The sequence below is a fragment of the Ktedonobacter sp. SOSP1-52 genome (assembly GCF_016587395.1).
Genome location: NZ_BNJH01000001.1, coordinates 1493548 through 1549741 on the forward strand (window position 1 = coordinate 1493548; position 56194 = coordinate 1549741).

Genomic DNA, 56194 nt, shown 5'->3' on the forward strand with positions numbered 1-56194 from the left:
CGGTTAAGGTGTTTATAGAGGAATATCCAAGTTTTGCATCGAAATCCGGTAAGTTGTCCTGACAGAGGGAGCTATGCCCAAACGGAGATTTGCATCATTGAAGGTGTGCCTGAACCGCTAATAGCGCCTGAGTTTTTGAAGTATGAACGCCTTGTTTGTATGTGCTTTCGTATTGTGAGGATTGAGCTGTAGTGCCTGCTCGCAGGCATGAAGGGCTTCTTGGTACCTACCCATCTTCATAAGAGCCACGCTTGCATTGTTGTGTGCCCATGCATCCTGAGCATCATGTTGAAGTGCCTGATTACAAGCAACCAGGGCTTCCTGGTATCGTCCCAGTTCAATGAGAGCCCAACCTTTGGTAACATAGGGTAGGCTTGAAGAGGAATCAAGCCGGATGGCTTGCTCACAAGCTTCAAGAGCTTGCTGGTATCTGCCCAAATTCATGAGAGCCACACCTGCATTGTTGTGTAGCAGGGCGTTATGAGAGTCATATACAAGCCCTTGGTTACAGGTATCAAGGGCTTGTTGGTATCTGCCCAATTCAATGAGAACTCGACTTTTATTGATATAAGTTTTGGGGAAGGAAGGGTCAAACTGAAGTGCCCGTTCGCAGGCTTCAAGGGCTTGCTGGTGCCTGCCTAATTGCATGAGGGCTTCGCTTGCATTATAGTGAGCCAGGGGACTACGAGAATCGCGCTGAAGTGCTTGATCGCAGGCTTCAAGGGCCTCCTGATATCTTTTCAATCCACAGAGAGCACTGGCTCGGTTCACATAAAGCAAAGCAGAGGAGGGGTCAAATCGCAACGCCTGCTCACACATAGCCAATGCTTCCTGATATTGCTTCACTTCAATGAGAGCCTTGCTTTTGTTAAGATAATAATCCGTGGTTTGCTGAAGTGGCTGTGATACTATTGGTGTTATGAGATCGTTGCTTTTCACAGAAGTGTAAACTCTTCCAGGAAGCGTGGTTGAAATTTCTTGATTTGCAAGCTGCGTTCCTGGCTGCTTCACATTTTTTATCGCTTTTTCGCACATATATGCGAATTCCTGGACCTGCCCGTAGCGGTCTTTGGGGTCTTTCGCTAGCGCTTTCAAGACAACCTGTTCCAGTTCGACTGGCAGGTCTGATACTTTGTTACGCAGGGGAGGCGCTGGTATTGCCAGGTGTTGCGCGATTATTTCCATGGAAGAGCCCTGGAAGGGGACTTCTCCCGTTAGCCACTGATAGATTGTTACAGCTAAGGCATACTGATCGCTCTCTATGCGTGGCTTCCCTTTGATCTGCTCTGGTGGCATGTAGGCCAGGGTGCCCATTGATGTTTGCGCACTCATAGAGGAGGTGGAGTGGGCAATCGTGGCAATGCCAAAATCACTGAGCAGAATATCTCCCCAACTCCCAATGAGCATATTCTCTGGCTTGATGTCGCGATGGATGATCTTACGATCATGGGCAAATTGCAGTGCGCTGGCGATCTGAGTTATATAATCAACAGCCAGCGATGGAGCCAATCGGGTACCTCTGGGATGCTTGTGTCTCAGTGTACCGTTGGGGGCGTAATCCAGCACGAGAAATGGGATACCCGCTTGTACCTCAAAATCCAATACTCGGATGATATGTGGATGTGAGAGAGCAGCAATGGTCTGTGCCTCCTGCTGGAAGGCGCGAGTCTCATCTTCCGAAAGGCTGGTATGTAAGATCTTTACAGCCGCTTTCATTCCTAACCGCACATGCTCTCCCAAATACACTTCGGCAAAGCCTCCTTTTCCAAGCAACTGCGTTAATCGATAATTGCCTAATTGCTGTCCAATGTAGTCCGCCATCCGTCAATGTCCTACTTTCTCTTCTGGTTTGCTTCTTTTGCTGTCTATTTTACCAGGTATGGGATAGCCCCTGCGGGAATACAGAGGTTAAGAAGGCGCACTTTTGCTTAGTGTGTTTTTTGTATGATTAATAGCTTGTGAGCGAGTTCTAAACAGTCGGAAGAAGACAATGGCTATTCCTCTGGAGCGAAGGGAAGGTGAGAGAAACGTGGGGTGAGAATATTTTAGCGGACTTTCTTTTAAAGGGGACCAGGTTGCTCAAAGAGGGGGATCCCGAACGAATACATGGAAACTTCACACCTGGATGTGAAGTTTCCACTGCGACTTCTTATTCCGCCCACACGCGAAATTCAGCAATCGCCATATCAAAATAGGGGTTAGCCTCTGTCGTCAGTTTGACAACGCGAATGTATTGCGCAGAGACAGGGGTATCAAACGCGAGGGTCAGGGTCCCTGCTATAGGGAGGCTGTGGACGCTATCAACCCTTCCAAGTACGCGATAATGACTCATATTCTGCCTATCTTCAGAAGCCTGGATTTCGAAGTTGTAGCGGCTCAGCGGATAGTCGCGATCACTGAGCGTGGTGAGGTCGAGTTCCCAGATCCGATGGAGGCGACCAAGGTCCACTTGCCACCACGTCAGTTCATCTGCTGGTAACACATTGCGGTTTTTGGGAGCCCAGGCATGTCCATCCCCTCCCTCACGGTGCCCGTCAAGAGCGAACTCTGCTTTCCAGGCCTCGCTCCACTCTGAAGAGGCGCTTGCGGTCTTCTTGAAGGCAACATTGGTGAGTTGCGTGCGTACGGGTCGCTGTAACGTAGTAGTCATGCGTTTTCCCTTTCTGGCTCGGCGGTCACGATGGATAGCTAACGCACCACCGATAGACTTTGATAGAAAAACAGTGGTGCTCATACACCACTGTTTTTTTAGTATAAATACAACCACAACTTTCCTCTCAACTTGATATTGACCTACTTTTTTGGAGTGTGTAGCAAGATAGGTGTTGACAAAAATAATTACAATCTTTATGCTTTAAGCGCAACAGCTATAAATGCCTAGCTATTCATATTTAGATGCTGGAATTGTATAAGTATGAGGATCGAGGAGTTCGTTATGGCCTATATTGCCGGACAGGAGATTGGCAGCTACAGGATAATAAAACAAATTGGCGCGGGCGGCTTCGCTGAGGTCTATCTGGGCGAGCATGTTCACCTGGGCACGCAGGCAGCGATTAAAGCCCTGCATGCCCAACTGGCAAACGCCGAGGAGATTGAGAATTTTCGCAAAGAGGCGCGTACCATCGCGCAACTCCTGCATCCCAATATCATTCGTGTCCTCGATTTCAATATTCAGAATAATATGCCCTTCTTTGTGATGGATCTGGCTCCTCACGGCTCTCTACGTGAACGCCACAAGCGCGGCGAACAGGTCCCGTTTGAGACCGTCATTACGTATACCAAACAGGCGGCCTCGGCCCTGCAATTTGCGCATGAGCGAAAATTTATTCATCGTGACATCAAGCCAGAGAATATGCTGGTCGGCCATCACCAGGAGATTCTGGTCAGCGACTTTGGGATCGCGGTTGTTGCGCAGAGCACGCGGATGGCAACGGCTCAAGATATGGCCGGGACTATTCCCTATATGGCACCGGAGCAGATTCAAGCCCATCCTCGCCCTGCCAGCGATCAGTACGCGCTGGCGATTACTGTGTATGAATGGTTGACTGGGAAGCGCCCCTTTGATGGAACCTTTACTGAGATCGCCGTTAAGCAGACCACGGTCCCACCTCCACCCCCGAGCCAATTTGTCACTATCGCGCCAGGCACAGAGCAGGTGATTCTGAAAGCGCTGGAGAAAGCGCCCGAACAGCGCTTCCCTGACGTGAGTACCTTCGCCTCTGCGCTTGAACGCTCACGCCAGGGCTACACCATTGCTTCGACCCTGAGTGCAACACCCAATCAAGGACAGACGCTGCATGTACCCGAACCGGCCTGGAGAGCCTTTGCCGCGCCGCAAGTTGCTGCTACCATCTCAGAAAAAATTGCTACACCACCACCACCACCACGTGGTCAACAGGCGTCATATCCTTATGCAACACCATACAATTCCGGGCAGAGTTTCGCCACGCCTCCTGGATACGGCAATATCTATGGTTATCCGCCAGTGCCACCGCAGAAAGCATTATTTCCTTTGTTGCGAGGCAAGCCCCGTGGGCTTGATGCACTCTATATAGGGCTTTACGCGGTTGTGGGCTTTATATTGTTCACCATTTTGGAACAAAATGCATCCTCGTCAGCAGTGGCAACAGCGCATATTACTCAGGTGGTGCTGTTGATAACCCTACTCTTCCTCTGGTACTTTACGAGCGGCTGTCTGCTAGGCTTCTGGCGTAGTCTCCTGGCCCTTCTTTCTGGAAGCGTAGGTGCCTTACTCTATATAAATATGGCGGTCACTCACCAGGACACCACCGGTCCTGAGCTTTTAAGCTTCAGTTTAATACCCCTGATCGGAGCGTTACTTGGTTTGGGTTATGAACTACGCAAACAGCAAAAGAAGCTGCATTCATTTTTGCTCTTTGCCCTGGGGATACTGCTTTTCTTCTTCATTACCGAATTCTTTGGTGGGACAACCGGTACTGCCATCTCTATTTCCGATCTACTGATCTTAGCGTGTCTCTCACCCGTGCTTGCAATTGTACCCCTGCTGGGGGAATTAATGGTGAGAGGCATTGTCAGGCTAGTATTCAGGTTTAAGAATGGGGGGCAGGCCGCATAGCTCTCTTCCTTTCAGGTCTGCCTGTGCTATCTAAACGTTAATCACACTGAAAAAGGATGTTTTGCATGGAACCTCAGCAGCCCCCGACGCAACCATTTCTTCCACCAGCAGATCTCGTTCATCTGGAGAGTGCCAGGCAGCGCTTTGGTGCGCCCAAGGTCGACTTGCTCATCGAATTAATGCATACTGGCGATCCTTTTTATCCATTGGAAATACCTGGATTCTGCTCTCGCTGGGTCCAGGCTCGCTTACCCATGCCTATAGCTCGCCTTCGATTGCTAGAGTCCTCGTGCAAAGCGGGAATCTGACGCGCATGGCAAAACGCCGGATCATGGAAACGGGGGTCTGGAATGTAGCCTCTGTCTTTCCCGGTGGTCTTCTGCGAGGCGCGGATGGCTATGTTCACAATTTGCAGGTGAGGCTGCTGCACGCTCTTACAACCTATCAGCGTGCTATGACCGAACCAGTCCAACCACATCTACCAGAGGCTATAGATGAAGAATGAGAAGAGAAAAGCAAAAAGAAAAGGGCCACAAATTTGTGGCCCTTCAAAATCTATATAAGTATACCTGAAAATGTGCGAAAAGTCAAGGGTCAATTACGAACCAAAAATCACACCAGATTATAGCAGCGAGTTCTTGAACTGGTGCCAGAGGCGGTTCGCGAGCTCGATAGAGTCCCGGTGCAGGCCATAGCGCGCGATATATTTGCAGATATTGCCGATATCGCGTAGCAGCAGGTTGTAGGCGTGTGAGTTGAAGCGTGGGTCGACCGCCTGGGGAAAGTCGATGATGGTTGCCTTGCCCTGCCAGTACAGGATGTTATAGCCCGAGAGATCGCCATGTACGACATTATGCTTGAGCAAGAGCTGGATGTTGTCCATCAGGCTGGCGAAGGTGGGATAGACCTCGTCGGGGGCCAGTTGTACACCCTGGAGGGCGGGCGCGGGCTGCTGCGGCTCTCCCAGGTATTCCATCAGGATCGCGTTGTTGTTATGGGCGATGGGCCTGGGAATTGTGGCTCCGGCTTTATACAGCCCGGTGAGCATAGTGAACTCGTGTGCGATCCACATACTGAACTGGGCCTCGCGCCCCACGCCCGACTTGTTCTTCATGGCGCGTTTGATACGCTGGTCGCCGACGTAGCGTCCCTCCTGGTAGACCGAATCATTCTTAAAGCCGCGATTATTGCGTGAGCGGTAGACCTTGGCCGCGACATAGGGAACATCCTGAGAGGGATGGGCGCGGCAGCAATAGACGGTCGCCTCCTTGCCACTTTTCACAACATGCAGGATCTCGCTAATCAGGCCGTCGGCGAAGAAAGAGTCGAGCGATGCCTGAATGGGGTCCGCCGCCTCCTGGTCCTGCTCTTGTAAGGCCTCTAGTTCTTCCTGCTCTTCGAGTGCGCGTAACAATTTTCGCTTAGACAATGGTTGCTCCTTATATATGTAGACAGATGTTGTTTGTGGTTGTTGTGGCTGTTTAGAAAGTTGTGCATGTGTCACCTCTTATTTCAGAGCGGATATGTGCTCCAGAACAACGAAAAGAGGCCATGAGCATCACGCTCATGGCCTCTTTTCACACAATAAAAAAGACCAACCTTCACGAGGTGGCCTGTCAGTTTATGGTCTTATCTGGGCGCTGGCTTATGGATGCCAGCTAGCAGCAATGGCCCTCTCGGAGACGTGATGCAGTTGATACGACATGATTTCTTTGCGCATCATGGCACGCTCCTTTCAATGTTTGAGCAACTGGGCTCAGGGCCTTTTTCCTATCTACTAGAGCCTAGAATACCAGATACTCAGCCTTCTTGTCAAGCGAAATTTCGCGCCAGGGTGTGAATCACATTTCTCGGCTTAATTATTGAAACAGCATTAGCCGCGCCGTCGGATTTTTTGTTGCCTGAGCCATATTTGTGCTATGCTAAAAGCCAGAAGGTCGTTAGAGGGAAAGCGAGGAACAACCTATGAGCGAGGAGCACGGACGCGTAGGCTTTGCCACGCTGAATGGCACACGTTTCTCCTATGAGATCGCAGGCACGGGCCAGCCAGTCATCTTCCTGCACGCCGGCATCACCGATAAAATCATGTGGAACGAGCAGTTTGCTAGCTTTGCCGCCACCTACCAGGCCGTGCGCTATGACCTGCGCGGCTTTGGCGAGACCCCACTGGTGGAAGGCACGTATGCGCACTACCAGGACCTCCATGCCTTGTTGGACTACCTGCATATTGAGTCCGCGCACCTGGTAGGTTGCTCCATGGGAGGGTGCACCATCCTGGATTTTGCCCTGGCCTATCCCCAGCGTGTGCGCTCCCTGACCGTGGTAGCCAGTACCCCCAATGGCTATGAATATCACATAGAGGATGCCTCCGCGCAAACCCTATTGGAGGAGCACGTGGCCGCAGTACGCGCCGGAAATATCAAGCGTGCCGCCGATCTTGAGACGCGCTACTGGCTGGTTGGTGTGCAGCGCCGGGTCGATCATCTTCCCCCTGCCCTCATCCAGCGTGTCGAAGCCATGAACCGTGTCGCCATGGCTAATAAAGTCGCCTTCTTTAACCGCGTATCCGAACAGGAGCTACAGCCGCCCGCCGTGGAACGCCTGGAAGAGATCCGTGTCCCAACCCTGATTATTGTAGGAGATCTCGATGACCGCAACATTCTTGCTGGCTCCCACTATATGACGACCCATATCCAGCGTGCGCGCAAAGCCACGATCAGCGGCACCGCTCACTTCCCCAATATGGAACAACCCGCCGAGTTCAACCGTCTCGTCCTGGCCTTCTTGCGAGCCCAGGTCTAACGACATATACATCCCTTTTCTAAGTGGTGAATGCACATACTGCGTAGGTGAAAGAGCCTGTAGGGTCCATGCTGGCATGGACTGCGAGCGCAGCGATGTATCGGGTCGCAGTCCATGCCAGCATGGACCCTACAACTAAGTTCCTTAATGGAACCGGTCGAGCGTAAGCCATCGTGCTAAATCCGGCCAATAATGAAAATTTGAGCTTCGCAAGAGGCTATACAGGCATTGTTGTATACTATTGCTATGTATAAATATCCCTAGGAATAAAGAATCAAGTGTGAAGGAGTCATACATGTACCACCTGGCCCAGGTCAATGTTGCGCGTATGCGTGCCCCCCTGAGCGATCCCCTGATGGCGGAATTCGTTGCCCAGCTTGATCCGATTAATGCCCTGGCAGATCATAGCCCTGGTTTTATCTGGCGTTTGCAGTCTGAGGAGGGCGACGCCACCGCCATTCGCCCCTTTGATGATAATGCAATCCTGGTCAATCTCTCGGTCTGGGCTTCGCTTCCGGCGCTTGCGGATTATGTTTATAACAGCGCGCATCGCCAGGTCTTGCAGCAGCGCCGGCAGTGGTTTGAGCGCTTCGAAGGCGTATACACCACGCTCTGGTGGGTGCCAGAAGGATATATACCGTCAGTCACAGAAGCGAAGGCGCGCCTGGAGCACCTGCAAGCTCACGGCCCCTCAGCCTTTGCCTTTACCTTCAAACAGCCCTTTCCCGCCCCCGAAGGAACGCAAGTTACTCCAGATCCCGTCCTCGATGAGTGTCCTGCTTAGAAGTTTGCTTTTTTAAGCAGTAAGAGCGCAGGTGATGCTTTCTGCGTCACCCGCGCTCTGTCAGTGAAAGCGAGAAGCGATTTTGAGCGAAACTATCAGGAAGGCTAGCGCTGACGATGTGTCACGTATGCTTGACCTGGCGGAGCAAAGGCGCCAGGAGTATGCACACTATCAGCCTGTCTTTTGGAAACCTGCCACGGATGCGCGCGAGAAGCAGAGCGCCTGGTTCGCGCAGCTAGTCCAGCGTGAAAATATCGTTACTCTGGTTTATGAGCGAGACGGAGAGGTCATTGGCTTCGTAATCGCAAACTTTGTACCCTCACCGCCTGTCTATGATGTACCCGGCCTGACGTGTAGTGTCGATGATTTTTGTGTCGTAGTGGACGAAGGCTGGCTGCATTACGGGCGAAAATTACTGGAGGCCGTTATGGGGAGGCAAAGCAGCGAGGCGCGGCCCAGATCGTCGTTGTTTGCGCCCACCTTGACCACGCCAAACGCTCCATGCTAAGCGACGCTGGCCTGACCATCGCCTCCGAGTGGTATACTATCCCTCTGTAGAGTCTATGCTAGCATGGACTCAATCGCCTTGCTGAATTATGGGCAGCGTGAACCAGAAGGTCGAGCCTATGCCGCGCTGGCTTGTGACTCCAATCTCCCCATTATGCTTGCTGATGATGGTTTGGCAGATGTAGAGGCCCAGGCCCAGGCCGGGGCGTTGCCCATGCTGGATCTTCTTGCCTGGAGTCTGATAGAAGCGCTCCCAGATGCGCTGCTGCTCATAGGGTGTCAGGCCTGGCCCCTCGTCCTGAACCGAGATACGCACAAACTCACGCTCTATCTCCAGGCGCACCTCGATAGGTTTATTATCATCTGAGTATTTGTGTGCGTTAGTGAGATAGTTATTGAGCACCTGCCCTATCCGGTCTGCGTCGGCAATGACTGGCAGCGTGTCGACCTCGGGTAGCGTAAGATTAAAGGGCCGCTCGGTGTTGACAGCTCGTTGATCGGTGACTACCTCTCGTACAACCTTGATCAGGTCGCAGACATCGAAATGCAGCTCTAAATTATTGGCAGTGATACGCGAGACATCAAGCAGATCGCTTATCAGGCGGGTCTGAATCTTCACCTGGTGCTCTATCCGCTCAAGCAAGTCATCGATTCGGGTTATCTTTTCCGCTTCGCTAACGCTTGAATTGGCCAGGCGTTGCAAGCCACGCCTCGCAAGCTGTACATATGCTTTGACCGAGGTAAGAGGTGTCCGTAACTCATGGCCCGCCATGCCAATGAAATCATCTTTCTGCTGCTCGGCCTCTTTACGCTGGGTGATATCCTGGACTGCGCCGTAGACGCGCACGACCTCACCCGTTTCCGGATCGAGTATAGGGCGGCAGTAGTCACGTAGCCAGAGTATCTCACCCTGCCTGGTTGTGATGCGCCACTCGCGCACATTGGATAGGCCCGCAAGCACGGTTCGCAGGCGCTCCTCAACCTGTTCTTTATCATCTGGATGGATGAAATGCTCCCAGCCGCGTTCGTCGAACTCCTCGGGTTCAAAACCCGTCAAAGCCATAAAGGCGCTGGTCGTCCACTCTCGCTCAATCGTCCCATCGGGGCGGAAGTGGTAGGCATAGGCGTAGTCTGAAGTCAGTTCGGCAGTTGTACGAGCCTGTGCCTCGCGCTCGCGCAACATATCCTGCTCGATAACCAGTTTTTTTACAAAATCTTGTAATTGCAGGCGTGCTTCTTCTGTCTGTATCTGCTGCATTTGTGCTAGCACATCCCCCCTTTCTTGTAGCCTGGTTTCTCGCTCTCGCTCAGCCTGTTTCTGCTCAGTAATGTCGCGCAATGTCGCGACAATGGCTGCCAGGTCAGGTACATTGAGCCTGTTGACGTAGGTTTCTTCTAGCCAGCGCGTGGTTCCATCGGCCTGAGTGATGCTATACTGCGCCTTTGTCGATAGGCCTGGAGCAGTAGTAACCCGTTCAAAAGCCTTAGCTACTGCTCGCTTATCAGTATGAGAGAGGACATCATAGAGGCTAATAGATAGCGTGTTGGAGGAGGACAGGTTGAGTAATTGTGCGGCGGTAGCATTCGTGTAGAGAACCTGCCCATGGAGATCGAGAAGCCTGATGCCCTCTGAACTAAATTCGACAAGCGTACGAAAGCGTTGTTCTACGCTACGCATTTTTTCAGAGTGCGCTTCCCTGCTTTTCCCCGTAAATGTGCGGCGAATGAACATCTGACTTTTCCTTTCTCCTTTCTGAATGATATGCCCGGCGCATCCCTTTAAAAGCACAGCTTTTTATCTATAATACTGTATTTTGCTCTGCTGTGGCTAGCATAATATCCATATTTCCCGAGCTTTTTAATTCTAGATAGAAGATGGCGGGTGGGCAGATGCCCACCCGCCATCTTCTATCTAATTTTACCAGCCCTCGTGATGAATGAAGTCCGTTCTTTCGGTGGCCTGGTCTCCCGATAGCACATCTATGGTGTCGAGCAGCGATGATCACTTAATGCAGGTAAGGCAGGATCACTTCCTACTCCCCAGTGGAGAGGAACTTCGCAGACATCCAGAAAGCCGACCGTGTGATAGAAGGCCCGCGTCGCAGCGTAGCCCTCTTCGACCGGACCCTGATTATCCCCCTCATAGGAGGGGGCCAGTGTTGATACCAGCAGGAGGCGGTATCCCTGCACTTGCATCTCTTGTCGCAGGCGCTCAATCAGCCGCTGTCCGATGCCTTGCCCTCGCCGTTCTGTTGGAAGGCTTTGTTGCAAAAAAAGTTCAGAGGCAAGAAAGGGTGAGCTTTCGCCTATTGATGCAGCTTAAGCAGCTTCTCCGAAGAAGATTGCAATGGGCGTCACTTGAGCCACAATATCCCCTTTTCTCACCCTGGCTATCTGTCCCTTTCTGAACATGTCAGCATTTCATATCCTTGCAACGTTCGCCAAGCTGTCTCGAAAGAAAAGAAGCCCAATCCAGCTGCTATACTACAAATGCAAAGAGAGCCTCACCAGAAAGACATCCAGAGGACAAGATGAGAGAGACGTTGCTAGTCCTCCTCCTCATGAAGAGAAACAGATGAATATGCAATTTGCCCCCTTGGAAAGGAAATCCAATGCAAATAGTCGAATCTGAAATAGTCATTGCTCTCAAGAGGCAACCAAATCCCAAGACCATGGTCTCATTATTGGTTACAGTTCTTGTACGAGCCAGCAATCACGGTGTTTGCTGTTGGTCGCTTGGCTTCCTCCTCTCACGTTCCCTTCAAGATCTATTGCTTCAAAACGTTTGATAGCCTCTCTTGCATCCCCTGGCAAATGGAATGGGTATGATAGAAATATGGTGAGGAATAGCCCAAAACATTTCCGTTTTTCATCTCGTGTGTGAGAACAGGTTGAGAGGTACAGAACTTAATTCACGATATGCAAAAACCTTGCTGTGATAACTCACTCAGGTAAGAAGGGATGCAAATTATGTTTCACAAAGTTGATGCAACGGTCTTGTTCGTTCAGAACCTCTCCAAATCTATTGAATTCTATCGGGATACGCTGGAACTCCCGCTGGTCTTTCAGGACTCCGGCTCGGCAACGTTTCAGATGGAAAATCAGTATTTTCTCCTGCTGTCCCCCTCGACTGCGACGAATCTGCTCAGTGATGAGGCTAACCCAGTCAAGATCGAGGGGAGCGCTCGCTTTCTGCTAGCAACCGGCGTAGAGAATGTTGACGCTACCTATGAAACACTCAAGGCCAGGGGCGTGACGTTCCTCAAACCTCCCATTAGCCAGCCCTGGGGACTGCGCACGGCGCATTTTACCGACCCCGAAGGCAATATCTGGGAAATTAACCAATCTATAGAAGAGAACTAGAAGATAGGAGGCGTTAAACCTAGTAATTTGGGTGAAACATTCACCCAAATTACCAATTCCGCCCCAATGCAACGGTGATACCCAGCACTGAAAGGCAAGTACTCATAGGGAGAACGATTGATGGCACTCCAGCGTGCTGGCATGAAGCGTGAAGGGTGTTTGTACAATTCTGGTAATCGATGGGTGATATACTCAGTGTGGAAGGGGCATTTAAAGAGTTACACATACCTTTTCGCGGCTGGTCCTCCTATAAGTAGACAATATTGTGAACATAGTTCACCTCGTGGAAACTACGTTACCTTCTCCGCCATCTATAGCTTCTGGCGAGATCCGTCCTTTCTTTGGCAGAATTTGCCTCTGGCGAAGACCCTAGATACGACATATACTCTGTCCATACCTTCCAAAGGGAGACTGATGTAGACATGTTTTCCTCGTGGTTTTTCTACGTCGAAGGGAGATATGGAGAAGATGCACCTTCAGAATCAAAGCCCAATGGAGTCAACTGACAGCAGGGCGCGACGCATTGTGTTTTTCGTGCCCCCTCATGTGCATTTGCTTGACTTAGCAGGTCCTGCGCAGGTGTTTGATACTGCTCTCCGAGCGGGAGCGCCTTATACGTTGCACTATTGTTCCCCGCAAGCGATACAGGAAAGTGCACAGGGGATGGTTGTTGCCCAACTTACCCCTCTTGCTTCTGTCACGAGGGACGATTTGATCATCGTGCCAGGAATGGAGTGGGAACACTTTTCCTTAGAAGCGGCTCTACTTGATCAGGAGACGCGCGATTGGCTTCGTTCCGCCTCTCAGGCAGGAGCGCATATCGCATCCGTCTGCACAGGTGCCTTTGCTCTGGGAGAAGCAGGGCTTCTTGATGGTCGACGATGTACGACACATTGGGCGCAGTTGGAATTGCTGCAAGCGCGCTTCCCTCGCGCTAGAGTACTCGATAATGTGTTGTTCGTCCATGATGGGACGATTACCACCAGTGCTGGAATTGTCTCCGGTATTGATCTGGCGCTGGCATTTCTGGAACATGCTCAGGGGCCGATGTTTGCAGCCCAGGTTGCGCGCCATCTGGTTGTGTATATGCGGCGCAATGGGTCTGAGCCACAAAGGAGCATCTACCTGGAATATCGTACACATCTCCATTCTGGCGTTCACTGTGCGCAAGATTACCTGATCAGTCATGTTGCAGAGCATGTTTCGCTCGATGAGTTGGCCGACATTGCAAAGGTCAGTTCTCGGGGATTGAATCGTGCTTTTAAGGAGGCGACGGGACTGACACCAGTTCAATACCATCAGCGTTTGCGCCTTGAACTGGCGGCAACATTGCTCGCTAATCCCACCCTCCGTGTTGAGGATGTCGCAATACAATGTGGGTTTGAGGATGTGCGGCACTTTCGCCGACTCTGGCAAAGGCAATTTGGTATGCCTCCCTCGTTGAGCCGTACCTTGCACCACATGGCGTAGGGGCATTCTCCTTGCACAGTGGGGAAAAGAAGCATAGCTCTGACAAGCCACATTCCCGTTCTGTTTGCCGGAGATGGAATGGAATCCGTTGGGGTTCCCCTCTTGACGCTATTTCCCGTTATCTGGATACAACCAGCGCAGATAGAAGCACCTGACTGCTGGCAATTTCTGTGAGACCTGCATTCTCCAGGTGACCTGGGGGAAAGAGCAAGCCGCTCAGGATGTCTTTCTCATACGTTTTCGTATCCTCTCTCTCTCATAAGCGTTGTTTTCCATATCAATGACCATGCCTCGCCACAATGGCTCTGATGGAGAGAATGTTGAAGCGCACCATTTGAGAGTCAGGGCAAGAACGCTTCATTCGCACAAGGGATTGGGCATGTGAAAGGGGACAAGACCACGCTATGTTTGATGATACATCTCCAGCGAGCGTCTCGCTCGTACCACCTCTTGACCTTTCGACGCTCTTGGGGGCCATTCCAGAACTGGTATGGACGGCACAGCCAGATGGTCGGGTTGATTACGTCAATGTTCGGTATTGCCGTTTGTTGCAGGTCAGCTTTGAGCAGATACAGGGTTCTGGGTGGCGTCAGTTCGTGCATCCTGAGGATCTTGAACGGACGCTGGCTCTGCGACAACATTCGTTTGAAACAGGGGAGCCTTATGAGACTGAATATCGGTTGAGGGATGGTCAGACAGGAACCTATTGCTGGTTTCTGGCTCGCGCTCTCCCGGTGCGTAATACCGCAGGACAGATCACCCATTGGTTCGGCATCAGTACCAATATCGAAAAGCAGAAACGGAGAGAGGAAGCCTTACGCCAGAGTCAGGAGCGAACGCATGCACTGATGGCTTCAAATATTATCGGGATCATCGTCGCCGAAGGGGAAGAGATCCTGGAAGCTAATGATACCTTTTTGCGTATGACCGGCTATAGCCGAGAAGATCTGCTCCAGCGGAAGATGAACTGGGTACATATGACCTCTGCAGAGGATCTTGATCGTACCCGGCAAGCACACCTGGAACTCGCACGATGTCGGTTGATGAAGCCCTATGAGAAAGAGTACGTGTGTAAGGATGGCAGCTACCTGCCCGTGCTTGTGGGAGGTGCCATCTTACCACATGATCCAGCACAAAGTATCTACTTTGTGCTGGATAATTCCGCCCGCAAAGAGCTAGAGCAGCGCAAAGAGAACTTTCTGAGCATGGCAAGCCATGAACTTAAGACGCCGCTGACCACCGTGAAAATGTGTATCCAACTGGCAAAAACACGCCTGGTGAAACAAGGACATCATGAAGTGGCCGCGGCGCTCTCAAGGACGGAGGGATCAGTGAAGCTCCTTGAACGCCTGGTTAAAGAGTTGCTTGATGGGTCCAAGATCCAGGCGGGGAAGCTTGAATACGTTCAGGAGCCAGTGGATCTGGAGGCATTGCTCGCTGAAGTTGCGGAATCTGTGCAGCAAGTGAGTGCGACCCATACCATCGTGGTGCGTGGGACTGCCCCATGCACGCTCATCGGAGATAAAGGGCGACTCGAACAGGTCTTCGCCAATCTGATCTGCAATGCGATCACGTATTCTCCTAGTGCCACAACGATTGAGATTGACCGCCGTGTTTCCAGTGAGACCGTGACGGTCAGTGTGTGTGATCACGGCGTTGGCATTCCGCAGGAACTGCACGAGAAAATCTTTGAACGCTTCTATCGTATCTCTGATCTGAGCCAGCGGGCGGTCCCAGGGCTGGGGATGGGGCTCTACATTGTGGCGGAGATTGTCAGGCATCATGGAGGCACGATACGGGTGGAGAGTGAGGTCGGGAAAGGATCAACCTTTCATGTGACGCTTCCCCTCAAGAGACTCACAAGTGGCGTCACTTTCAGCCCAGAGGTGGAGAGGGAGAGAAAGTGTTGAGCGTGTTGTGCTGAAGGATTTCCATATATCCAACTCCAGACCAGCTGAAAGTAGCTGACCTGGAGTTGGATTAAATTATGATACCCGGCAACGGTAACACATTGTTATTCATTCCACGGGGACTGTAGGACGAAGTCACAAAAGTTCGGACGTTTGTAGCCGGGAAGGTAGCGCTCACAGACGTCGGAATTGATATTGCCATACGTTGTCTCCGGTTTGTGTCGAAAGCCATCGAGAAACGCATGCAGAATCTTGTTCTTGAAACCCTCACGAGGGAAGGCTGACACGACTTGAGAGCGTGTCTCCTCGGAAAGTTCTTCAAAATGATCCCCTATAACATCGAAAACCACCCCATGATAGACAAGTGCTACCACTGGCTCCTTGTATTGAGCTACTCCTCTCGTGGTATGGAGCGCAATCGCGTCCCACACAAGCTGGGTAGACTCGTTGGAAATGCCATGTTGCTCAAGGAAACTTCGTGCTGCATTGGCCCCATCTACCTCGAAGCGTTTGTCTGGGCTACGGTACTTCTCTGTCAGTCCAAGATCATGGAAGAGCGCGCTAATGTAGAGCAATTCAGGATCATAGCGCAACCCTGCCTGGTGCCCCTGCAGGGCTCCGAAGAGGTAGACGCGATGTGAATGGTTCCAAAGCAGTGGGGTCCCATGTTCGCGCAGGAGTTCTGCGGCTTCGTTGGCCAGGGAACTATCAGGAATGGCAATACCAGCAATATTTTTCGGTATCATATTAGACTCCTTATTCAACTCGGAAACACTCTGCGACAGGGCGCCCCTTATTTCAGTTACTTGACATCTGTTCAGGGGGCAACTTAGATAAGGAGCAATGACCACAGATCCTTTTGCAAAGGTGCCAACGCCCTGTGTTGTAGCGGTAGACCACGTAGCTGTCGTCCTTTCGCTGTTACATCAGGGCCACATGTGGTTTTGCCCTGGTTGTCCTTTGTCGTAACCCTTTCAAGGGAAACATGGACACAGTATAATTATCTTCTTAGGCCCTCACCAGGGGCAAATCATGCGTATATGAGGACGAATCTCGCCAGGACCCAGGAAACTGTTTCCAGCCCTGATGGTGGAAAGGACTCTCGATCTGGTATTGTCAACTTATTTGTAGGAGCGGATGAGAGAAGTGGGCACGCAGATAGCAGCGCAATGGCTCTGCTGCAATCGGACGACTGCGGAAGCTCATATAGCCGTCTGGGCGGATCAAAACAAGCCCCGAATCCTCGACGCCGTAGCGCTCAGCGAGCAAGCCATCGGGATCGTACCAGGTGTGTTCACTTGACTCTTCCAACTCATGCCTTCGGATAGGATAGACCTCCAACAGATCTTGCCAGGGAGCCACCGCAGCTTGCAACTCGCGCTGCACTTCATCCTCCTGGTGATGCTGGAAGACGAGAAGTGCGTGGCCTTTTCCCGTGAGGAGATCATAGAGCTGACAGGGAACTGCCTGCTTTCTTGAAAAGAGGAGGCCGTTGGGGGCGCGGTCACCCACGTGAACGTGAGGGGAAGCCGGTTTTTCTCCCTTTCCACGATAGTCGGAGACCAGCGGCCCGTACTGATAGGAGATGGATAGTTCTGCCGCCGTCCTGGTGATGGCCTGTTGCACCTCGGAGTGCTGCGTCAGGTATGGCGCAGCGCAGTCACGGGCCGGAGTTGCGAGAGGATGGTGCAGAAACGCCTGGCGCACCATCCCCTCATCATCCTGCAAGAGTCGCCTGCCAACTTCTTCGCGTTCAATCTGGTAGCTTTCCAGCAACCGAGCCGGTGCCCGGTCCTGTACGACCAGCGCCAGTTTCCAAGCGAGGTTCATGGCATCTTGCATACCGGTATTCATCCCCTGCGCTCCGAGCGGAGAATGCAGGTGCGCGGCATCCCCAGCGAGCATAACTCGCTGATGCACATACTGAGTCACCTTACGCTGATGGACGTGGTAGCGAGCGAGAAAGCTTGGATTGCTTGCACGGCTTCCTTTCGGCCCACAGATCTCTATTGCCTGCTGAATTTCCTCTAACGTGACCTCTCCCGTAGGCGCACATCTTCGGGGATAGGCAAGGATGAAACGATGCTGGCCGTCCGGTAAAGGAAAATAGGTGATGAGGTGACCACGATGGAGGTAGGCCAGAGCCTGGTCGCGAGGAAAGTCTCCGTGCATGCGCACATTCCCAGTCGCAAAACTGTGCTCGACCGTCTTTCCGACAAAGGGCACTTCGAGAAGCTTGCGAACGCTGCTATGAGCACCATCACAGCCGATCAGAAAGCGGCAAGAGCTTCGCTTCTCTTTCCCGCTGGCCGAGCGCAGGACGACCTCAACGCGATCATCTCTCTGGGTAAGACCGACCAGCTCAACACCGCGTTCAACGGTGCCGCCGAGGCGAACCAGATGCTTGGTCAAAATGGCCTCGGTCGTATGCTGTGGGATCATAAGGATAAACGGGTACGGACTGTCAATGCCGGTGGCGAAGTCAAAGCGTGCCAGGTGCCGCCCCAAACTCCAGACCTGCAAGGTTGGAACCTTCACCCCCTGTGCCAGCATCTCTTTGGTAATACCCGATGAGGCCAGGAGTTCGAGGGTGCGCGCCATCACTCCCAGCGCTTTGCTATTGGGAGAAGCGGAAGGGGTTTTCTCGATGAGACGTGGCGTGATCCCGCGACGAAGTAGTTCATGTGCTAGGGTGAGCCCAGTTGGCCCAGCACCGATGATGAGTACATCAGATGGTGGCGGAGTCTGAGACATCGTGTCTCCTTTCAAAAGACACCAGAAAAGGAATGGCTCTTGCACGCTTCTCAGTATTGTTGAGGGAGCGATGCAGTTCCTGCCGATGAAACAGAGTCTCTTCAAGAAGAGTAGCATATTGACGAGTCTATGTCTATATGCGCACGTGGCTTTGTGGAGCAAGACCCTGATGAAGCTCCTGATGAACTCTTGCAAAGGCATTTTAGAAATCTGATTTACCCACGCGATGCGCAACGAGTTGTAACCGGTAGCTGACCAGCGGAGAAATATGCCTCCTTGGTAAGAACGAACCCAACCGTTCTTACCACAGAATGGCCCAGGGGCCTTTGAGGGCAAGACGAAGCAGCAAAGCCCTCCGGCTCCTGGAGAATCGCCCGAAGAACTCAAAAAGATCATTGGCGAGTTGACGGTGCAGAACGAACTGTTAAAAAAATCCGCGGGCTGTTGGGCAATTGAGCGCACATCAAAAGGCGGAACTGGCTCGCCAGATCTGTGCGCGCCGCGCCGTCCAATCAACAAGAGTCCGCTGGCCCGTATGCTATCTCCTGCGTATGCCAGAGAAGGTTGAGGGCAAAGAAATTGTCTTCTCGGACATCTTGGAAGTCCGCCTGGCCGATGGCTCACGCGTGCGAGACTGTTTCGCCTTGCACAAACAGACCCGAGCCATTTTAGGCATGGCCTTTGACTACCATATGCGTGCGCATCTGGTCACCAACACCATCCAGTCGATGACGTTTGAGGCGCCTGAGTGCATCTGGCATAGTGACCAGGGTAAACAATTTGGGGCTGAGCAGACTCGCCGTTTGCTGTTACAAAAAGGCTTTGTCCTCTCGATGAGCCGCGCTGGGACGCCGACTGACAATGGCTATGCCGAGCGGTTTGTTGGCACCTTTAAGCGGGCTGTTGCGGATTGCTATCGGTATCACAGCCTTAGTGCTTTCCTGCAGACAGCACAAACCTGGATCAATTTTTACAATCAGCACCGTCCTCATGAGGGGTTAGGCAATCTTTCTCCTCAGCAATTCGCTCAACAACAAGCTTTGGAGATCATCCCTTCTCTTACCTTTGTGTAGTGTCTATACAATCGGGTACTTAACACTGGGCCCTGGCGAGGCGGCGTTGGGCCTTGGCCAGAGCGTTCTCTTCCTCACGAAAAAACCTGGGGTTGTCAATGTGGGAACCATCGGAGAGAAAGGCAAAGGTCTTGATGGGCTCATACACAGATTGGTGAAACCTCTTCAATAACCCTGTAAGTAAGATGCTCATGTCAAATCGTCTTATGGTTTTGTTGCTCAATTCTACACAAAAAGCTTGACAAATCAATCTAGAAAACGTTATCTTTTTTGTAAGCCTTATCTGTTTGCCTGTTACCACGTTGTTCATGCTATGCAACATGAAAGTTAGCAATTAGTAACAGATGAGCTATTGTCTACTCATGCGTATAGATGGATATATGGACGAAGGAGTACGTATATGCAGATGCATCGACGATCCTTTCTCAAGGCCGTGGGAAGTGCGACTGCGGGAGCCAGTTTATTGTTGAGTGGTTGCGCACCGGCTATCAATACCGGAGCCAAGAAGACGCTCAACTTCTGGGCATTCTCCAGCACCCGTATCCAATGGCAACAACAAGCCTGGGAACTCTACAAGAAGGAGAAAAAGCCCGACTTCGAGATTAACTGGATGATCTTTCCTTTTCAGCAAATGCACGACAAGGTCCTGATTACGGCCCTGGCTGGCTCAGGCGGTCCCGATATCGCTGACATCGAGATTGGCCAGTTCGCGCGCTTCATTAAAGGCGACGTCATTTTTGTGGATATCGCTCCTAAGCTTCAGCAAATGGGAGTCATGGACAAGTTTTATCATCCTTCGGCTACCGATCCCTGGTCCTGGAAAGGCAAGATCTATGGTATTGGCAATGAATTGAACACCTGTCTGCTCAGTTACCGTTGGGATCTCTGGGAAAAGGCCGGTATTAAGGCCCCCATTAATACTTGGGATGAGTTCGCGGAAGCAGGTCGGCGTTATCAAAAAGCTACAGGCAAAAATTTCATCGATTTCCCCTTCAACGACTCCGGTTACTGGTGGATACAGACACTTCAACACAAAGGCGGCTTCTTTGATGCCAATGGCAAACCTATCTTCAACTCCTCTGAAGGTTTAAACACGCTTCGCTATCAGAAGCAGGCCATCAACGAAAAGTGGGCAGGGATACGCCCCATTGGTCAGGCATACTGGGCCAAGGTTTCTGATGGTACATTTTCCTCTCTGATCGGCCCCTCTTGGAATTTTAGCGGTTTCGTACAACAGAACGCGGCAGATACTGCTGGCAAGTGGCATCTGCAACCACTTCCGCAATGGGAGGCGGGAGGTTCACGGACCGCCACGCAGGGCGGTACTGGCGTTACTGTGCTTAAGACCTCTTCCAGTATTGAGGAAGCACTCGACTTTGTGCTCTACGAGCACACAAGCGTCGAAGCGTTACTTGGCGACTATGGGATACGCCAGACCTGGCCAACCTATAAGCCAGCGCTGGAACAGGCCAAATTAAGCGAGCCGTTGAAGTTCTTTGATAATCAGAGGGCGGGTGAGATCATCAAAGAGGTTTCGCCAGAGATAAACCAGTGGTATAACTCCCCCTACTGGCCTGAGACAACCGATGCTTTTACACGTCTCGCACTCACTCCCTGTTTACAGCAGCCGGGCGTCATGCCAGAGTCGGCGCTACAAACTGCTTATAACCAGGCTTTAAGCATCATCAGTTTCGAAACTGCTTAGCACATGGCTCCATTTAGCTCCTGAGAATGTTCGCATATGCCATGCCCAAAGGAAGGATGCACATGACTCAGATACATACCAGCATGACAGCCCAACCTCGCCAGAGTAGCAGTTGGTGGCATCGCAATCAACGCAAGCTCGCTCCTTACATCTTCATCTCACCCTTCTTTATTCTCTTCCTGGTATTTGGGATCTATCCCATCCTCTACTCCTTGTGGCTCAGCTTCTTCAAAGGCTTTGGCTTTGATAAGAAGACGTTTTTTGGCTTTGGCAACTACATCCATCTCTTCCAGGACCCCCGCTACTATACTGCTGTGCTCAATACGACGAAGTATGCTCTCGGTAGTTTGTTTGTCCTCACTCCCCTGGCCCTGATCATGGCCCTGGCTATCAACTCCCTCTTCGTGCGCTGGAAAGGGCTTTACCGCGTAGGACTCTTCTTTCCAGTCATTACCTCAACCGTGGTCATTACGGTTATCTTCGCGCGCGTCCTTGATACGCAATATGGCTTGCTCAATGTCGCGCTTGGCTGGTTTGGTATTCCCCAGATTGGTTGGCTTACAGATCAGCCAGTTGTCATGCCAGCCTTTATCCTCATTGGTATCTGGACCTATCTGGGTATCAATACCCTCTTCTGGATGGCGGGTCTCAATGCCATTAATAAAGAGTACTATGAGGCGGCTATGATCGACGGCGCTAATCGCTGGCAGGCTTTCTGGAGCATTACGCTTCCGCTACTTAAGCCAGTGACGCTCTTTATCGTCATCCAGGCCATTATCGGTTCTTATAACCTCTTCGCTGAGCCTTTGCTACTCACCGGCGGAGGTCCCTCAGATGCCTCGCTCACCATTACGCTCTATGTCTACACCCAGGGCTTCCAGAACTTTAACGTTGGCTATGCGAGTGCTATTGCCTATTCGATGACGCTTCTGCTGCTCATCCTCTCCGTACTGAATATTAAACTCTTCGGGGGGTATGGAACTGCAGCCTCTTCAGATGTAGCGTGATAGCCGGGTAGTTTGCGCTATGTGCCTTGCCTGTGCCTCACGCACAGGGTTCTTTAGAGAGGATCTCATCATGGCAAGCATTGATACAATGCTTCAGGAACCGAAGACAAAAATGCAGCTTTCTCCTGCCGCCCGTAAACGTCGTTATTCTTTTATTACTGGCTCAGTGCTGGTCAACCTTCTGCTCCTTTTGCTGTTGCTTCTGACAGTTATACCTTTCCTTTACATGGTCTTTAGTGCCTTCAAGCCCAACACGGAGATCTTTGGTACGTCAATTACGCTCTTGCCTCGCAACCCAACCCTGGCAAATATGGAGGCCTTGCTTACGCAATTTCCCTTCGCACGCTGGATGTTAAACACGGCAATTGTAGCCATTGGCGGCACAATTACCTCTCTGCTGCTCAGTTCGCTGGCGGGCTTTGCTTTCGCGAAGTATGACTTCCGTTTCAAGAATGTCCTCTTCACCCTTATGCTGGTAACACTTCTCATCCCGCCTCAGGTCTTGCAAATTCCTCAATTTGAGGTGATCCGCGAACTTCACTGGTTCAATACCTACCAGTCTTTGATTATCCCTCGCGCAGTTGGAGCATTTGGGATCTTCCTGATGCGTCAGTACACAACAACCGTTCCCAACGAGATTCTCGATTCTGCCCGCGTTGATGGGGCATCTGAGTTCGCGATCTGGTGGCGCATCGTCCTTCCCCTGGTTCGTCCGGGGTTGGCCGTGCTAGGCATCCTCTCATTCACTGGCTTATGGAATGACTTCTACTGGCCACTCGTCGTGACTACCGATCCATCCATGTTTGTCGCTAACCTGGGAATCGCGTCCCTTGTTGGTCCATATGACTATCAATATGGGATTCTACTCTCGGGCGCTGTGCTAGCTTCGCTACCCATTATCCTTATGTTCATTATATTCCAGCGCCAGTTTATTGCGGGTCTTACCCAGGGCGCTGTAAAGTAAAGCCAGGGCATACCTCTGCTGTTCAATGATTGTGGCACGAAACGACATGAGCGGGAGTATAGGGATACAGGTAACAACCTTCACTCCCGCTCACTATAGACCCCTGTGCTGCTGGCTTTTTCACGTTCGCTTTCACAAACGCTGGGGGAGGTATCTTCTGCTGTTCCAGTTCCTCGATGAGAGCCAGGGCTTGGCGCAGGGCTTGATTTTCTGCCCGAAGATGGGCGATTTCTTCCTCTTGAGTCATGGCTTGAGTGTATCAAAGAGGTCAAGTCTGAACACTTTGATCCTGCCCCGAAATTGTGGAAGAGGAGAAGCTTCGGATAGACTCTTCACGGTGAGCGTATAGGGGCTCGAAGAGGCATTGTAGATTGTGAGATCCCAGGCATGATTGAGGCTGGAGATCATCACGCGTGGGTAGAGGCCCTGGAAGATGGTCAAGGTCGAGAGGATGATGGTCAGGCCAGTCATAGCAAAGGCCCAGCCGCTTTGACGGTGATAGATCAGCCAGCCGCATGCCAGCAGGGCCGCGCCGGCCCCTAGCGGTGCGACTCCTGGATTAATGCCCAGGCATGTAAAGACGTCCGTTGTCACATAACCCGCAATGACGAAAGCAAAGACCAGGAGCGTGACACTGAGCCAGAGCGTTTTTGCCATCATCTGGGCTTTCAAGCGTACGTCCCCTTCGGTGCGTAGGCTCAGGAAGAGAGCACTATGCAAGGTGAACAAGCCAACAAACGTCATTCCTCCCAGCAGGGCATAGGGATTGAGCAGGTTCCAGAAACCGCCAACATAGTTCATGTGCGCGTCGATGGGTACACCTTCCATGATATTGGCGATCGCTACACCCCACAGGAAGCCCGGCTATACATGCCCCTCTTCCAGACATCGGTGTAGAACTTCAAAACGTCCTGGATGCGCTTTTACCAAACCCCGCGTTTGTGACGAACGAGCGGCTCGATATTATTGGCTGGACTCGGACTGCCTCGCGGATTTTTGCGGATTATGCCTCTTTGCCAGCTTGGGAACGCAATCTGGCCTGGCTTATTTTCACTGATCCAGAGCAACGAAAGATCTATGTTCAACGGCCAGCAAGCTTACCCAACTTGCGAACAGTCCGAGACAACCCCATCAAGAAGACGAGAGAACATCTCAGCCATGATTACCAGAAGCCTTCTGAAAGAAAATGATGTCTGTCTGGCCTTGGCTGACCTACCTTCCGCCATCATTCTAAGCGGCTGGGTACTGGGAGCTTGATCCAAGCACCCTCGCAACGATCCGACAAGGATGGTGATTTCACCGATGGTTTCGCCGACGTGTCAGCCCAGACCGAGTAGATGCCCATTTCGCGTCTTTCGTCCCTCCCAGCATGGTTACTCGGTAAGCGCTTGCTCAATCACGGCGTCACTGACGGCCAGCTTTCCGGCCAATTCCTGCGAGAGAGCGTAGCGCTCTCTCAGGTAGTCCGCACGGGTCGTACTCACCCAGACCTGTTGTTCATCAGTTTTCTGCCAGACAAGGACTTTGAGCGGCAGATCAAGCGCGAGAAGCGGGGACGCAATCATGAGTGGAGTGCCCCCTTGCGGATTGCCAAAGATCAGGACATGGGCCTCTTGCATCGTGAGGCCAATCCGTTGCGCTTCTCCACTGTGGTCAATTTGGGCAAAGATGGTCAAATTCCGCTGACGCATCGCTTCCTGAAGGCGTTCCAGGGTCTTCTCGACCGAAAACGGACTGGGTCTGGTCACAATACCCTCGACCGAGGGCGGCGTTCCTGGTTGTCTTAGATCGTGCATGTTTTTCGCCTTTCTCCTATCCTGGTTAAGAAGAGCTTTTCTTCCCGCCTCTTCATTCCACCTCCCTGCCAACGTATCATCGCAGGCGATCGCGCAATCAAACAGCAGATGGTGCGATCCGATTGTTTTTAAACCGTCTTGCAAAGCTTTGGCAGGGCCTCATACGTTGTAACCGTGGCGAAACCATAGATGAAATGGAACAGGAAGTCTGAGAGCCATCCCGAGGCTCCCCATGTTTTCGGATCGCTCACCTTGAGTTTCACCAGTGGAATATCACTTGCCGCCATCGAGGCCAGACCAACCAATGTGCTGGCAAGAGGAATCGATATCTCATCACGATGACTTCGTGACCGAAGCAAGCCATAGACCACTCCTATTGATATAGCCTAACAAAGCACCGAGTCCGCTTTCCCGGTTCTGAACTGTTGAATCCTGAGCATCATTTCCTTGCGATGAAAGTGATAGATGCAGCATGGTCGCCAGAACATCCACCATCTTGGCAGGGGTATTACTTGAAGGGCGCCCACGAAGAGCCATGTCAGCGTAGCCTGCAATGTCAAGTACCACCGTTCCCATTGCTCCAGCAAGAAGACCTTGCAAGACAGGATGTCCGCATGCTGTTTCTCCTTTCTGTCTTGTCTTGGCAGGGCTGTGGAAAGTCTGTTTCTTGCTTGCCAATGCATATAACAGTTTCCTTATCTATAAGGACACACGTTTTTCAGAGAAATTGTGTAGCAGGACAACTATTATTTAGCTGAGTGGCAAACTGGCCTTGAGCGAGCACAGCGAAAGCCCAACTAGGACAGCAAAACAGATCCGCGGAAACACGCTTGAACATGTGCAGACTCCTTGCGGAGCTAAATTCGTACTCGAGGCCAGTTTGCCATTCAGCGTTTTTTAGAGGAGAACTACCAGCAACATCTCTCCCTCTTTTTATCGTCTTGTTTCCCAAATGCCGAGAAAGTTCGTCTTGATGACGGTAGGCTTCCATAACTCAGGACTTAGAGAACATATTGGGAGGATATTTATGAGTTGTTGGAGAAAAAGGAGATAGGGATCGCAATCTAAGAGTGTGTCTTAAGACGAATAATTAGTATCGGGAAGGAGCCAAACGGGTCAATAAAAGACGAATGGAAGCCACCTGGATGAAGGCCTCGCTGCTTGAAGGCAACCCCTCGTAATCGCGAGCGAGTCGTCGGTAGCGGATAAGCCAGCCAAAGGTTCGTTCCACGATCCAGCGCTTGCGCTGAACCTGGAAGCCTCCCTTTGGTTTGCGAATCTCGACCGGCTGCCCATTGATGAGCGCCCACTCGGTATGCACCTCACGCTCTTGCTGGGGAACGATTTCGATCTCCCATCCAAGATGGTGTTGGAGCCATTGCTCAAAGGGTTCCCCGTCATAGCCATGATCGGCGAACAGATGCGAGAGACGAGGGAACTGGTTGGCGAGCCCTTCTAACAAGAGGCGAGCGCCAGTCACATCGGCGATGTTGGCTGCAAGGACCATGACAGCCAAGATGAAGCCCTGAGTGTCAACAAGGAGGTGCCTTTTGCGTCCCCAGATTTTTTTTCCCGCCATCATAGCCACGCCCGATGCCTGGGACTGGACTGGTCTTGCTCGATTGGCTGTCGATGATACCGGCGCTAGGTTCTTCCTCTCGCCCCATCGAGCCACGCACCTGGCGGCGTAAGGCATGCATCGCTTTTTCCCAGGTCCCATCCCGTTGCCAGCAACGGAAATAATGAAACACCGTTTTGCCATTGGGCAGGTCGTGAGGCATTTGTCGCCAAGAACAGCCTGTCCGCAGGACATACAGAATGCCATTGACGATTTCTCGTCTGGGAATCACTTCCTGGGTTGCGTTGGGGGATGGTGGTGGGATGAAGGGTGCCAACAGGTCCCATTGTGCATCGGTAAGATCCGATGGATAGCGCTTTCTGTTGATGCTCTCATTCATCAGCTTCGACTCCTTCTTGCTCAGTTTGGCGTTCCTTTATTGTCTCCTTTCAGTTTACTCCTGGCTCTCTGAGCCTCTTAAGACATACTCTAAAAAGGTTTTGGAGAAAAGGGAAGAAGAGGCTGAAGCGATGGGATTTCACTTCAGCCTCTTCTTCCCTTTTCTCTTGATGAATTCTTCATCTTCTAGGGGCAGGACAGTTTTCTTTTGTTTTTGGCTTCCACTGAATTGGGGCAACTCCAAGCAGAGAAGAAGCTCAAGAAGCTACAAGAGTCCTTGTCTCGCAAGAAGCGCGGCAGTCATCGCAGAGCGAAGGCAGTGAAGCGCGTGGCAAAGGCTCATCGTAAGGTTCGCAATCAGCGTGCCGACTTCGCTCACAAAGCCTCAAGAAAGCTCGTCAATCGCTATCAAGTGATCGTGCTTGAGGATCTCACCATGGCCAATCTGGTGAAACAGCCCAAGCCGAAGCAGGACGAAGAGACAGGACAGTATTTGCCTAATGGGGCGGCAGTCAAAGCGGGATTAAACAAATCAATAGCCGACGCTGGTTGGAGTCAATTTGTGGGAATGTGTACGTACAAGGCAGCATGGGCCGGGCGTACTCTCGTACAAGTTGATCCTAAGTACACCAGCCAGATTTGCCCGAATTGCGGGAATGTACGCAAGAAGACGCTAGAAGAGCGGTGGCATTCTTGTATGTGTGGGTGTGAACTGGATCGGGATACGGCCTCAGCGAAGGTCGTCCTCGGTATCAGACGAAAACAGCTTTCGGTCGGGACACTGCTTGTACATAAGGTTGTCTCCTCCTGACTGGTCTGACACGACGGCAGTTGGATGGCATGCACCTGCATCCACGAAGAGACAACCATTTTTCGCTGAAGGCACGTATGAAACAGAGATCCACACTTCTCGAAGAAAAATATCCTCGTTCGGAACACACTCCCCTCTCTGTCGGACCAGGAAAATGGGGAGCAACGGTCATTTCTGAAGTAACGAACCCACTTCTTGTTGCCCTGCCCACATTTCTCATTGTCGCTCTCGCAACGGCACCGGACGTCCTCCACGCGCTCCTCTGGTGGGGCATCGCCGTACTCGGTGTCCGTAGATTGGATTAAAGCAGCAGGCCGCATGGTCGAGAACGAGAAACTGTTGCGGGTACCGCTGTAATTGCTCAAAATGTCGAATGCGATTGGCGGTGCGTCGATACCCGTAAATTGGCGAGATGGGAGTGGCCTCCTTTATGGCCTCGTAGAGCGTTGGGTCAGGAAGACTACGCGCGAATGTGAGGAATTCTTCCTCTCTGGTTGAGGGGGTACCCAACGCTCATTCCAGCAGCCCTAGCAAGACTCAATAGTGCGTCAAGTGGTGCCAAGCCCCACGTAAAACTCTCAAGTTTAGGCTTGAGGCTTTTTGCGATACACTCCTCGTTTTCTCACAGAACTCCAAGTATATAGAGCAGGCTCAGATCCATTCCTGTCCATATGCAAGCGCTTTTCTCTCTTTCTACCCTCTATTCTTGCATCAGTGTTATACAGTAGAGACGTGATCCAGAAAAAGCCCGGCCAGCCTGGATCGGAGATGCATACAGTCGAATGCTCGACCTGTCGAAGCCTGGAGAAGTGAGAACACTCTCCAGGCTCCCATGCTCTCGAGAACCGGAGACGAGAGCATGGGGCAAAAACGAAAAGCGAAAACAGTATTACCGTAAAGAAGCTGGCCAAGTCATTTGGGAAAGTCAAGGCGGTCGCGGTGTGTCCTTTGAAGTCAAGAAGGGAGAGATATTTGGACTTCTCAGGCCAAACGGAGCCGGTAAAACGACGACCCTGAAAATGATGGAAGGCCTCCGCAAGAGTGATAGTGGGACTAGTATTGTGGCTGATGTCAATGTTGGTGAGGCGACGCGCAAGGTCAAATCTCATATCGGCGTCCAGCTACAGTCCTCTTCTTTTTTTGATAATTTGAAAGGGGTGCAGCCGTGATCCTCCCGAAAGACCGCGACCCTCGTTTCATCACCATCCGCCGCGGGGGGACGCTCACAGACTCCGACCATCAGCTACTCGCCCTGTGGGCCGCAACGTGTGTGGAACACGTCCTGCACCTGTTCGAGTCGGCGCAACCTTCAGACCTGCGGCCTCGCCAAGCGATCGCGCAGGCTCGGGCATGGGCGCGAGGCGAGATCAGGATGTCTCAGTCCCGCGCGGCGGGTGGTCATGCCATGGCTGCGGCAAGAGAGTTGAGCGGAGCCGCTCGGTACGCCGCATATGCTGCCGGCCAGGCGGCGGTGGTGGCGCATGTCGCCGCACACGAGCTCGGTGCTGCGGCCTACGCCATCAAGGCAGCGCGTGCAGCTGCTCCTGAAGGCGAGGGTGAGAGCTCCGGGCGGCTCGAGTGCCGATGGCAGCGCGACCAGCTCCCTGATGCGATCCGCGAGCTGGTCCTGGATGATCAGCGGTTGCGAAACGACATCTGCTGGTCGGTGTTCGACTGCTGATCAACTTTCAAGAAGCATATTGCTTGCCTAAACGTTTGAGCATAAGTCGAGTCATCGCAAGAAAGATCCAGTTTCTGACGGTTTTACCAAACCGTTCAAAATCCTTTGCCAGTCTGAAGCTAGGAACCCACCCCGAAATGGAGCGATTCGCGATTTTGAACAAATCGATGTCTTCCGAGGCCAGGGGTATCGAATTTCTCTCAACGCGGATGGGAGCCATGCCTTACGTGACTGCCTGCCGGAGAATCTCTTTCACCTCTGTGTGGCGACTTCCATCAAGTCAGCCACACGAATGGTCTTCCTCAACCATCAGTTGAACCAGAAGTTTGCCAAGCCCATTCCACCTCTCCTCGCTGACTCGTTCTTTGGGGTACACAGGCTCACGCTTCGTGAAATTCTCCTGGCTGACCTCGAAGACACCATGCATTTCGGCAAAACATTTGAACGGTTCGAGCAGTCGGATGACGAGAAGATTCGTGCGTTCTTTACTGACGGGACCTCTGCCACTGGGGATCTCCTCGTTGATGCCGACGGGACGCATTCCGTGGTTCGCGATCTCATCGCGCCGGATGCCCAGATTGACACGCTCGATTACGCCATCTACGGCAAGACTCCCATCCGGTCTGACATGCTGGAATGGATTCCTGAAATACTTGTCGACGGTTTCGTCCGTATCGTCGGCCCTAAGGAAACTGGCATGGGATTGGCGACATGCAGGCAGGTGGAAGCGGCGGCCTCGGCTAGAGCTTCGTTCGCCTCGACGCTGCACCTTACGGAAGTGCCGGGTTACTTCTCGTGGACGCTCTCGCTTCCTGAGGCATTTCGGAACGCGGATGGGCCAACGCTGCACCAGTTGGCGCGCAACATCGTGAAGGAATGGCACCCCGCGCTGCGGCGGCTCATCGACGAGGCCGACATCCCTGCTACCTTTCCTATGAGTATCACCTCGGCGCGACCCGTCAAACCGTGGCATACACCGAACGTGACGCTTCTGGGCGACGCCATTCACACGATGTCTCCAGGCCATGGTGAGGGTGCCAACACCGCTCTGCGGGATGCCGCGCTCCTACAACCACACCCTGGTTGAGGCCGAGGCGCTGGGGATACCGTTGGTTCAAGCAAAAGTGTACTACGAAACGACCATGCTGCACTATGGATTTGAAGCCGTTGCCAACTCCCTGGAACACCCGTTTGCAGCCTCCACCAATCGGGGGAAGCAGACCAGACAAACTGAGATGGACTGATCCGCCTGTTCGCTCAGATCAATCAACATCTGGTGCCTTTCTGGGAGGGATCTTGATTGCTCTTTGAGAGAGGCAACAGGCTATTGAACCAACGTTTCTCTCATAGACATTTTCGGGACAGAGCGGATCAGGTTGGCACATTCAAGCTTGCCGTCGCTGAACGCTATCGGTATCAGAGTCTCGGAGCGTTTCTCCACGTGGCGGAAACGTGGATTAATTTTTATAACCAACAGCGTCCTCACGAGGGCTTGGGCAATCTTTCTCCACAGCAAATTGCTGAGCAATTGGCACTGGAGAGAGTCGGTAAGTAGTGGTCGCGTCTTGAGTGGTCGGGGCAGGAGCCTACAGATCTTGTGCGATCAACTGCAACACACGCAAGCCAATCTGAGCCAGCTCGAACAGGAACTGGAGGAGCTCATTACCACCGATCCAGGAACCAGAGGGCTCCAGCAGATGCCGGAATTGGGCCCCAAAATGATTGCGGTGTTACGGGCGGAACTGGGGGCGGTGGATCGCTTTGCCTGCACGGATCAAGCCGTCGCTTACGCGGGCATGGATATCAAGATCAAGGAGAGTGGCCTATGGAAAGGCAAGGCTAAGCTCTCTAAGCGAGGTAGTGGATTGTTGCGTCAGATGCTTTACTTAGCCGCTCTCCGCAGCATTTCCCTGCAAGGCTCTGCCTTTGGTGCGTATCACCAGCATTTGGTTGCGCGTGGACTCGAGAAGATGTCCGCGCTCATGGCAGTCATGCGCAAAATGGTGGTTGTGGCAACCCATCTGATGCAAACGGCAGGGCAATCGCATCTAAATAAGCTCAGCAACAATAAAGGAAAGGAAGAGGAGGTGATAAAATAAGCCAAAAAAGCGGGAGGCTATGAGATGGAGGAGAATGGCCGACGAGATCTTGAACGTCTGTTTGCGCAAGTAGAAGACCCTCGGGTGGAGCGAACCAAACTGCATCGATTACGGGATATCATCATCCTGGCGATCTGTGGAGTCTTATGTGGAGCAGAAGGCTGGGTTGAGATCGAGGAATTTGGGAACGCCAAAAAGGCCTTTTTTACGGATTTGCTCGACTTGCCCAATGGGATCCCGTCTCACGATACGTTCGGGCGTGTGTTTGCGCTCATTGATCCCAAACAGTTTGAAGCCAGCTTCATCCGATGGGTGCAAGGGATCAGCCAAACAGTCAACGGAGTGATCGCGATTGATGGCAAAACGCTGCGCCGCTCGCATGATCAGGCAGGAGGCAAAAAAGCGCTGCATCTGGTCAGTGCCTGGGCGGTCGAAAATCGTCTGGTGTTGGCTCAACTCGCGACGGAAGGGAAGTCCAACGAGATTACCGCCATCCCGCTGCTCTTAGAGCAACTGGCGCTCAAAGGCTGCATTGTGACCATTGATGCGATGGGGACGCAAACGAAGATTGCCGAGCGGATTATTGAGCAAGACGGCGACTACGCCCTGGCTCTCAAAGACAATCACGGGAACCTCTTTGACGAGGTGAAAGCGACGTTTGCTCTCGCGGAAAAAGACGGCTTTGCCAGCCCGTACTGGGAGTTGGATCGACAGGTGGAGAAAGGTCACGGTCGATTGGAAATTCGCGAACAGTGGACCCTGAGTGATCCGGAAATCCTGGCGTATCTCGACCCGCAACACCAGTGGAAAGGCTTGCGAGGCATTGGGGTCGTTCGGGCGCAACGGCGCATGAAACAGAAGACCACAAAAGAAACGCGCTACTTCTTGCTCAGTTTTTCGTCAGTCAACACCTTTGCCACTGCGGTCAGAAGCCACTGGGGCATTGAAAACAGCCTGCATTGGGTCCTCGATATCGCCTTTCGGGAAGATGAATCGCGCGTCAGGCTCGGTCATGCCGACGAAAATCTCGCGGTACTCCGCCATATCAGCTTGAATTTGTTGCGTCAGGAACGCTCTTCCCGTGTTGGCATCCATGCCAAACGTCTCAAATCCGGATGGGACAATCAGTATCTTTTGCGCGTTCTGGATGGGGTTAACTAGATGCGATTGCCCTGATGCAAACGGGGAGGACTACGATCCTGGCAAAGTCTGGGTGGAGGCGACGAGCTCGTCGCCTCCACCCAGCTTGGGATCACGCTCAGGTTGGCTGCGCCGTCCAGGGTAGCTGAGAGGGAGCTTGGTGTCTTTCCGAGCTCAGCTTACCACAGGGAACTGACCAGAGGATTGACAAATCTTATGGCTTCTTGTGAAGTCCCTCCAAAAAGATGTGGGAAAAGACAGGCCTCAAGGCAGGGGTTTTACGCTCGGTCTGATAGCTCTACCTATTGACATATACACTTACTTTTTGTAATATGAAAACAAATAGTTCGTTTATGAGTTAGTAAAGTGGTTGGATGTAAAGTAAGAGGAAGGGCAGATTCTCACCCAACCTGGAGAAAATGGGTAGATTGACCCATGCCCCCGGCAAAATATCGATATATGCTCATATTGGCTGGCAAGGTAGAGGATGTGCCTGAGCGATGATAATTTGTTTATGTCCATTCCGCATCTCATGCCGGTACATATTGTCTGTATTGCCAAGGAAAAGTCTCCTTGATGGAGAGGAATTTTAAGTGACAGCGAGGGAGAAGATCATGACTATAGAACAATTACAAACAATTATTTCCTATCTAGAACTGATCAATCTTGGAGATGCTATCAGCTACTTTGACGAAGAGGGATTGATTGAAGCCGCATTACCAGTCAAGGAAAAAGTCTCCCAGGTTGCTTCTACGGATTCATTACTTCTTTGTGCCTGCTGACCCGCACGCGGAAGAAGTATTTGGGTCTGGAAGGTCTTAGGTCTTCTAGGCCCCAAACGCCTTCCCCCCTCGCAGTGCCGACGCAAAGACATACTATACCAGAATGCAGACCCTTTCCAGTATATGAAACAGGCTTGACCCTTGGGTCAGAGATAGAGCAAGACCTCGCTTTGCCCACATCTTTCATTTGAACCAGATCGACCCACGGGATGCGCAACGAGATGCGCAGAAGCTCACAAAAGCAAGAGGAATATTTTCACAGAAGAGAAAAAGAGACTGTAGACTCTCTGATGGAGAGAACATGATTCTATCACCGATGACCTAAAATGGGGCCTTGATGAGGAAGAGAGCAAGAAGCGTAGCCCTTTCTATCTCTGTTGCACGATTGAGGCGACCTGCTCCTGAACAGAAATATGCTGTGTCTGATTATGCTCAGTGCGAGCCTGCTCCATTTCATTCAAATGCTCTTCTGCCCACTGACGTAAAGCTCCAATCGGTTCGATCAATGTCCTGCCTAGTGGGGTAAGGGAATATTCTACATGAGGCGGAACCACTGGATAGACAACGCGCTGGACCAGCCCATGGTACTCCAGATCACGCAGCGTTTGCGTCAACATTTTTTTTGAGACGCCATCAATCTGAGAGCACAACTGGCTAAAGCGCTTGGTGCCACTCTCCAAGGCATAGATGACTAACGCTGTCCACTGATCGCCGATCAGTTTGAGGACTGCTCGCGTGGTACAGGTTGAAAAAGAGATCATTGGCGATGCTTGCTTCTTTATGGTCGGTCATACAGCTCTGCGCATCCTGCGTTTCGGCGATGTGCTGCTGGGCAAGCGCATCTTGATTACAGGGGCCGCAGGTGGCGTTGGTCGTTTTGCTGTTCAACTGGTGGCCAGAGAGGGGGCAGAAGTCACAGGTGTGGTTGGTCGTCCCAAGCGGGCAGAGGGGCTGCGTGAGCTTGGAGCAAGTGAGGTGATCACACAGATTGAACAGGCACAGGGTCTCTTTGACGTGATCTTAGAATCAGCAGGATGAGCTTCGTTAACCAAAGCGCTTCATCTGGTAGCTCCTCACGGGACGATTGTCGTTTTCGGCAACTCTTCAGGGGAAGACACGCCTTTCAATCTCTATCATCTGTTTGGGCACGAAGGCATGCGCCTGCAAACGTTCTTCTCATACAATCCAGGCACGACCACCACCCTGAGTGCCGATCTCACCTCTCTGGTGACCCTTGTCGCAGCAGGGAAACTGACGGCACCAATTGGATTAGAAACCAGTTGGCACGAACTCATCCCTACACTAACAGATCTACAAGATCGACAGATCCAGGGAAAAGCAGTCTTCCATGTGAGTTGAGTGAACAATCCAGGTCGAGCCATCCTTTGGGGAGCGGTACACCCACGAGAGGCGCAACGAGTTTGCATAGCTGATCCAGAGAGACTGGCGGAGCCATGAAAAAGGTGTCTCCTGAAAGAGAAGAAAGCTCAAATTTTTTCTCACAAGGAGGCACCTTTTCAGTATGACGCTTTCGACTGTCATCGTCCAGACGACACCAGAATCGCTGCCGTCCATCCCAGGCTGTTCTGTTTTACGTATGAGAGTAGAACTCAGTAAGGGGATAGACAAGATCTCTGAGATGTTTCCCGCACTTCGTACACTCAAGCTGCGCATTGAGCTAAGGCGGTAATATCTTTCAGCTTGAAACAATCATACAGGCGGAGTTCCTTGAGATGGGTGAAGTGCTCAAAGCCTGTCAGTGTTTTGAAGAAAGCCATCGGCTTCTTATACAAAGCCATGCTGGATTGCTGCTGGAGAGGAAGGATCACCCGACGAGCATACGCTTCCTGGTCGAAATATCGCCAACCATCTTGAAGTTCAAGAAAGGAACTTGCATGAACGCCGTGACGGACAACGTCAGCAAGTGCATCGAGAGCCTCTTCTCCCCCAATGAGAATCAGTGTTCGCAGACAGAGGATCTCACTCTGCCAACTGGGGATCTCAGTCGGCGAAAAGGGAGGACGAGAATCGTCGAGGAGGAAGTCCATCAGAGGCTGAATAGCGAGGCTTCCTGCTTGAGCCAGGTCCCTTGCCTCCTTGATTGAATGTGGAGGGATTAGCCTCTGAAGGCGCTCGGCACAAGCGGTTTGCAAAGCGGTTGAGGGGAGAGAAACAAACTGGAGGCAAGCACAGGCGAGCAAATGCAATGGGGCGCATCGTTGCGGATCTTGGTCTCCTCTTCGGAGGAGTTCTTGAAGAATTTGCGTGCCCTCTTCAGAGGGGAGTTGAGGGATGATGCGCAGCACTTCGCTGCGACCTGGCTCTTTGTGAGCATTGCCTACGAGATCAATCAAATTCATGACTTCTTTTGCGGCGGTCACCGTATGCTCCTTGTACAATGAGATAGCGTTTTCACCCTATTCTCTCTCAAGTACAGAGAAATGGAAATCCCTCTAAGAATTCGCTTCCCAGTTGATCTGCTCCCTCTCGCTCTCGCGAGATCATTGCCTTCATGCCATCAATTTCGATCTGGATTGATCACTAGCTCGCTCTCTGTAAAAAAGACAGAGGGGAAGTTCTCGATTATGGCTTCTTGACAGCTTCTATGCAGAGCTCAATGCGCGTGTCGTAGCCAACAAGGGAGATGCCCATATCCAAGACCTGGTTGAAGTGCATACCAAACATGCGCCGGTCGATGGTACCAATTGAAAGGAGGCCAAGTCGCCAACCATCGCTAAAGGGATCGCGTGCGTAGCCATTGAAATCTGTTTGAAAACTAACAGTATGCGTAATGCCACACATAGTCAGGTTCCCAGTGATAACACAGCTTTTGGAGGCAATACGCCTGACACGCGTACTCTCAAAGGTAATAGTAGGATATCGTTCCACATCAAAGAAATCAGCCGAGCGCAGGTGTAAATCTCTCTGCTCAATACCCGTTGAGAGACTGGCCGTGTTGACCGATGCCTTGACCCAAGAATTTTCCGGTTGTTGGGTATCCAGATAAATACTTCCTTGTACCTCGTTAAAGCGTCCTTTGACGACATTAATCATCAGGTGTTTCACGGAAAATTCAACGAGCGTATTATACGGATCAATGTCCCAGTACATAGAGATACTCCTACAAAGGTGGCAAAACTCCACAAAGCGTAGATACGTGCGTGAGAGAGGAGAGATCGCCCCCCTTCTTCTTACTTCGTCTCTTCAGCCTGGATATGTCACATGTTTAGCGGTTGTGTCGCTTTAAAAGCAGTGCCGTTTGATGATAGCCCACACCTACCGCCGCGAACACCAGGTAGTCGGTCGCGATATTCAAATAATGGTAGGCAAGGGTGACAGGATAGGAGGCCAACGTCAGGTTCCCAAACGGTGCCAGGGTGTCCAGATATTGTTTGGGCTGAAGACGCTCTGCCCAGTGATCCATCAAAACTCGCGATGCTTGATGGGTAATGAGGGCGATGTTCGCCCCCGTCAACCCATGTTTGTTGAGTAAGCTCTGAACCATCGTGGGTATCCCTTCCATTGCAGATACCTGGAAGGAGTAAATCCCTGTATCCTCCGTGATCTTGTACGTCGCACGTTGGGTATCACGCGATTGCATCGTCATCGCACCATATTGAACACTCAACGTTTGCGTTGCGTAGTCGATCAGCTCAAAATCTGCCTCTGGCCCAACAACTGCAGCACCCGCACCATCGCCAATACTGAGCGCGTGCCCTTGCGTATAATCCATATAGTGTGTCCAGTTGGTTCCGCAGGCGATCAATGCGTACTTGCTCCGTCCTGCTGTGATGGCAGTGCATGCTTCAAGCACGCCAAGCAAAAAGGTGCTAAATTCGTTATTCATTGGTACAACTAGAGTGTGCTCGGGAAGTTGGACACCTTTATGCACTAGATAGAGGCTATTGGGCGTATAAAACTCTGGTACGGACGCATATCCATAGAGCCGATCAATCTCTTCTGGAATCACTTGCGCTCGCTGGAGCGCTAACTGAGACGCTTCGACCATCAGTGGTTCAATCCGCTCACCTTGAGCTAGGTATCGCCTTTCTTTCATGCCAGTAAAGAGGTCCTTTTCAGCGATCCCCTGGGCGTTTGCAACTGTGATAACCTGATGAAAAATAGGATCGTCATTGCCGCGAACATTCGGCGGAACGCTAAAGCCACACCCTTTGATTCCTATACGATTCAAGTTTTTCTTTGGCTGACTAACCATATGTTTCAGTAGCTGCTGCATGCTTGTTCTTCATTCTCTTAATTTGCTCTTCTAAATATTGGATGCCATTGATGCAAACACCAAAAATCGCGCAGATTTCACCTTATTTACTACACGGACCGCGAACCCGATTAATCGGGTTCGCGGCTACAGGTACCTTCTATCTGAGAAGGGAGTTGTCACTCTGCTGTGCCTACGCTTGTTTTCCAAAGAAGGCGGTCAGTGTATCCGCACGTTGTTGCAACGAACGCGGGACTTCTTCAAGATCAACCATGGCTTCAATGACACAAGGCACCTGTGCCTCAAGCGCGTGGCGCAGGGCACCTTCAAACTCGGCGAGATTCATAGCTTTGAAAGCATCTATACCTAAACCCCAGGCTATGGCACTCACATCCAATGGGTTGCCAAACGTCGTCAGATACGATTGCCCATTGAGCAATTTCTCGCCGTTATACACCATCCCATGCCCCCCATTGTTGAGTATCACCCAGATGATTGGCAATTGATATTCCGCAGCCGTATGGATCTCCATACCGTGCATGCCAAAGGCCCCATCACCAAGCAGGGCAACAACCGGGCGCCTGGGAGCCGCGACCTTGCCACCAATGGCTGCGGCTACAGAGTAGCCCATCGATGCCGTATTGGTCGCGAAAAACACCGTTCCAGGTTGGCGTGCTTCATAAAATTGACCCGCCCACGAGAGGCAGTTGCCATTGTCAACAAAAAGCAACGTCTCGTCGGGCAGAACCTCATTCATTTTCGAGACTACCGCTTGAGGCTTGAGAATGGGAGCCCCTTTCTGGAGCATTTCGGCATTGTAGTAACGAGGGGTCTCTGTCCGCATGTGTTCCAATATGTTCTCTGTCGGATGCGGTCTTTCCTGGGGGAGCAGAGCCAGTACACCAAGTGCCTTCGCAAGCGCTTTGAGGATTGCCTTCGCATCACCAATCACGCTCTGATCAACAGGATAAATATTGCCGATCGTCAATGGGTCAAGGTCAATCTGGATAATGGTACGGTGAGGGGGCGCTAACCTTTTATCCCACCCGTTGGTTTGAAATTCCCCCAGGCTCGTGCCAATGATCACCAGAACGTCGACCTCTTCAGAGCACAAATATGCTTCCGCCAGGGGATGACCGCCGAAACCAAAAACTCCGAGCGAGAGCGCATGCCGCTCCGGGAAGGCACTTTTCCCTTTCAAGGTCGTGGCGACAGGAATCTGTAGCATTTCTGCCACGAGTTGGAGAGGAGACCATGCGCCTGAAAGATTAATGCCATGCCCAACGAACAAGGCAGGCCTTTTGGCCGCATACAAGGTAGCGGCTACATCTTGGATCGCCGCTGGATCGCCTGAGGGAAGTGTATGAGAGAAAAATTTTGTTACAGGGAGCCCATCATCGGGGGCGGATTGCTTGACCACATCGGCAGGAAGATTGAGATGCACCGCGCCAGGCCGCCCGGTCAAAGCAGCACGAACCATGCGGCGGATCATATGCTGCATCTGTTGGCTATTCTGGAGCATGAGCGATAATTTGCTAGCTGTGCGATAGGCATCAACGATATCGATGGTCCGGTTCCCGCTGCTACTGTCTTGCAGCCCGCCTTTGCCAAAGGCGCTTGTCGCGACCTGACCGGTGAGCGCCAACACGGGAATAGAATCACTCGTTGCGCTGGTGATGCCCGTCAGCAAATTCGTCGCACCAGGACCACTGGTTCCGCAACAGACACCCAATCCACGGCGCACACGTGCATATCCCTCGGCCATAAATGCAGCCCCTTCCTCATGTTTGGCTAAAATGGGTTGGATACGCTGCCGTTGGGCCAGGGCCTCAAAGAGAGGCACGAGGGGGCCACCTGGAACCCCAAAGATATGGGTAACGCCGATTTCCTCTAACGCCTGTAGCAAGACGTGGATGGCAGAGGATTCCAGCATGGCAGGTGTGGTTAGTGGCTCTGTCACGGTAGATGCTTCCTGCATTTCCTGTATCTCATGCATTATTAAAAATACTCCTTTCACATGCTATGTCTAAAAGCAGTGGGGCACGAGGAGAAGATCTCTCAGCGAATCTCAGCCAAAGGCCTGGGATGTTGTTGCAATGCACAGGGAAGAACACGGCAATCCATGCCTTTCTGCCTGGAGAAGAGACCATATCTAGAAAAAATGTTCCTTTCTCCATAAAAGTGGAAGTGTTCACACCTTATTTGTATATATCACTTAATTTATATATTGTCTAGTTACCTTCCCATGATAGCGCAAAAATGCTATAAAGCGGGTGCAATTATGCATCAGTAATACTAAAAACTCAACCATTTATATGAGAGTATTTTGCTATGACTCCAAACAGTCAGCATTATCTTGATTAGCGTTCAATACTGCGTAAAGTTACAAATTATATCAAGAGCAAATCCGGCTAAAGTGGCTTATGGAGCCAAACAAGCTGGAATCATTTTTGCGTCTTCCGAAACAAATGAAGTCTAGTGATGAGACGGCGACAGAGCATCCATCTTCAATTTAATAGATTTCTACGTTTGAATGTGTTACATTTAACCTGAGTCGTATGGGATAGAGCTTCTCTCGGCTCTGGCAGGCCCTTGTCGTCTTCACTCGCTGTGAAGAGTGATGGTCTCCGTGAAACGGAGACCAAACGCGCCATACGCGCTCTATGAAAGATCGTGGAGAGAAGGGAATGTCAGTATTTTCAGCAATGGGTAAGAGGCGCGGCATGAGTAAAGATCATTTCGATGCGAGCCTTGGCTTGGCCTTTAGTCTCAAAGTATTTGAGCGATACCGGAAAAATGGCCTGTTGCAGGCCGAGATTTATCATATACCTGGCATTCGTGGTCGCTGTATGGGATATATACAGCTCGTTGAAGGGAAGGTCACCTCTTGTTACGTTGAGGTGAGGAGCGGGGAACGCCAACCGATGGAACTCAATACCCTAATCACAGTCGATACTGAGAAGGGGCCATTTGAGTGGAAGCTGATACCTCTTCCAGCACCACCTTCACCAACACCACCAACATCACGATTAGACTCTTCTCCTCGTCTCGGGCATAGCACTCCTGTCCCCAGAATCGTTGCGCCGCTCGATGTGACAACATTACATGGCTGGACAGATCAGCACAAGCTGATGTTAAGGACAGTGTATAGAGCAATCGATGGGCAACGAAGCATTGAGGAGATAAAGAGAGAGATGCCACTGCGACCAGAGGTCACGGAGGAAGCGCTTCGTGTACTTTTAGCCCTCAATGTCATCACTACAACCTAAGCTTTATCAAGGAAGGATAGGCACAATGAATAAGGGTATACCCAATCAAGGATGGTCTCCCAATGAATTAGTGGAACAGAAAAGCGAGCAACATGGGTTGGTACAATGGTGGTACAACACGACCTCCATTCCAGACCCTCCCGCAAATGCTTCCTTCGCGCAACGAGAAGCCGCCAGAAAATCACATTTGCTCTCCACAATTGTCTTCTGGCTTCTTGTGACCTTTATTTTATTTATTCCAGGCTGTTTGGCGCTCCCCAATCCCTATGTCCTTTATGCGGACCTGGGCATGCTTGCCCTCTGCATTCCCGCCCTCATTTTTAATCGGGCTAAAAAACCGCAGACCGCAGGCATTCTGCTCACATTCGCATTCGAGGCGGCTTTGACCATGGTCATTTTTACGACGTGGCCCCTCGACGAACCGAGCATCCAACAATACGAATTATTTGTCTTTGGTGAGCTACTCTGTGTTTCGCTTCTCGCTCCAGGTACCGTCTTTATTGTCATGTTCTATAACATAGCCGTGATCGTTGTAAGTTTGCTTTGGCAGCCGCATGACCTGGTTCTTACGCATGACCTAGCATCTCAGTTCATCCCCATGCTGATTCGACCCGTGGGTGTTCAATTGATGGTTGCAGGAGTCTCCTTTTTGTGGGTACTAGGGACCAATCAAGCAGCTAAACGTGCTGATAAAGCGGAGATGATCGCGAAATTGGAACACGAACTGGCGGACCAGAAGCAAGAACTTGAAGAAGGTATGCAGCAACTTCTGGATGTCCATGTTGCGGTCGCAAATGGAGATCTCAGCGCACGAGTCCCATTCTCGCAGGGGAAAGTGCTCTGGCAGATTGCGAGCGCGCTGAATACCTTGCTCGTGCGTTTCCAGCGAGCATCGCTCGCAGAGAGAGAGGCACACCGTGTGGAAGAGGCTGTCAAATACCAGGTGCAAGGTATCCAACGGGCGAAGACCTACAGGCAACCTATCGTTCTCCCCATGACGAGAACGCTCATCGATCCAATGATTGCGGAGCTTCAAGGCCAGACAATCGCCAATGCTCCAGTACCCACCCCAGACACCAACTCCTTCGATCAGAGAACAAGGTGATAAACAAAGCGAAGGCAAGTGATCTTTTCTAATTGCTTGCCTTCTCCAAAGAAATTCAACCCAACCCTCATGGCGCCCCTATCCTCTCTTGCCATGACGATTGCAGGTTTCTCCATTACGTTGCTCCTGTCATTGTCGATGAAATCAGCACTATGCAGGGGAAACGCTTCGCTGTCCTCATTGGGGTCAGCGTATCCAAACCTGAAAACTGTACGCTAAGAGAAGCACATGTTTGGCATGCTCTCATTTTCCCCGGCTTCACACGCACCTCGTGCTTCGTGAAGCCGGGGAAAATGAGAGCCGGGCAGGTCATGATCTCTGTTCTCTCAATGCCGGGAATGCAGGCCACGCACACTGATGCCAGCCAGATCTACGGCGCTCTTCAATCCGTGATCGCCTGATAGGTCAGCGTCAAAAAATCTTCGCCGACTTGTGTGAGAACGGATTTGCGCCCACAACCTGAATCAGGAGAGTTGCCATCAGATGCTCTTGTGGATCGGCCCAACGCGTGTTTTGTGGGTGATCCCACACAGTGAGTTCCCTGGTCGCAGCCTTGGCATAGGCAACGGCAAGCCTGCTGCGTTTTTTCGGTGGAACCACGAAACTGGTATCCACCATTCCCAAGGGAGCGAAGATGCGCTCTTGCAAAAACGTTTCCAACGGCTGCTCTGCGACGCGGGTGATGAGTACTCCCAGCACATCAACCGCCGTATGGTAGAGCCAGCGCTCCCCTGGCTCATACACCAACGGAATTTCGCCTAGACGGGCCATCCAGGCATCGGGAGAAAGGATCTTCGCGTCCCAAACCTGCATCGCGTCCGCAATCTGGGCAGGAAGCAAGGCAAAGATGCTGGGCGTTACCGCGGATCGTGTCCAGCCGATACCGAAACGATACGTCAGCAGGTCATGCAACGTAATCGAGCGGGAAGCCGGATACACCTCGTCAGGCGAGCCATTCGGGTCGCGGAGCACCATCCTGCTTGCCAATTCTGGAAGCCAGGCATCCACCGGATCGTAGAGGCGAAGCTTGCCTTCTTCGACTAACAGTAAGGTGGCGACGGCGATGATCGGTTTAGTCATGGACATGATCCGAAAAAGGGTATTGCGCTGGATAGGGATCTGGGCCTCTTTGTCCTGCCAGCCAAGCGTCTCGACGTGCGCTTCTTCTCCGTGGTGGTGAATGAGCGCGACGATCCCCACGATCTCGCCGCGCTGGACATAGCCCTGCAAGGCTCTGTGAAGTCTGCGCAAGCGTTCCGGTGAGAGTCCACTGCGAGGGACTTGACCTGATTCAGGCATCATAACATCTCCTTTTGGGAAAAACCAACATGTAGCTATTTTTGAGCCATGCCCCACGCGACGCCAAAGTGGCCCGACTCCCCACGAAAAGCGGCTGTATGGCGAAGCGCAAACTCGGCGAATGTGGTGGGACGAATCTGAAGAGTGGCGTGCGTTTCGGGATGCACGACTGCTTCGGCCCCCTTCCGACGCTCACTTCCCTGCGCATCGAGCGCATCAGCGAAATAGGGGGGAACTCCTGCTGCGAGCAGTGCCCGCTTTCTTTCCACCTGAGAGATGTTGACATACCGCACGGTCTTGCCGATGGCAAGGGAGATCTGTTCGGCAATCTCTGTCATGCTCAGTGCTTCGGGTCCCGTCATCTCGTAGCTTTTGCCCTCATGCCCTGGCGTGTGCAGCAGCGCAAAGGCGGCTTTCGCGATGTCCTCGACATCCACAGGGGCAAGCTTTGCGTCTTCCATAGGGAGGAAGAGTGCGCTTTCAGCGACGATGGTGGGCACTTCCCGCAGATACACCTGCATGAATTGGCTGGGACGCAAATGTGTCCACGCAAGCCCGGAGCGTTCCAGATAGCGCTCGATTTCGGCATGCATCCGCGTAAAGAGAAAGGGCGAATCCAGTGCCGAGTTTAAGCCGGAGAACTTGACGATGTGGCGGACACCTGCTTTTCTGGCAGCATCGATGAACGCACATTGCGTCTCCAGCATCTGCTGGTCGGCGGAAGAGATCAGCAAAACACGCTCCACTCCAGAGAGCGCGTCTGCGAGCGTCCGAGGGCGCAGCATGTCGCCCTCCACAACCTCCACGGTGGGCAACAACTCCAAGTCATGTGCCTTCGCACTGCTTCTGACCAGTGTGCGCACGGGGGTTTGTTGTCGGGCGAACTCGCGGATTACAGCAGAGCCACTCAATCCAGTTGCTCCTGTCACAAGAATCATCAGAAATCTCCTCTCAAGTGTGGATCTGGCAACATGTTGTCAGGAAAACAGGTTGTATGAAGAAGCAACCAGCGTGAGATCGGTAGCAATAGGTGGCGTTTCGCGAAACCCTTCTTGACGCGATGCTTGTTGAAATGCTTTGAATGACTCCAGATTCACAAAAACCTTTTGCGCTTCCTCACTGGCAAAGAGCGCCCAGTGGTTGAAGGTTTTTCCATCGTCCTCGACAAAAACGCTGTACTTGATATCAGTCCGGCCTAAGCTTCGCAACTCAGCCATCACCCGGCTGATATTCGCTTTGTTCTCTGCCACGTGTTCTGCTTTGACGGTGTACCGAACATTTCCCATGCCCATGAGAAATTTCCTTTCCTTCTAGTGGACAAAGTTGTCCTGCTGCGCTATACTACATAAGCGACGAAAAAGTCGCTTATGTAGGGATTATACGACGAAAAAGTCGCTTTGTCAAGCGCATCCTGAAGGCAGAGCTTGCCCAGGCTGGCTGGAAGGGAAGGACGCATTTGGAGGACTCTATGGATCAGCAGAAAGAGACAAAACCGATTCGACGACGAGCGCGAGGATTACGGCGCATGGCTTCTATTCTTGATGCGGCGGAAACTGTTTTTGCAAAAGGAGGTTACGACGAGGCTACCACCCATCAGATTGCTGCCCAGGCCGAGATTTCACCCGGCTCATTGTATCAATTCTTCGCCAATAAAGAAGAGATTGCCCAGGCCCTGGCGACCCGGTATGTTGAGGAACTCCGGCATGTATATAGCACGATTTTTTCGGTCGAGGCCGCAACGCTTCCCTTCTCCCAATGGCTGGATCAGATCGTTGACGTACTGATCGTGTTTCACCTGGCTCATCCCGCCTTCCATACCCTGTTCGATGCCCCTCCCTCCTTGGAGGTAGCAGGGCTGACGCATCAATTGCCGCAAGAACTGCAAACCCGCTTTGAGCTGGGCTTTCAGGTCCGCGCCCCACACCTCTCTCCGACACAGCGCAGGCTGAGCGCCACGATGAGTGTCCAACTCTTCCGATCGGTCCCTCGGCTGGTTCTCCAGGGAGAGGAGACTGAGCAGAGATTACTGGTGAGTGAGCTGAAAACCATGTTGCAGCGCTACCTTGAGCCTTATCTTGGTTGAGCAACTGACGCAACGCAACCGAGATACGCGCAAAAGGAGAGGCCAGGCGTGTCCGTAATTTGTCGGAGAATACTCGACGGAGAATACCCATTCTCGGTCATGTTCCTCCCATCCCTACGCTCAGGTTCGTTGTATACAGCAAGGGAAAGGGCAAAGTTGGCCCCCAAATCTTGTCGGAGAATCTTTTTGAGAGAAAGTTTTGGGAAAAGAGATGGCTGATGGCGAGCAATGATCCCGTGATCTTCCAGGAGTTCCGGGAGGCACTGGGGACGCGTGACCCCAAAACGATCGCAACCTATCTGTCCACGATGCGTGACTATGTGACCTGGCTCACAGCGCAACCTGGAGGAACGCCGTTCCACCTGTTATCCGAGCGTTAGGGTTAGATCCCATGTTATCCCGCCAAATTCACGCGAACCACCTCCACCGGCTGGCGCGTGAGGGAGAACAATTATGAGTTCTGTGCGCTGGCCGAACTCCGCAATGGCTTGCGTTCCGGCATCCGTTCTCCGCGCACTGGGGCGACGGCACCACGTCCTCTTCCGATGGGCAGCGGTTTCCGTTTGGTGGTCCACGCAGCCACACAGCCCAGATTAATGGCAAATATGGCCCAGAACCTGGCCTGGTCTTTTATACCCATATTTTTGATCAAATGGACCCGTACCATACCAAAGTGATTACCGGAACCACACACGAAGCACCACATCTGATTGATGGACTGCTCTACCACGAAACAGAACTGAATATCCAGGGGCATTATGTAGATACTGGCGGAGTTGGTCTTTACTATCTCTCTATCCTACTCTCATATCGCTCGGTACCTTATCTTGTTATTGACCCGGTTTTGTGGGCTAGTTACACACGTCATGCTCTTTGGGAAGAACTGTTCATTCCGCTGAAGCTCATCCCTTATGGACTTTGTATCCCTGCTCATTCATTCGGGGTCCAAAAAATTCGATGCGGTAGACACCATCTGGACATATGATCTCATGATAGTAGCAGAACTGGGGGAAGATGCTGTGGAGATGGCTCTGGTCATGCGCCTCCTGTGATGCCAGGAGAGCATACCCCTGTATTGCCTTGGCCCTGTCTGAATACTCATGGACTTGCCCATCAGCAGCAATCACGGTGTAATGGGTCGTAGAGGGAAACTGCATACAAGGGCTAAGGAAGAGAATATTACGGTGCGTGCTGCCATTGAGAAGCGTGGCAACGTCCGAAGAGAACCAGGCTCTCCAGGAAGCATTGGCAGCATGGCCTCGTTTGGGGTCGAGATAGCAGACAGCATATTCAACCCCAGAGACGACCTCCGGCACTTCTTTGGCGTTTCCATAAATGATGGTGCACACGTTTCTATTTGGCCTCCATGTCTCAGAGGCTTCTTTCAAATGCTCCCACCGATGCTCGCCATAGAGGAGAATAGGGCTTCCTTCCTGGTAGTTGGTACATGCTTCTTCCGGTGAGATTTCCATCCAGGTGGAGATTGGGATGGAAACGTTGGTGCTCTTCTTTGCAGGCAACCACTCCGGTGGCTTTGATTTCCAGGACTGCGACGAAAGAGGAGCGTCGACATCAGTGAGCTGCTTCATGGCCCGTGTGAAGTCGGGAACAGAAAGCTCGCGACCATCGCGCAATTGTGCGTGATATGTCCTCTCAAGGAGCCAGTGTTCACTCTGTTGTTCAGAAAATGGGATGGTCATTATCATCATTTTCTCCCTTCATCATACGTGTCCTCTACCTCAGCCTCAGAAATCACCTCTAAGAAGTTGTCATCAGGAAGGTACGTTCTGGCTCTCGTTTCCCGCACAACCTGGGTTGCAGAAGAAACGCATGGTCTTCCTCGCTCCTGGTCATAGCAGTCATAGACCATCTGATCAGTGCGCTTTGGGTGCGGTTTCTGCCCTGGAGGAAGATGCGTGACCCGCGGGCCGGGCCTAGATGTCGGCCATGCCGGGTAGGCCCACTGAGTTTGAGTATGCCTATCCGGCATGATCGTCTCTGCGAGGTTGCCCTGGCTTGCAATATCTCCTCTCGCAGAAGAGCCTTGCACAGATGGAGAGACATCTTGAACGATCACGACTGTTTCTGTATGCTCATCTGGTTGTGAGTTTCTCATCGCCTTGACTGGCTGCTGTGTTTCTTGATTGATCCTCATAGGAGTCGCCTTTCTTGCGAGAAACAAGAGGAGCGCTTCTTCTGCTGAAGGCGTGTCAACCTGGAGCGGACTCTTGAAACAGTGTCATCGAATAGATTGTGTCGCTTTTCCTCGGTGGACTCGTTGGCGCCGATCCTGTATTGTTCGCCTCCAGATGCATATGCCTGAAGGAAGAGAGGAGGCACAAACGCGAGAGCGCGAACGCGACCATTGTGGCAATCATGTTTGCTGAATGGAGAGAGGAACGCTCAGAGCGTTAGCAGTTACGAGAGACATGGTGTAGAGGCTTGACTCATGAAAAGATCTATGGGCTTACTTTCAGTATACACTATTTTTGAGGAAAATACAATATATGTCAAATCTATGCTATTTTTGATTTCATTGCTTTTTATGAAAAGATTCAATTAGCAAGAAATCTCCTAGGGGAAACGAGCGATGTAGCCAGGTTTCTTCGGGTTGGAGATCAGAAACGTAAGAAACAACGTTGTCTTCGGATTTTTCAGCCAGAGAAACTACTCACACTTCATCCGTAGGATAATTTCCTCCTGGTTGTATCCTGGCAGTTGCTTCTACCTTTGACCAGGTAGAGCAGATAGCAAACGTAAAGAGGCAAGCATGCGTAAAGTATGATCTGCCATAAGAGCTATCAGGCATGATAGCAAAAACATTATTACTGAAGCACAAACCGAAGCAATATTACTCTTTTCAGCCACAAAAATCCGCATCAGGTTAATAATAGTATACAGAATTTCAAAAACATGATATTTTTTATAAATCAAAATGAATTAATTGTAGCGCATGCAGGAGAGGCATCCTCTTAGAGCCTCTCAACATCGATCGGTAAATGGAGAGCAATCCCAACATATTCCAGATAAAATGTGCATTTTATACAAAAAAGGAGGATATCTGAGTTGTATCCCTCTACATGTTTAAAAGCTGGAGTGTGAAGAGGTGCGCTAAGAACCTCTTAGCGCACTCCTTCTAATGCCTCTTGAAGACCCAGTGTAGATGGTAAAACAGAAGCCATAGCAGAAGGGAGGAATGGATAGAGTGTCCGCATTCTATTATCAACATACATGGAATTTAATTAAAATGCAATTTTTATATAAATTGCTGAGCAAGCATTTTGTTAAATAATTCACTTTAGCTTCCCAAGTTTTAATTGCAATAATTTAAAAAATAGTATATAATATGGATACCTCATAGCTCTTTGTATGAGATATGTCCCGCGTATAAGGTACCTCTTCACATTCACTCTCGCCTTCTTCATTCATATCTTGGCGATCTTTCTTTCATACACCCTTTGTAGAGAAGCACGCTAGAGAAGGAGCCCAACATGCAACTCCTCATCCCTCTGATACTCATCCTTGTCATCTTTTTGGGGTCCTTTGGGTATATGACCGTTCAATATCAGTTGGAGAGGCAATCGCTAAAAGATGAGGTCCTCCCATAAGAGATTTGACTGATTATCCTCCCCGATTACGCTGATGGGTAACACATACGAATACATGAGTTGAGAGTAGACAAGTCAGAGCTTATATATAGGAACATCAAGTTTCCTGTACGAAGAGCAATGTGAGAAGGAATAAAGTATGATGGGTACTCAGGTATACGGTACAGAACAACAGGAGTATACTGCTGGATTCCATATGGCAGAAAAGTACGTCTTCAAATCTGAGCGAGGACTGAGTAAGAAGGTCGTTGAGCAAATTTCCGAAATGAAGGGCGAGCCTGATTGGATGCGCCAATTCTGCCTCAAGAGCCTGGCCCTCTTCGAGAAGCGTCCAATGCTAACCTGGGGCGCTGATTTATCGGGAATCGATTTTGACCCTGGCCCACTTCTGTGGAATGATCAAAGTGGAAAGCATATTCTCCCGATAGGCTATGAATGTGTCAACCACTTTGTCAGGGGCCTTTCTGATTTGCACTCTCTAGGAAGCGAGCCAAGGTCAGATGTCCCAATGATTGAAGAGAGAGGAAATTAAGTGGCTGAGAATCGGTACGCGCGTTTAAAAACGAAGAAAAGACGCTCTCCGCTCTTCTGAACCCCAAGATTACCAAACTTTGGTAATGTGACTATTTGTAGAAATACCGTGCAAAAAAGAACGTTTGACAGACCCTTTATAGACGCCTTCAGGTAATGCATCCTTTCACATGCATTACCTGAAGGCGTCTTTCATTGTTTTAGGAACGCTTGCGTTTCTCTTCCTGGAGAAGGGCTCTCATTTCCTTTTCGGAAAGGCAATCCCCTGGAAGCTCATTATCAGGTCATGGTTCCTGCCGTGCGCCATAAAGGGCTGCTTCGGTGACCAGGCGCTGTGTGAAGCCAAAGGGGAAGCGGAACGTGGAATCATCAATAATCCACGCGTGAAAGTGATTTGAAGTGTCAACTTCCCGCGAACGAGCAGGAAGCAGTTCAACGCCTTCGCATTCCGGCCCGATGAGTTCATTCTTTATGCGCATTTTGTCCCGATACGAGAGGTAGATCAGGTCTGGGCCGCCGTCACTGGCCTTGAGGCGCCTGAGGTGGACTTGATATCGGCTATTACGATAGATCTCGCTTTCGGGATCTCGCGGGTCCTTCTCGCACCAGACAAAAGGAGTCCAGGGGGTGCTCAGAAGATCGTGTGTATTGCGTTTCATCGCTGAAACTTTCTATATAGTGTAGGTTCAATGGACCGTTTGTGCAAGGAGAAAGAGGGGATGCAATGTCCAGTCTATGATAAACTGATTCATTTGCACATTCCGTGCCCAACAAGTTCCGAGAGCCTCAGTGAGGATCTATGCGTTAGGCTTGTGCCCCATGTATCCATATGGGGAGAAGCAAAATACTGGAATATCTGGTCTCGCTGTTGCCTATCAAATGCGAGGCTCAGGCCTCTCTCCTCACACAGAAACACATGTGCACTACCTATTAAAAAAATATTAAAATTGCTGGATGACCCGTTATTCGGCTTCTTGAGGCTTTACATGCAGACACCATCATCGCTATAGTGACAGAAAGCGATACCTCATGCCCCCTCTATGATCAGCAGAGGATGCGCTTATAGAGAATGAGAAGAGGAAACGAAAAAAGAATAATGCCATGGCTTTTTAAACGGAAAGAACTCGCCTCCACAACGACCCCTCCTGGCTGGAAGGGTAGAGGTCAAACGCCGGATGGTCCTCACACCACAACCGTTGGGACGCGACGCTATTACAGCGACATCCCCTATGTCCTGCCCAAGGATCTCGAAGATGGAAATCGACTCGATTTTCAGCATTATCTCTTTCGCCAGGCCATGCATGGCTACTACCTTGCCCCTCTGGAGCCAGAGAAAATAAGTAGTATCCTGGATGTTGGATGCGGCACTGGCCGCTGGCCCATCGAGATGGCCCAGCTTTTCCCTCATGCGCAGGTTATGGGGTTAGACTTGGAGCAGTTCCAGCAGCAAGGCGCAGAGAAAATGCCCAACTATCACTTTACTCGTGGCAATATCTTGCAGGGATTGCCTTTCCCCAATGGAATGTTCGACTTTGTCCATCAGCGCCTGCTCGTCATGGGCATTCCGCTCGCACAATGGACGACCGTGATTCGAGAATTGTTGCGTGTCACCGCCCCGGGGGCTGGATCGAACTGGTCGAGGGGAGCAATACCCTCTATCCAGCCGGGCCATATACCCAACGGTGGTTTGACTGGGCCATGCAACTGAGCAAGCCACACGGCCTTGACCCCTCAAAAATCTCGTTTCTCGGACAGTATGCTCAGGAAGCAGGCATGCGCAATTGCCAGACGACCCCTTTTGATTTGCCCGTTGGCAACTGGGGCGGGCGCATTGGCCTGCTTCTGCAACGTGATTTCCAGGCCATCTATGAGAGTTTACGCCCTCGCTACCAGAAGCAGCTAGGCATCAGCAACGACATCGTCGAGGAGACACTGCCAGCTATGCTCGCAGAATGGGAGCGCATGCATACGCAGTTCCGCTTCTATGTGGTCACCGGCCAACCCTAGTATCTAAGCACACATCACCTCCTTGCGAGGAGACCGGGTAACGTTACGGTCTCCTCGGCTAGCTGGCAGAGCCTCTGGCTAGTGCAATCTCAGGAGACCTAGTAAGAGAGAGTGTCCCTCATCTTCGTTGAACACCGGAACGCTGGCTCTATTGCACTACAGGTCTCTGGAACTTGCACTAGTAAACCTTCTGTACACACGAGAAGAGACAAATTAGGGGAGATTTCTAGTAAACCTTCTGTACACACGAGAAGAGACAAAGGAAACCTCTGAGCAAGCATATATCTGGCAACTATACATAAAACACAACTACATACACCCGAGATGATACGAACACTCACCAGGAGCAGATCTGGAAGATCTCCTCCCTGACCTTGAATAAACCGTTGGAGAAAAAATGCAATGGCAACAACTATCAGGAGATTCCCATGAATCAACGATTACAAGACCTTTCAGAGCCATCCATTGATACGCTGTTTCGGTCGTCAAGAAGCTTGTTGTATCCATGGCTGTTCAAAACAGAGATGCAACGATGCTGATCTGCTGCTCAATGGGAGATTGTGCGTGCCAACTAGAAGAAACCCTTTAATATTGGCGTTGCGTATGCCTACGTTGGAAACACCTGGGTCCAGAATGTGGCGCGATTTGGGCGGCGCGCGTGAAAGGAGAGATCGTCTCTTTTCCACCACACCAGATCATTGCCAAGAAGCGCGCGCAAACCATTGCACGCTGGATCAAACAAAGTACAGGTTGGGCACTCATTCAGGCCAAAAAGTAGAACTCAATGAACTGCTTCATTCAATGGAACCATATCTTGGCTCAGACACAGGTTTGGTGAAACCTCTTCAATACCCTTGTAAATACTCTGGCGTTTGTGCTCAAGGAATGGAACACTTCTGCCATCATAAACTCAGCATTCACCAAACCTGTGTATGAGCCAGCTAGCGTGTTCCTTGCAGAGAGCCTCTCCATTGCATGCTCTGTCTTGAGATTCAGAGCGGGAAAACATCGTTGTCACCAGGGATGGGGTACGTGAAAGGGAGACAGACAGCATGTTCAATCCACAAAGCAACGAGTATAGCACGCTCACATCGCGTGAGACGCTCCTCAGCCTGCTTGAGAGGCTTCCTGGTGCCTTGTTTGTCGTCGTCGATGACGCAGCAACGATTGTGTATGCCAATGCGAGCGCGCAGACCATGCTAGGCGCATCGCGAGAGGCATTCCTGGGGACCCCCTTCTGGCGCGGTGCACCACAACTCGTGAGCCCCTCACTCTATCAGACAGTGCTCAAGACCAGGCAAACCCAGGAGCCGACCGAAGTGGAGTATTGGTCTCCCATGACCCAGACCTGGCTGCACGTGCAGCTCTCTCCAACCGTTGGGTGGCTCATGTTGCAGTTTCACGAGACGAGAGAGCCAGCCCGGCGCCAGGAGATGGTTCCCCCAGGCGAGCACCTCTTCAGTGAGATGCTCGATGGCTTACATGCCCACATCGGATTGCTGACGCCCGAGGGGATGCTCTTGGTAATCAACGAAGAAGAACAAGCTTGTTATTTATGAGCCAGAAGCAAAGATCGTGCGCAAGATCCTTGAGATGCGTGCAGCTCGGCATGGTATCCTCGCTATCACCAAGTACCTCGTAGACAACAAGATCCCAAGCCCCAATGGCAAATCAGACTGGAGTTCCCGCACACTACGCACCGTCATCGAGCGCTCGCAGACACTCTACCGTGGCATCGCCTATGCCTATAAGTTTGAGAATACCAAAGAGTTCCGAGAGTACCACTGGAGCAGCAGCTACCTTTGCCGGAGGGCACTGTGGAGCGCATGATCTCTGATGAGTTGGCAGCAAAGATTGCAGAGGTGAACGATGTCATGGTGCAGGAGGCGAGCCGCAATAATAAGCACGAGGTGACTGCACTCCTGCAGGCGTGCTTCTTCTGTCTGTATCTGCTGCATTTTGTGCTAGCACATCCTCCCTTTCTTGTAGCCTGGTTTCTCGCTCTCGCTCAGCCTGTTTCTGCTCAGTAATGTCGCGCAATGTCGCGACAATGGCTGCCAGGTCAGGTACATTGAGCCTGTTGACGTAGGTTTCTTCTAGCCAGCGCGTGGTTCCATCGGCTTGAGTGATGCTATACTGCGCCTTTGTCGATAGGCCTGGAGCAGTAGTAACCCGTTCAAAAGCCTTAGCTACTGCTTGCTTATCTGAATGATATGCCCGACGCATCCCTTTAAAAGCACAGCTTTTTATCTATAATACTGTATTTTGCTTTGCTGTGGCTAGCACAATATCCATATTTCCCGGGCTTTTTAATTCTAGATAGAAGATGGCGGATGGACATCTGCCCACCATCTTCTATCTAATTTTACCAACCCTCGTGATGAATGAAGTCCGTAGTCGCCTTGCGACCGCGTTTGAGCGAGGGCGAGAGGCGGTCCTGTGCCGGGTGCCCAACGGGAATTACACCAACAGGAGTGACCTCAGACGGAATACCCAGTAACTCGCGGAAGCGCGCGAAGTTATGCGCGGGCACGCCCGCGAAGGCCGCTGCCAGCCCCTCATCAACAACTGCTAGCAGCAGTAGCATGACCGAGCAGCCAATATCCATGTGCCAGTAGGGGACGGGCCAGGCGATCTCCGCGCCATCCTCGTCGACCTTGTCGCTCTCCTGGTAACGACTATGATAGGCCGCCTCGCTTGTGCAAGGAATGACCAGCACAGGTGCCTCGGAAATAAAAGAATGGAAGCCAGAGGAGACATATTCCTGCTCGTCGCACAACTCGGCGATGGCATTCTTCATCTCCTCGCGCGTCACGACGATAAAGGACTGCCCCTGAGTAAAGCCCGCGCTGGGAGCACGTTGAGCCAGGGCCAGCAGGCGCTCAACAGTTTCGGGCGCGACTGGCTCAGAGGTAAAGTGGCGTACCATGCGGCGTTTGCGTACGGCATCGGAAAATTCCATAAAATATAAGTTCCTTTCGTGGCGCTAAGCTAGCGGGCAATAATGTAGAAGTGTATAGCGGCTATAGCGGGGGTGAGAATGGTAATAACCCCATCCAGGTATTTAAATTATAGCAATGTATGTCAATCAAGAAGCCTATCCTCGGCGTCCAATATGCATCAGGTGGAAGCATCGTACACTCTTTCTCCGCGTTTGAGCCAACTTTGTGCATTTTGCACTGACATATGACGTATAATCTTATACATTATCAAAAGCTTTATACATGCCTTGAGTATTCTATGCTGGCCGCCAGGCGTAATTTCTGAAGCATATTCTGAAGCGTATAGAGAAGAGAAGGAACTCATATGCACATTGGGAAATTCTATTTGCCGAAAAAGATCCTCTTCTGGCTTGTTCTATTAAGCATCTTTGCCACATCCGCCACGGTTGTGGTGGCCTCACCCGCGCAGGAGCGCGTCGCGAGCATCAGGTCAAATGGGGTCGAGCTAGCTTTACATGTTCCTAATGAATCGATCTTCTTAAGTGAATTACTACCTGCCGATGTGTCCCTCACTAATGAGAACTCCCAACTTGTCACACTCATGGGTGACATCAACTCCACATTGTTCTGTAAGGCAGCTCTAAAACTTTCTATAAAAGGTGGTGGCGAGCCACACTTTCAGCTTCCCCATGAACAAAATGGCGTTACTCATGGCTGTGGTGCCTTTGGTGAGGTCACGGTTCAGCCTCATCAGACTGTGACGACCCATTATTTTCTGCCCATGACCGCGAGCGGCGCTGTAACGCTCCAGGCGAGCGCATCGTTAGCCAGTAGAAGTGGGGATATCGTAAGCACAAACGATGCCTTTATCCATCACACTCCCACCCTGGCGCTTAACGTCAGCCCGCAGCTACCTGCTGAGCGGAGGTTATTCTTACGGCTCTCTGGCTCGCACATCTTTGTTAGCGCACCCGTCCCGGCGCGAGCGCACCTGTATTATCAAGCGTTTGGCGAATGCCAGTATGGCGATGGTAGCTCGATCCATCGAATCCTTGAATGGATAACTCTCCCTGACCTCGCTTTGAACGTGCCAGACTGCGCTCGCGATATCTCTAGAACTGTTACTGGCCTGGACTGGGGTGTATCAGTTGGCTCTCCTGGCTATGCCATTGCCACCCTGAACAACTAAACAAAATCCTACGGCAGACAAAAAGGGAGGGTATGAGTTGCGGATGTACATCCGCAACTCATACCCTCCCTTAATCCAGGACCGTCAGACGATGGTTGTATGAGCGATCAGGGCCAGACCGAGGAGGCCTTGATGAAGTCGCTGACGGGCGCGAGCTGGCCATTCTTGATCTGCAAGAACATAAAGTCACTGACGCCGCTGTGGTGATCGGCGCTCCAGGTCAGCGAGGGACCAAAGCCGGTGTCATAGCCGCTGAACTGGCTATCAAGTGCCTTGCGCAGGCTATCACGGGTCAGGTCTTTGCCAGCCTTTTGTAGCGCGTCGACAAAGATCTTGGCGTTGATGTAGCCATAGAACTTGTAGGCGCTGAAGACACTATCCCCGCTGGTGGCCTGCAAGTATTCCTGCCCAATCGGGGTGTTTGTGCTGGTATAGCCGCTGACGTAGATGCCTTCACCCGCCTTGCCCAGCACCTTCGCCCAGGAGTTATCGGCCATGGGATAGTTGGCGAGATAGCCCAGGGAGGGACGGTAGCCCTGTTGCGCGGCGGCGGCAACAAACTTGGCGGTAGGTCCCGGCAGGCCGTTCAGTACGATGATATCAGGGTTGGCGGACTTTAGGGTCTGGATCGCCGCTGAGAAGTCTGTGTCGGTCGCCTTGTAGCCGGTGGAGGCCACGAGCTGCCCACCATACTTCTGCAAGGATTCGCCCAGGGTTGTCTTCTGTTGCAGACCCAGTACATC

At 51.6% G+C, this 56194-nt stretch carries 63 protein-coding genes and 2 pseudogenes (1 of these 65 cut by a window edge); 37 read left to right on the top strand and 28 right to left on the bottom strand.

What is annotated here, in order from left to right; translation table 11 throughout:
- Positions 1-117: 117 nt before the first annotated feature.
- Positions 118-1821 (bottom strand): serine/threonine-protein kinase, encoded by a 1704-nt coding sequence (locus JMJ16_RS06810; protein WP_201379534.1) that lies wholly within the window; start codon positions 1819-1821, stop codon positions 118-120.
- Between the two features lie 328 nt (positions 1822-2149).
- Positions 2150-2650 (bottom strand): discoidin domain-containing protein, encoded by a 501-nt coding sequence (locus tag JMJ16_RS06815; protein ID WP_201379536.1) that lies wholly within the window; start codon positions 2648-2650, stop codon positions 2150-2152.
- Positions 2651-2935: 285 nt separating this feature from the next.
- On the opposite strand from JMJ16_RS06815, the gene JMJ16_RS06820 reads away from it, so the two are divergent.
- The 3 genes from JMJ16_RS06820 (at position 2936) to JMJ16_RS06830 (ending at position 5102) form a co-directional block, all read left to right on the top strand.
- The gene (locus JMJ16_RS06820) at positions 2936-4597 is read left to right on the top strand and encodes a serine/threonine-protein kinase (protein WP_201379546.1); all 1662 of its coding nucleotides are present in this window, start codon (positions 2936-2938) and stop codon (positions 4595-4597) included.
- A gap of 65 nt (positions 4598-4662) precedes the next feature.
- Positions 4663-4905, top strand: coding sequence for a hypothetical protein (locus tag JMJ16_RS06825; RefSeq protein ID WP_201379548.1), 243 nt, complete (start codon positions 4663-4665; stop codon positions 4903-4905).
- A 5-nt stretch (positions 4906-4910) separates the two neighbouring features.
- A complete protein-coding gene (locus tag JMJ16_RS06830; protein WP_201379550.1) occupies positions 4911-5102 on the top strand; it encodes a hypothetical protein in 192 nt (63 codons plus the stop codon).
- Positions 5103-5219: 117 nt separating this feature from the next.
- On the opposite strand, the gene JMJ16_RS06835 is transcribed toward JMJ16_RS06830, so the two are convergent.
- Positions 5220-6026, bottom strand: a complete 807-nt coding sequence (locus JMJ16_RS06835; RefSeq protein WP_201379553.1) for an RIO1 family regulatory kinase/ATPase — start codon at positions 6024-6026, stop codon at positions 5220-5222.
- 536 nt (positions 6027-6562) lie between these two features.
- Between JMJ16_RS06835 and JMJ16_RS06840 the strand changes: the two genes are divergently transcribed.
- The 3 genes from JMJ16_RS06840 (at position 6563) to JMJ16_RS06850 (ending at position 8691) form a co-directional block, all read left to right on the top strand.
- Entirely contained in the window at positions 6563-7399 is an 837-nt protein-coding gene (locus tag JMJ16_RS06840) for an alpha/beta fold hydrolase (RefSeq protein WP_201379555.1), read from the top strand.
- Between the two features lie 295 nt (positions 7400-7694).
- Entirely contained in the window at positions 7695-8183 is a 489-nt protein-coding gene (locus JMJ16_RS06845; RefSeq protein WP_201379556.1) for a DUF3291 domain-containing protein, read from the top strand.
- Between the two features lie 82 nt (positions 8184-8265).
- Entirely contained in the window at positions 8266-8691 is a 426-nt protein-coding gene (locus JMJ16_RS06850; protein WP_201379558.1) for a GNAT family N-acetyltransferase, read from the top strand.
- 69 nt (positions 8692-8760) lie between these two features.
- On the opposite strand, the gene JMJ16_RS06855 is transcribed toward JMJ16_RS06850, so the two are convergent.
- Together JMJ16_RS06855 and JMJ16_RS06860 are read right to left on the bottom strand one after the other, a co-directional pair.
- Positions 8761-10422, bottom strand: coding sequence for a PAS domain S-box protein (locus JMJ16_RS06855; RefSeq protein WP_201379560.1), 1662 nt, complete (start codon positions 10420-10422; stop codon positions 8761-8763).
- A gap of 248 nt (positions 10423-10670) precedes the next feature.
- Positions 10671-10961 (bottom strand): GNAT family N-acetyltransferase, encoded by a 291-nt coding sequence (locus JMJ16_RS06860; protein ID WP_201379562.1) that lies wholly within the window; start codon positions 10959-10961, stop codon positions 10671-10673.
- Between the two features lie 699 nt (positions 10962-11660).
- Here JMJ16_RS06860 and JMJ16_RS06865 point away from each other — a divergent pair.
- Complete coding sequence (locus JMJ16_RS06865) at positions 11661-12053, top strand: VOC family protein (protein ID WP_201379569.1); 393 nt, start codon at positions 11661-11663, stop codon at positions 12051-12053.
- On the opposite strand, the gene JMJ16_RS06870 is transcribed toward JMJ16_RS06865, so the two are convergent.
- Positions 12050-12241, bottom strand: a complete 192-nt coding sequence (locus JMJ16_RS06870) for a cytochrome P450 (protein ID WP_201382762.1) — start codon at positions 12239-12241, stop codon at positions 12050-12052. The two genes, JMJ16_RS06865 and JMJ16_RS06870, sit on opposite strands and share 4 nt — an antisense overlap.
- A gap of 304 nt (positions 12242-12545) precedes the next feature.
- On the opposite strand from JMJ16_RS06870, the gene JMJ16_RS06875 reads away from it, so the two are divergent.
- Together JMJ16_RS06875 and JMJ16_RS06880 are read left to right on the top strand one after the other, a co-directional pair.
- Entirely contained in the window at positions 12546-13523 is a 978-nt protein-coding gene (locus JMJ16_RS06875; protein WP_236601541.1) for a GlxA family transcriptional regulator, read from the top strand.
- A gap of 455 nt (positions 13524-13978) precedes the next feature.
- A pseudogene (locus JMJ16_RS06880) lies at positions 13979-15433 on the top strand (PAS domain-containing protein); the annotation flags it as partial.
- Positions 15434-15537: 104 nt separating this feature from the next.
- Here the strand turns inward: JMJ16_RS06880 and JMJ16_RS06885 are convergent.
- Positions 15538-16176, bottom strand: coding sequence for an HD domain-containing protein (locus JMJ16_RS06885; protein ID WP_201382764.1), 639 nt, complete (start codon positions 16174-16176; stop codon positions 15538-15540).
- 373 nt (positions 16177-16549) lie between these two features.
- The gene (locus tag JMJ16_RS06890) at positions 16550-18187 is read right to left on the bottom strand and encodes an FAD-dependent monooxygenase (RefSeq protein ID WP_201379575.1); all 1638 of its coding nucleotides are present in this window, start codon (positions 18185-18187) and stop codon (positions 16550-16552) included.
- 452 nt (positions 18188-18639) lie between these two features.
- On the opposite strand from JMJ16_RS06890, the gene JMJ16_RS06895 reads away from it, so the two are divergent.
- The 4 genes from JMJ16_RS06895 (at position 18640) to JMJ16_RS06910 (ending at position 22936) form a co-directional block, all read left to right on the top strand.
- Positions 18640-19260, top strand: a complete 621-nt coding sequence (locus tag JMJ16_RS06895; RefSeq protein ID WP_201379577.1) for an integrase core domain-containing protein — start codon at positions 18640-18642, stop codon at positions 19258-19260.
- Positions 19261-19660: 400 nt separating this feature from the next.
- Positions 19661-20965, top strand: coding sequence for an ABC transporter substrate-binding protein (locus tag JMJ16_RS06900; protein ID WP_201379584.1), 1305 nt, complete (start codon positions 19661-19663; stop codon positions 20963-20965).
- A gap of 62 nt (positions 20966-21027) precedes the next feature.
- Positions 21028-21972, top strand: coding sequence for a carbohydrate ABC transporter permease (locus tag JMJ16_RS06905; protein WP_201372844.1), 945 nt, complete (start codon positions 21028-21030; stop codon positions 21970-21972).
- A gap of 70 nt (positions 21973-22042) precedes the next feature.
- On the top strand, positions 22043-22936 hold the full coding sequence (locus JMJ16_RS06910; protein WP_201379586.1) for a carbohydrate ABC transporter permease: 894 nt from the start codon (positions 22043-22045) through the stop codon (positions 22934-22936).
- A gap of 243 nt (positions 22937-23179) precedes the next feature.
- Here JMJ16_RS06910 and JMJ16_RS06915 read toward each other — a convergent pair whose 3' ends face one another.
- A complete protein-coding gene (locus JMJ16_RS06915) occupies positions 23180-23791 on the bottom strand; it encodes a cytochrome d ubiquinol oxidase subunit II (protein ID WP_255553200.1) in 612 nt (203 codons plus the stop codon).
- Positions 23792-23823: 32 nt separating this feature from the next.
- On the opposite strand from JMJ16_RS06915, the gene JMJ16_RS56750 reads away from it, so the two are divergent.
- A complete protein-coding gene (locus tag JMJ16_RS56750; RefSeq protein ID WP_374228987.1) occupies positions 23824-24126 on the top strand; it encodes a hypothetical protein in 303 nt (100 codons plus the stop codon).
- 183 nt (positions 24127-24309) lie between these two features.
- Here the strand turns inward: JMJ16_RS56750 and JMJ16_RS06925 are convergent, their stop codons facing one another.
- The 5 genes from JMJ16_RS06925 to JMJ16_RS53710 form a co-directional block, all read right to left on the bottom strand.
- Positions 24310-24732, bottom strand: a complete 423-nt coding sequence (locus tag JMJ16_RS06925; protein ID WP_201379590.1) for a DUF302 domain-containing protein — start codon at positions 24730-24732, stop codon at positions 24310-24312.
- A 128-nt stretch (positions 24733-24860) separates the two neighbouring features.
- Positions 24861-25091, bottom strand: coding sequence for a hypothetical protein (locus tag JMJ16_RS06930; RefSeq protein ID WP_201379592.1), 231 nt, complete (start codon positions 25089-25091; stop codon positions 24861-24863).
- Positions 25066-25410, bottom strand: coding sequence for a hypothetical protein (locus JMJ16_RS06935; RefSeq protein ID WP_201379594.1), 345 nt, complete (start codon positions 25408-25410; stop codon positions 25066-25068). The genes JMJ16_RS06930 and JMJ16_RS06935 overlap by 26 nt, the downstream gene beginning before the upstream one ends.
- 412 nt (positions 25411-25822) lie before the next feature.
- The gene (locus JMJ16_RS53705) at positions 25823-26320 is read right to left on the bottom strand and encodes an IS5 family transposase (RefSeq protein ID WP_236601241.1); all 498 of its coding nucleotides are present in this window, start codon (positions 26318-26320) and stop codon (positions 25823-25825) included.
- Positions 26265-26690 carry a transposase gene (locus JMJ16_RS53710; RefSeq protein WP_236601243.1) on the bottom strand — a complete coding sequence of 142 codons (426 nt, stop codon included), beginning with the start codon at positions 26688-26690 and terminating at the stop codon, positions 26265-26267. Before JMJ16_RS53710 ends, JMJ16_RS53705 begins: the two co-directional genes overlap by 56 nt.
- Before the next feature lie 228 nt (positions 26691-26918).
- Here JMJ16_RS53710 and JMJ16_RS06945 point away from each other — a divergent pair, with 228 nt between their 5' ends.
- From JMJ16_RS06945 to JMJ16_RS06985, 10 genes are all read left to right on the top strand, one after another.
- Positions 26919-27500, top strand: a complete 582-nt coding sequence (locus tag JMJ16_RS06945) for a transposase (RefSeq protein WP_255553201.1) — start codon at positions 26919-26921, stop codon at positions 27498-27500.
- A gap of 77 nt (positions 27501-27577) precedes the next feature.
- Positions 27578-27805, top strand: coding sequence for a hypothetical protein (locus JMJ16_RS06950; protein WP_201379598.1), 228 nt, complete (start codon positions 27578-27580; stop codon positions 27803-27805).
- 636 nt (positions 27806-28441) lie between these two features.
- Complete coding sequence (locus tag JMJ16_RS53715; RefSeq protein WP_236601244.1) at positions 28442-28669, top strand: ATP-binding cassette domain-containing protein; 228 nt, start codon at positions 28442-28444, stop codon at positions 28667-28669.
- Positions 28666-29181, top strand: coding sequence for a putative immunity protein (locus JMJ16_RS06960; protein WP_201379608.1), 516 nt, complete (start codon positions 28666-28668; stop codon positions 29179-29181). Before JMJ16_RS53715 ends, JMJ16_RS06960 begins: the two co-directional genes overlap by 4 nt.
- A 292-nt stretch (positions 29182-29473) precedes the next feature.
- Positions 29474-30268 (top strand): NAD(P)/FAD-dependent oxidoreductase, encoded by a 795-nt coding sequence (locus JMJ16_RS06965; RefSeq protein WP_201379610.1) that lies wholly within the window; start codon positions 29474-29476, stop codon positions 30266-30268.
- Positions 30269-30290: 22 nt separating this feature from the next.
- A complete protein-coding gene (locus JMJ16_RS55900) occupies positions 30291-30425 on the top strand; it encodes a hypothetical protein (RefSeq protein ID WP_255553168.1) in 135 nt (44 codons plus the stop codon).
- 83 nt (positions 30426-30508) lie between these two features.
- Complete coding sequence (locus JMJ16_RS56755) at positions 30509-30736, top strand: integrase core domain-containing protein (RefSeq protein ID WP_201379612.1); 228 nt, start codon at positions 30509-30511, stop codon at positions 30734-30736.
- Positions 30737-30776: 40 nt separating this feature from the next.
- Positions 30777-31280, top strand: coding sequence for a transposase (locus JMJ16_RS06975; protein WP_201379614.1), 504 nt, complete (start codon positions 30777-30779; stop codon positions 31278-31280).
- A 24-nt stretch (positions 31281-31304) separates the two neighbouring features.
- Entirely contained in the window at positions 31305-32441 is a 1137-nt protein-coding gene (locus JMJ16_RS06980) for an ISAs1 family transposase (protein ID WP_201379616.1), read from the top strand.
- A gap of 593 nt (positions 32442-33034) precedes the next feature.
- Complete coding sequence (locus tag JMJ16_RS06985; RefSeq protein ID WP_201377924.1) at positions 33035-33202, top strand: hypothetical protein; 168 nt, start codon at positions 33035-33037, stop codon at positions 33200-33202.
- 368 nt (positions 33203-33570) lie between these two features.
- Here the strand turns inward: JMJ16_RS06985 and JMJ16_RS06990 are convergent, their stop codons facing one another.
- Positions 33571-33963: a helix-turn-helix domain-containing protein gene (locus tag JMJ16_RS06990; RefSeq protein ID WP_201379618.1), complete on the bottom strand. Its 393-nt coding sequence runs from the start codon at positions 33961-33963 to the stop codon at positions 33571-33573.
- On the opposite strand from JMJ16_RS06990, the gene JMJ16_RS06995 reads away from it, so the two are divergent.
- Both JMJ16_RS06995 and JMJ16_RS07000 read left to right on the top strand, forming a co-directional pair.
- The gene (locus JMJ16_RS06995; protein WP_201379620.1) at positions 33938-34240 is read left to right on the top strand and encodes a hypothetical protein; all 303 of its coding nucleotides are present in this window, start codon (positions 33938-33940) and stop codon (positions 34238-34240) included. The two genes, JMJ16_RS06990 and JMJ16_RS06995, sit on opposite strands and share 26 nt — an antisense overlap.
- Positions 34241-34357: 117 nt before the next feature.
- Positions 34358-34561: a hypothetical protein gene (locus JMJ16_RS07000; protein ID WP_201379622.1), complete on the top strand. Its 204-nt coding sequence runs from the start codon at positions 34358-34360 to the stop codon at positions 34559-34561.
- Positions 34562-34863: 302 nt separating this feature from the next.
- Here JMJ16_RS07000 and JMJ16_RS07005 read toward each other — a convergent pair whose 3' ends face one another.
- From JMJ16_RS07005 to JMJ16_RS07020, 4 genes are all read right to left on the bottom strand, one after another.
- Entirely contained in the window at positions 34864-35583 is a 720-nt protein-coding gene (locus tag JMJ16_RS07005; protein ID WP_201379624.1) for a hypothetical protein, read from the bottom strand.
- A 202-nt stretch (positions 35584-35785) separates the two neighbouring features.
- The gene (locus JMJ16_RS07010) at positions 35786-36313 is read right to left on the bottom strand and encodes a YceI family protein (protein ID WP_201379626.1); all 528 of its coding nucleotides are present in this window, start codon (positions 36311-36313) and stop codon (positions 35786-35788) included.
- 115 nt (positions 36314-36428) lie between these two features.
- Positions 36429-37394, bottom strand: a complete 966-nt coding sequence (locus JMJ16_RS07015; protein ID WP_236601245.1) for a 3-oxoacyl-ACP synthase III family protein — start codon at positions 37392-37394, stop codon at positions 36429-36431.
- 217 nt (positions 37395-37611) lie between these two features.
- Complete coding sequence (locus JMJ16_RS07020) at positions 37612-39414, bottom strand: thiamine pyrophosphate-binding protein (protein ID WP_236601246.1); 1803 nt, start codon at positions 39412-39414, stop codon at positions 37612-37614.
- 727 nt (positions 39415-40141) lie between these two features.
- On the opposite strand from JMJ16_RS07020, the gene JMJ16_RS07025 reads away from it, so the two are divergent.
- Positions 40142-40687 carry a hypothetical protein gene (locus JMJ16_RS07025; RefSeq protein ID WP_236601247.1) on the top strand — a complete coding sequence of 182 codons (546 nt, stop codon included), beginning with the start codon at positions 40142-40144 and terminating at the stop codon, positions 40685-40687.
- A 25-nt stretch (positions 40688-40712) separates the two neighbouring features.
- Entirely contained in the window at positions 40713-41792 is a 1080-nt protein-coding gene (locus JMJ16_RS07030; RefSeq protein WP_201379638.1) for a hypothetical protein, read from the top strand.
- Positions 41793-42203: 411 nt separating this feature from the next.
- On the opposite strand, the gene JMJ16_RS07035 is transcribed toward JMJ16_RS07030, so the two are convergent.
- Genes JMJ16_RS07035 through JMJ16_RS07045 form a run of 3 tightly spaced genes read right to left on the bottom strand, consistent with a single transcriptional unit; the run spans position 42204 to position 44383 of the window.
- Positions 42204-43094, bottom strand: a complete 891-nt coding sequence (locus JMJ16_RS07035) for a serine hydrolase (RefSeq protein ID WP_201379640.1) — start codon at positions 43092-43094, stop codon at positions 42204-42206.
- A gap of 32 nt (positions 43095-43126) precedes the next feature.
- A complete protein-coding gene (locus JMJ16_RS07040) occupies positions 43127-44029 on the bottom strand; it encodes an SDR family oxidoreductase (protein WP_201379642.1) in 903 nt (300 codons plus the stop codon).
- A 39-nt stretch (positions 44030-44068) separates the two neighbouring features.
- Complete coding sequence (locus JMJ16_RS07045; protein WP_201379644.1) at positions 44069-44383, bottom strand: hypothetical protein; 315 nt, start codon at positions 44381-44383, stop codon at positions 44069-44071.
- Positions 44384-44559: 176 nt separating this feature from the next.
- Here JMJ16_RS07045 and JMJ16_RS07050 point away from each other — a divergent pair, with 176 nt between their 5' ends.
- From JMJ16_RS07050 to JMJ16_RS56760, 3 genes are all read left to right on the top strand, one after another.
- Positions 44560-45174: a TetR/AcrR family transcriptional regulator gene (locus JMJ16_RS07050; RefSeq protein WP_201379646.1), complete on the top strand. Its 615-nt coding sequence runs from the start codon at positions 44560-44562 to the stop codon at positions 45172-45174.
- Positions 45175-45392: 218 nt separating this feature from the next.
- Positions 45393-45554: a hypothetical protein gene (locus tag JMJ16_RS07055; RefSeq protein WP_201379648.1), complete on the top strand. Its 162-nt coding sequence runs from the start codon at positions 45393-45395 to the stop codon at positions 45552-45554.
- 80 nt (positions 45555-45634) lie between these two features.
- Positions 45635-46159 (top strand): Tn3 family transposase, encoded by a 525-nt coding sequence (locus JMJ16_RS56760; RefSeq protein WP_201382770.1) that lies wholly within the window; start codon positions 45635-45637, stop codon positions 46157-46159.
- On the opposite strand, the gene JMJ16_RS07065 is transcribed toward JMJ16_RS56760, so the two are convergent.
- Both JMJ16_RS07065 and JMJ16_RS07070 read right to left on the bottom strand, forming a co-directional pair.
- On the bottom strand, positions 46077-46874 hold the full coding sequence (locus JMJ16_RS07065; RefSeq protein WP_201379650.1) for a hypothetical protein: 798 nt from the start codon (positions 46872-46874) through the stop codon (positions 46077-46079). The genes JMJ16_RS56760 and JMJ16_RS07065 overlap by 83 nt on opposite strands.
- A 5-nt stretch (positions 46875-46879) precedes the next feature.
- Positions 46880-47329 (bottom strand): hypothetical protein, encoded by a 450-nt coding sequence (locus JMJ16_RS07070; RefSeq protein ID WP_236601249.1) that lies wholly within the window; start codon positions 47327-47329, stop codon positions 46880-46882.
- Between the two features lie 1592 nt (positions 47330-48921).
- Here JMJ16_RS07070 and JMJ16_RS56405 point away from each other — a divergent pair.
- Positions 48922-49314 (top strand): hypothetical protein, encoded by a 393-nt coding sequence (locus JMJ16_RS56405; protein WP_201379652.1) that lies wholly within the window; start codon positions 48922-48924, stop codon positions 49312-49314.
- Positions 49315-49597: 283 nt separating this feature from the next.
- Here the strand turns inward: JMJ16_RS56405 and JMJ16_RS07080 are convergent, their stop codons facing one another.
- Positions 49598-49972 carry a hypothetical protein gene (locus tag JMJ16_RS07080; RefSeq protein WP_201379654.1) on the bottom strand — a complete coding sequence of 125 codons (375 nt, stop codon included), beginning with the start codon at positions 49970-49972 and terminating at the stop codon, positions 49598-49600.
- A gap of 437 nt (positions 49973-50409) precedes the next feature.
- Between JMJ16_RS07080 and JMJ16_RS07085 the strand changes: the two genes are divergently transcribed.
- The 4 genes and pseudogenes from JMJ16_RS07085 (at position 50410) to JMJ16_RS07100 (ending at position 53150) form a co-directional block, all read left to right on the top strand.
- Positions 50410-51021 carry a class I SAM-dependent methyltransferase gene (locus JMJ16_RS07085; protein ID WP_201379656.1) on the top strand — a complete coding sequence of 204 codons (612 nt, stop codon included), beginning with the start codon at positions 50410-50412 and terminating at the stop codon, positions 51019-51021.
- Entirely contained in the window at positions 51012-51320 is a 309-nt protein-coding gene (locus JMJ16_RS07090) for a hypothetical protein (RefSeq protein WP_201379658.1), read from the top strand. Before JMJ16_RS07085 ends, JMJ16_RS07090 begins: the two co-directional genes overlap by 10 nt.
- A 1052-nt stretch (positions 51321-52372) precedes the next feature.
- Positions 52373-52855: pseudogene (locus JMJ16_RS07095) on the top strand (PAS domain-containing protein); the annotation flags it as partial.
- A gap of 40 nt (positions 52856-52895) precedes the next feature.
- The gene (locus JMJ16_RS07100) at positions 52896-53150 is read left to right on the top strand and encodes a recombinase family protein (RefSeq protein WP_201379662.1); all 255 of its coding nucleotides are present in this window, start codon (positions 52896-52898) and stop codon (positions 53148-53150) included.
- Positions 53151-53192: 42 nt separating this feature from the next.
- Here JMJ16_RS07100 and JMJ16_RS07105 read toward each other — a convergent pair whose 3' ends face one another.
- Both JMJ16_RS07105 and JMJ16_RS07110 read right to left on the bottom strand, forming a co-directional pair.
- Entirely contained in the window at positions 53193-53546 is a 354-nt protein-coding gene (locus tag JMJ16_RS07105; protein ID WP_201379664.1) for a PAS domain S-box protein, read from the bottom strand.
- Positions 53547-53685: 139 nt separating this feature from the next.
- Positions 53686-54282 (bottom strand): nitroreductase family protein, encoded by a 597-nt coding sequence (locus JMJ16_RS07110; protein ID WP_201379666.1) that lies wholly within the window; start codon positions 54280-54282, stop codon positions 53686-53688.
- Between the two features lie 344 nt (positions 54283-54626).
- Here JMJ16_RS07110 and JMJ16_RS07115 point away from each other — a divergent pair, with 344 nt between their 5' ends.
- Positions 54627-55451, top strand: a complete 825-nt coding sequence (locus JMJ16_RS07115; protein WP_201379668.1) for a hypothetical protein — start codon at positions 54627-54629, stop codon at positions 55449-55451.
- A gap of 107 nt (positions 55452-55558) precedes the next feature.
- On the opposite strand, the gene JMJ16_RS07120 is transcribed toward JMJ16_RS07115, so the two are convergent.
- Positions 55559-56194, bottom strand: the 3' portion of a protein-coding gene (locus JMJ16_RS07120; protein ID WP_201379670.1) for an ABC transporter substrate-binding protein. Its footprint extends 609 nt past the window's final position; the window shows 636 of its 1245 coding nt (coding positions 610-1245); its start codon lies beyond the right edge, outside the window; it ends in the stop codon at positions 55559-55561.

Coding starts and splice junctions, on each gene's coding strand:
- JMJ16_RS07115 (WP_201379668.1), top strand. CDS start 54,627: ATGCACATTGGGAAATTCTATTTGCCGAAAAAGATCCTCTTCTGGCTT.
- JMJ16_RS06890 (WP_201379575.1), bottom strand. CDS start 18,187: ATGTCTCAGACTCCGCCACCATCTGATGTACTCATCATCGGTGCTGGG.
- JMJ16_RS06830 (WP_201379550.1), top strand. CDS start 4,911: ATGGCAAAACGCCGGATCATGGAAACGGGGGTCTGGAATGTAGCCTCT.
- JMJ16_RS06865 (WP_201379569.1), top strand. CDS start 11,661: ATGTTTCACAAAGTTGATGCAACGGTCTTGTTCGTTCAGAACCTCTCC.
- JMJ16_RS07020 (WP_236601246.1), bottom strand. CDS start 39,414: ATGCATGAGATACAGGAAATGCAGGAAGCATCTACCGTGACAGAGCCA.
- JMJ16_RS56405 (WP_201379652.1), top strand. CDS start 48,922: ATGATGGGTACTCAGGTATACGGTACAGAACAACAGGAGTATACTGCT.
- JMJ16_RS06910 (WP_201379586.1), top strand. CDS start 22,043: ATGGCAAGCATTGATACAATGCTTCAGGAACCGAAGACAAAAATGCAG.
- JMJ16_RS06900 (WP_201379584.1), top strand. CDS start 19,661: ATGCAGATGCATCGACGATCCTTTCTCAAGGCCGTGGGAAGTGCGACT.
- JMJ16_RS06845 (WP_201379556.1), top strand. CDS start 7,695: ATGTACCACCTGGCCCAGGTCAATGTTGCGCGTATGCGTGCCCCCCTG.
- JMJ16_RS07080 (WP_201379654.1), bottom strand. CDS start 49,972: ATGAAACGCAATACACACGATCTTCTGAGCACCCCCTGGACTCCTTTT.
- JMJ16_RS06810 (WP_201379534.1), bottom strand. CDS start 1,821: ATGGCGGACTACATTGGACAGCAATTAGGCAATTATCGATTAACGCAG.
- JMJ16_RS07055 (WP_201379648.1), top strand. CDS start 45,393: ATGGCGAGCAATGATCCCGTGATCTTCCAGGAGTTCCGGGAGGCACTG.
- JMJ16_RS07025 (WP_236601247.1), top strand. CDS start 40,142: ATGAGTAAAGATCATTTCGATGCGAGCCTTGGCTTGGCCTTTAGTCTC.
- JMJ16_RS06815 (WP_201379536.1), bottom strand. CDS start 2,650: ATGACTACTACGTTACAGCGACCCGTACGCACGCAACTCACCAATGTT.
- JMJ16_RS07090 (WP_201379658.1), top strand. CDS start 51,012: ATGCAACTGAGCAAGCCACACGGCCTTGACCCCTCAAAAATCTCGTTT.
- JMJ16_RS07030 (WP_201379638.1), top strand. CDS start 40,713: ATGAATAAGGGTATACCCAATCAAGGATGGTCTCCCAATGAATTAGTG.
- JMJ16_RS07085 (WP_201379656.1), top strand. CDS start 50,410: ATGCCATGGCTTTTTAAACGGAAAGAACTCGCCTCCACAACGACCCCT.
- JMJ16_RS07000 (WP_201379622.1), top strand. CDS start 34,358: ATGCGCCTGCAAACGTTCTTCTCATACAATCCAGGCACGACCACCACC.
- JMJ16_RS07035 (WP_201379640.1), bottom strand. CDS start 43,094: ATGATGCCTGAATCAGGTCAAGTCCCTCGCAGTGGACTCTCACCGGAA.
- JMJ16_RS07045 (WP_201379644.1), bottom strand. CDS start 44,383: ATGGGCATGGGAAATGTTCGGTACACCGTCAAAGCAGAACACGTGGCA.
- JMJ16_RS06950 (WP_201379598.1), top strand. CDS start 27,578: ATGAAACAGAGATCCACACTTCTCGAAGAAAAATATCCTCGTTCGGAA.
- JMJ16_RS06820 (WP_201379546.1), top strand. CDS start 2,936: ATGGCCTATATTGCCGGACAGGAGATTGGCAGCTACAGGATAATAAAA.
- JMJ16_RS06990 (WP_201379618.1), bottom strand. CDS start 33,963: ATGATCTCTTTTTCAACCTGTACCACGCGAGCAGTCCTCAAACTGATC.
- JMJ16_RS07070 (WP_236601249.1), bottom strand. CDS start 47,329: ATGAGGATCAATCAAGAAACACAGCAGCCAGTCAAGGCGATGAGAAAC.
- JMJ16_RS07065 (WP_201379650.1), bottom strand. CDS start 46,874: ATGACCATCCCATTTTCTGAACAACAGAGTGAACACTGGCTCCTTGAG.
- JMJ16_RS06825 (WP_201379548.1), top strand. CDS start 4,663: ATGGAACCTCAGCAGCCCCCGACGCAACCATTTCTTCCACCAGCAGAT.
- JMJ16_RS53710 (WP_236601243.1), bottom strand. CDS start 26,690: ATGAATGAGAGCATCAACAGAAAGCGCTATCCATCGGATCTTACCGAT.
- JMJ16_RS06875 (WP_236601541.1), top strand. CDS start 12,546: ATGGAGTCAACTGACAGCAGGGCGCGACGCATTGTGTTTTTCGTGCCC.
- JMJ16_RS07040 (WP_201379642.1), bottom strand. CDS start 44,029: ATGATTCTTGTGACAGGAGCAACTGGATTGAGTGGCTCTGCTGTAATC.
- JMJ16_RS07010 (WP_201379626.1), bottom strand. CDS start 36,313: ATGTACTGGGACATTGATCCGTATAATACGCTCGTTGAATTTTCCGTG.
- JMJ16_RS06840 (WP_201379555.1), top strand. CDS start 6,563: ATGAGCGAGGAGCACGGACGCGTAGGCTTTGCCACGCTGAATGGCACA.
- JMJ16_RS06925 (WP_201379590.1), bottom strand. CDS start 24,732: ATGCACGATCTAAGACAACCAGGAACGCCGCCCTCGGTCGAGGGTATT.
- JMJ16_RS06965 (WP_201379610.1), top strand. CDS start 29,474: ATGGTCTTCCTCAACCATCAGTTGAACCAGAAGTTTGCCAAGCCCATT.
- JMJ16_RS07110 (WP_201379666.1), bottom strand. CDS start 54,282: ATGGAATTTTCCGATGCCGTACGCAAACGCCGCATGGTACGCCACTTT.
- JMJ16_RS06855 (WP_201379560.1), bottom strand. CDS start 10,422: ATGTTCATTCGCCGCACATTTACGGGGAAAAGCAGGGAAGCGCACTCT.
- JMJ16_RS07050 (WP_201379646.1), top strand. CDS start 44,560: ATGGATCAGCAGAAAGAGACAAAACCGATTCGACGACGAGCGCGAGGA.
- JMJ16_RS06985 (WP_201377924.1), top strand. CDS start 33,035: ATGACTATAGAACAATTACAAACAATTATTTCCTATCTAGAACTGATC.
- JMJ16_RS06905 (WP_201372844.1), top strand. CDS start 21,028: ATGACTCAGATACATACCAGCATGACAGCCCAACCTCGCCAGAGTAGC.
- JMJ16_RS07105 (WP_201379664.1), bottom strand. CDS start 53,546: ATGCGTCGGGCATATCATTCAGATAAGCAAGCAGTAGCTAAGGCTTTT.
- JMJ16_RS06980 (WP_201379616.1), top strand. CDS start 31,305: ATGGAGGAGAATGGCCGACGAGATCTTGAACGTCTGTTTGCGCAAGTA.